At 34.9% G+C, this 57,671-nt stretch carries 57 protein-coding genes and 1 pseudogene (2 of these 58 only partly in view); 33 read left to right on the top strand and 25 right to left on the bottom strand.

Features of this window, described 5'->3' with window-relative positions; translation table 11 throughout:
- Positions 1-661 (top strand): annotated as a pseudogene (locus tag NQ499_RS02290) (glycoside hydrolase family 32 protein); its annotated part reaches 158 nt to the left of the window's first position; the annotation flags it as partial.
- Between the two features lie 66 nt (positions 662-727).
- Here the strand turns inward: NQ499_RS02290 and NQ499_RS02285 are convergent.
- The gene (locus tag NQ499_RS02285) at positions 728-1,978 is read right to left on the bottom strand and encodes an IS110 family RNA-guided transposase (RefSeq protein WP_259848552.1); all 1,251 of its coding nucleotides are present in this window, start codon (positions 1,976-1,978) and stop codon (positions 728-730) included.
- Positions 1,979-2,296: 318 nt separating this feature from the next.
- Between NQ499_RS02285 and NQ499_RS02280 the strand changes: the two genes are divergently transcribed.
- The 4 genes from NQ499_RS02280 to NQ499_RS02265 all read left to right on the top strand — a co-directional run bounded on the left by NQ499_RS02280 (position 2,297) and on the right by NQ499_RS02265 (position 4,029).
- The gene (locus NQ499_RS02280; RefSeq protein WP_006505044.1) at positions 2,297-2,560 is read left to right on the top strand and encodes a GH32 C-terminal domain-containing protein; all 264 of its coding nucleotides are present in this window, start codon (positions 2,297-2,299) and stop codon (positions 2,558-2,560) included.
- A gap of 152 nt (positions 2,561-2,712) precedes the next feature.
- A complete protein-coding gene (locus NQ499_RS02275; protein ID WP_006505045.1) occupies positions 2,713-3,105 on the top strand; it encodes an Hsp20/alpha crystallin family protein in 393 nt (130 codons plus the stop codon).
- Positions 3,106-3,157: 52 nt separating this feature from the next.
- Positions 3,158-3,565, top strand: coding sequence for an Hsp20/alpha crystallin family protein (locus tag NQ499_RS02270; protein WP_117459125.1), 408 nt, complete (start codon positions 3,158-3,160; stop codon positions 3,563-3,565).
- A gap of 56 nt (positions 3,566-3,621) precedes the next feature.
- Positions 3,622-4,029: an Hsp20/alpha crystallin family protein gene (locus tag NQ499_RS02265; protein ID WP_006505046.1), complete on the top strand. Its 408-nt coding sequence runs from the start codon at positions 3,622-3,624 to the stop codon at positions 4,027-4,029.
- A 32-nt stretch (positions 4,030-4,061) separates the two neighbouring features.
- On the opposite strand, the gene NQ499_RS02260 is transcribed toward NQ499_RS02265, so the two are convergent.
- Entirely contained in the window at positions 4,062-5,018 is a 957-nt protein-coding gene (locus NQ499_RS02260) for a peptidoglycan recognition protein family protein (protein WP_006505047.1), read from the bottom strand.
- A gap of 300 nt (positions 5,019-5,318) precedes the next feature.
- Here NQ499_RS02260 and NQ499_RS02255 point away from each other — a divergent pair, with 300 nt between their 5' ends.
- From NQ499_RS02255 to NQ499_RS02240, 4 genes are all read left to right on the top strand, one after another.
- Positions 5,319-6,011: an iron-sulfur cluster assembly scaffold protein gene (locus NQ499_RS02255; protein ID WP_006505048.1), complete on the top strand. Its 693-nt coding sequence runs from the start codon at positions 5,319-5,321 to the stop codon at positions 6,009-6,011.
- A 15-nt stretch (positions 6,012-6,026) separates the two neighbouring features.
- The gene (locus NQ499_RS02250) at positions 6,027-7,028 is read left to right on the top strand and encodes a GGGtGRT protein (RefSeq protein ID WP_006505049.1); all 1,002 of its coding nucleotides are present in this window, start codon (positions 6,027-6,029) and stop codon (positions 7,026-7,028) included.
- A gap of 81 nt (positions 7,029-7,109) precedes the next feature.
- The gene (locus tag NQ499_RS02245) at positions 7,110-7,412 is read left to right on the top strand and encodes a nucleoside triphosphate pyrophosphohydrolase family protein (RefSeq protein ID WP_259848585.1); all 303 of its coding nucleotides are present in this window, start codon (positions 7,110-7,112) and stop codon (positions 7,410-7,412) included.
- A gap of 225 nt (positions 7,413-7,637) precedes the next feature.
- Entirely contained in the window at positions 7,638-7,799 is a 162-nt protein-coding gene (locus NQ499_RS02240) for a hypothetical protein (protein ID WP_202898370.1), read from the top strand.
- Positions 7,800-7,883: 84 nt separating this feature from the next.
- Here NQ499_RS02240 and NQ499_RS02235 read toward each other — a convergent pair whose 3' ends face one another.
- From NQ499_RS02235 to NQ499_RS02215, 5 genes are all read right to left on the bottom strand, one after another.
- A complete protein-coding gene (locus NQ499_RS02235) occupies positions 7,884-9,137 on the bottom strand; it encodes a GDSL-type esterase/lipase family protein (protein ID WP_006505052.1) in 1,254 nt (417 codons plus the stop codon).
- 162 nt (positions 9,138-9,299) lie between these two features.
- Positions 9,300-10,583, bottom strand: coding sequence for an amidohydrolase family protein (locus NQ499_RS02230; protein ID WP_006505053.1), 1,284 nt, complete (start codon positions 10,581-10,583; stop codon positions 9,300-9,302).
- 129 nt (positions 10,584-10,712) lie between these two features.
- Positions 10,713-14,303 (bottom strand): family 20 glycosylhydrolase, encoded by a 3,591-nt coding sequence (locus NQ499_RS02225; protein ID WP_238319822.1) that lies wholly within the window; start codon positions 14,301-14,303, stop codon positions 10,713-10,715.
- Positions 14,304-14,358: 55 nt separating this feature from the next.
- A complete protein-coding gene (locus tag NQ499_RS02220) occupies positions 14,359-17,934 on the bottom strand; it encodes a family 20 glycosylhydrolase (protein WP_238319823.1) in 3,576 nt (1,191 codons plus the stop codon).
- Positions 17,935-17,988: 54 nt separating this feature from the next.
- Entirely contained in the window at positions 17,989-21,414 is a 3,426-nt protein-coding gene (locus NQ499_RS02215) for a family 20 glycosylhydrolase (protein WP_155812601.1), read from the bottom strand.
- Between the two features lie 379 nt (positions 21,415-21,793).
- Here NQ499_RS02215 and NQ499_RS02210 point away from each other — a divergent pair, with 379 nt between their 5' ends.
- Positions 21,794-22,930 carry an IS30 family transposase gene (locus NQ499_RS02210; protein ID WP_259848584.1) on the top strand — a complete coding sequence of 379 codons (1,137 nt, stop codon included), beginning with the start codon at positions 21,794-21,796 and terminating at the stop codon, positions 22,928-22,930.
- 127 nt (positions 22,931-23,057) lie between these two features.
- Here the strand turns inward: NQ499_RS02210 and NQ499_RS02205 are convergent, their stop codons facing one another.
- Both NQ499_RS02205 and NQ499_RS02200 read right to left on the bottom strand, forming a co-directional pair.
- A complete protein-coding gene (locus tag NQ499_RS02205) occupies positions 23,058-23,819 on the bottom strand; it encodes a nucleotidyltransferase domain-containing protein (RefSeq protein ID WP_040389610.1) in 762 nt (253 codons plus the stop codon).
- Entirely contained in the window at positions 23,800-25,020 is a 1,221-nt protein-coding gene (locus tag NQ499_RS02200; protein ID WP_006504663.1) for an RNA-splicing ligase RtcB, read from the bottom strand. The genes NQ499_RS02205 and NQ499_RS02200 overlap by 20 nt, the downstream gene beginning before the upstream one ends.
- Positions 25,021-25,339: 319 nt before the next feature.
- Between NQ499_RS02200 and NQ499_RS02195 the strand changes: the two genes are divergently transcribed.
- Positions 25,340-26,590 (top strand): IS110 family RNA-guided transposase, encoded by a 1,251-nt coding sequence (locus NQ499_RS02195; protein ID WP_259848583.1) that lies wholly within the window; start codon positions 25,340-25,342, stop codon positions 26,588-26,590.
- A 183-nt stretch (positions 26,591-26,773) separates the two neighbouring features.
- Complete coding sequence (locus NQ499_RS02190) at positions 26,774-27,112, top strand: DUF2500 domain-containing protein (RefSeq protein WP_006504641.1); 339 nt, start codon at positions 26,774-26,776, stop codon at positions 27,110-27,112.
- 21 nt (positions 27,113-27,133) lie between these two features.
- On the opposite strand, the gene NQ499_RS02185 is transcribed toward NQ499_RS02190, so the two are convergent.
- From NQ499_RS02185 to NQ499_RS02160, 6 genes are all read right to left on the bottom strand, one after another.
- Positions 27,134-27,970: a WYL domain-containing protein gene (locus NQ499_RS02185; RefSeq protein WP_040389606.1), complete on the bottom strand. Its 837-nt coding sequence runs from the start codon at positions 27,968-27,970 to the stop codon at positions 27,134-27,136.
- Complete coding sequence (locus NQ499_RS02180) at positions 27,957-29,150, bottom strand: helix-turn-helix transcriptional regulator (protein WP_006504639.1); 1,194 nt, start codon at positions 29,148-29,150, stop codon at positions 27,957-27,959. Before NQ499_RS02180 ends, NQ499_RS02185 begins: the two co-directional genes overlap by 14 nt.
- Positions 29,151-29,204: 54 nt before the next feature.
- Entirely contained in the window at positions 29,205-29,855 is a 651-nt protein-coding gene (locus NQ499_RS02175) for a PHP domain-containing protein (protein ID WP_006504638.1), read from the bottom strand.
- A 151-nt stretch (positions 29,856-30,006) separates the two neighbouring features.
- Entirely contained in the window at positions 30,007-30,594 is a 588-nt protein-coding gene (locus NQ499_RS02170; RefSeq protein ID WP_326924433.1) for a transposase, read from the bottom strand.
- 2 nt (positions 30,595-30,596) lie between these two features.
- Positions 30,597-30,746, bottom strand: a complete 150-nt coding sequence (locus NQ499_RS02165; protein ID WP_259848582.1) for a hypothetical protein — start codon at positions 30,744-30,746, stop codon at positions 30,597-30,599.
- 99 nt (positions 30,747-30,845) lie between these two features.
- Positions 30,846-31,145, bottom strand: a complete 300-nt coding sequence (locus tag NQ499_RS02160; RefSeq protein WP_259848581.1) for a hypothetical protein — start codon at positions 31,143-31,145, stop codon at positions 30,846-30,848.
- A gap of 89 nt (positions 31,146-31,234) precedes the next feature.
- On the opposite strand from NQ499_RS02160, the gene tnpA reads away from it, so the two are divergent.
- Complete coding sequence (gene tnpA, locus NQ499_RS02155) at positions 31,235-31,639, top strand: IS200/IS605 family transposase (protein WP_006504284.1); 405 nt, start codon at positions 31,235-31,237, stop codon at positions 31,637-31,639.
- A gap of 50 nt (positions 31,640-31,689) precedes the next feature.
- Here tnpA and NQ499_RS02150 read toward each other — a convergent pair whose 3' ends face one another.
- Positions 31,690-32,220 carry a TetR/AcrR family transcriptional regulator gene (locus tag NQ499_RS02150; protein ID WP_006504285.1) on the bottom strand — a complete coding sequence of 177 codons (531 nt, stop codon included), beginning with the start codon at positions 32,218-32,220 and terminating at the stop codon, positions 31,690-31,692.
- Between the two features lie 100 nt (positions 32,221-32,320).
- Between NQ499_RS02150 and NQ499_RS02145 the strand changes: the two genes are divergently transcribed.
- The 5 genes from NQ499_RS02145 to NQ499_RS02125 all read left to right on the top strand — a co-directional run bounded on the left by NQ499_RS02145 (position 32,321) and on the right by NQ499_RS02125 (position 37,025).
- Positions 32,321-33,151, top strand: coding sequence for a DegV family protein (locus tag NQ499_RS02145; protein ID WP_006504286.1), 831 nt, complete (start codon positions 32,321-32,323; stop codon positions 33,149-33,151).
- Between the two features lie 34 nt (positions 33,152-33,185).
- Positions 33,186-33,767 carry a chromate transporter gene (locus NQ499_RS02140; protein ID WP_202898351.1) on the top strand — a complete coding sequence of 194 codons (582 nt, stop codon included), beginning with the start codon at positions 33,186-33,188 and terminating at the stop codon, positions 33,765-33,767.
- Positions 33,764-34,309 carry a chromate transporter gene (locus NQ499_RS02135; protein WP_006504288.1) on the top strand — a complete coding sequence of 182 codons (546 nt, stop codon included), beginning with the start codon at positions 33,764-33,766 and terminating at the stop codon, positions 34,307-34,309. The genes NQ499_RS02140 and NQ499_RS02135 overlap by 4 nt, the downstream gene beginning before the upstream one ends.
- A 179-nt stretch (positions 34,310-34,488) precedes the next feature.
- Entirely contained in the window at positions 34,489-35,796 is a 1,308-nt protein-coding gene (locus tag NQ499_RS02130) for an IS4 family transposase (RefSeq protein ID WP_259848580.1), read from the top strand.
- A 182-nt stretch (positions 35,797-35,978) separates the two neighbouring features.
- Positions 35,979-37,025 carry an IS1/IS1595 family N-terminal zinc-binding domain-containing protein gene (locus NQ499_RS02125; protein WP_040389582.1) on the top strand — a complete coding sequence of 349 codons (1,047 nt, stop codon included), beginning with the start codon at positions 35,979-35,981 and terminating at the stop codon, positions 37,023-37,025.
- A gap of 172 nt (positions 37,026-37,197) precedes the next feature.
- On the opposite strand, the gene NQ499_RS02120 is transcribed toward NQ499_RS02125, so the two are convergent.
- The 5 genes from NQ499_RS02120 to NQ499_RS02100 all read right to left on the bottom strand — a co-directional run bounded on the left by NQ499_RS02120 (position 37,198) and on the right by NQ499_RS02100 (position 42,158).
- Positions 37,198-38,931, bottom strand: a complete 1,734-nt coding sequence (locus tag NQ499_RS02120) for an ABC transporter ATP-binding protein (RefSeq protein ID WP_006504247.1) — start codon at positions 38,929-38,931, stop codon at positions 37,198-37,200.
- 38 nt (positions 38,932-38,969) lie between these two features.
- The gene (locus NQ499_RS02115; protein ID WP_006504248.1) at positions 38,970-39,731 is read right to left on the bottom strand and encodes an HAD-IIB family hydrolase; all 762 of its coding nucleotides are present in this window, start codon (positions 39,729-39,731) and stop codon (positions 38,970-38,972) included.
- 217 nt (positions 39,732-39,948) lie between these two features.
- Positions 39,949-41,262 carry a glycoside hydrolase family 32 protein gene (locus NQ499_RS02110; RefSeq protein ID WP_006504250.1) on the bottom strand — a complete coding sequence of 438 codons (1,314 nt, stop codon included), beginning with the start codon at positions 41,260-41,262 and terminating at the stop codon, positions 39,949-39,951.
- Between the two features lie 81 nt (positions 41,263-41,343).
- Positions 41,344-41,880: a histidine phosphatase family protein gene (locus NQ499_RS02105; protein WP_006504251.1), complete on the bottom strand. Its 537-nt coding sequence runs from the start codon at positions 41,878-41,880 to the stop codon at positions 41,344-41,346.
- Complete coding sequence (locus NQ499_RS02100) at positions 41,880-42,158, bottom strand: glutaredoxin family protein (RefSeq protein WP_006504252.1); 279 nt, start codon at positions 42,156-42,158, stop codon at positions 41,880-41,882. The genes NQ499_RS02105 and NQ499_RS02100 overlap by 1 nt, the downstream gene beginning before the upstream one ends.
- 235 nt (positions 42,159-42,393) lie before the next feature.
- Between NQ499_RS02100 and NQ499_RS02095 the strand changes: the two genes are divergently transcribed.
- Genes NQ499_RS02095 through NQ499_RS02025 form a run of 15 tightly spaced genes read left to right on the top strand, consistent with a single transcriptional unit; the run spans position 42,394 to position 54,220 of the window.
- Positions 42,394-42,933 carry a biotin transporter BioY gene (locus NQ499_RS02095; protein WP_006504253.1) on the top strand — a complete coding sequence of 180 codons (540 nt, stop codon included), beginning with the start codon at positions 42,394-42,396 and terminating at the stop codon, positions 42,931-42,933.
- A 13-nt stretch (positions 42,934-42,946) separates the two neighbouring features.
- Complete coding sequence (gene acpP / locus NQ499_RS02090) at positions 42,947-43,177, top strand: acyl carrier protein (protein ID WP_006504254.1); 231 nt, start codon at positions 42,947-42,949, stop codon at positions 43,175-43,177.
- 44 nt (positions 43,178-43,221) lie between these two features.
- Positions 43,222-43,650, top strand: a complete 429-nt coding sequence (gene accB, locus NQ499_RS02085) for an acetyl-CoA carboxylase biotin carboxyl carrier protein (RefSeq protein ID WP_006504255.1) — start codon at positions 43,222-43,224, stop codon at positions 43,648-43,650.
- Between the two features lies 1 nt (position 43,651).
- On the top strand, positions 43,652-45,013 hold the full coding sequence (locus tag NQ499_RS02080; protein ID WP_006504256.1) for an acetyl-CoA carboxylase biotin carboxylase subunit: 1,362 nt from the start codon (positions 43,652-43,654) through the stop codon (positions 45,011-45,013).
- The gene (gene accD, locus NQ499_RS02075; protein WP_006504257.1) at positions 45,006-45,866 is read left to right on the top strand and encodes an acetyl-CoA carboxylase, carboxyltransferase subunit beta; all 861 of its coding nucleotides are present in this window, start codon (positions 45,006-45,008) and stop codon (positions 45,864-45,866) included. Before NQ499_RS02080 ends, accD begins: the two co-directional genes overlap by 8 nt.
- Before the next feature lie 9 nt (positions 45,867-45,875).
- A complete protein-coding gene (locus NQ499_RS02070) occupies positions 45,876-46,814 on the top strand; it encodes an acetyl-CoA carboxylase carboxyltransferase subunit alpha (protein WP_006504258.1) in 939 nt (312 codons plus the stop codon).
- Entirely contained in the window at positions 46,807-47,727 is a 921-nt protein-coding gene (locus NQ499_RS02065) for a beta-ketoacyl-ACP synthase III (protein ID WP_006504259.1), read from the top strand. Before NQ499_RS02070 ends, NQ499_RS02065 begins: the two co-directional genes overlap by 8 nt.
- A 10-nt stretch (positions 47,728-47,737) precedes the next feature.
- Complete coding sequence (locus tag NQ499_RS02060; RefSeq protein ID WP_006504260.1) at positions 47,738-48,673, top strand: nitronate monooxygenase; 936 nt, start codon at positions 47,738-47,740, stop codon at positions 48,671-48,673.
- A complete protein-coding gene (locus NQ499_RS02055; protein WP_006504261.1) occupies positions 48,670-49,707 on the top strand; it encodes an NAD(P)H-dependent flavin oxidoreductase in 1,038 nt (345 codons plus the stop codon). The genes NQ499_RS02060 and NQ499_RS02055 overlap by 4 nt, the downstream gene beginning before the upstream one ends.
- Positions 49,704-50,627: an ACP S-malonyltransferase gene (fabD, locus tag NQ499_RS02050; RefSeq protein WP_006504262.1), complete on the top strand. Its 924-nt coding sequence runs from the start codon at positions 49,704-49,706 to the stop codon at positions 50,625-50,627. The genes NQ499_RS02055 and fabD overlap by 4 nt, the downstream gene beginning before the upstream one ends.
- On the top strand, positions 50,614-51,366 hold the full coding sequence (gene fabG / locus NQ499_RS02045; RefSeq protein ID WP_006504263.1) for a 3-oxoacyl-[acyl-carrier-protein] reductase: 753 nt from the start codon (positions 50,614-50,616) through the stop codon (positions 51,364-51,366). Before fabD ends, fabG begins: the two co-directional genes overlap by 14 nt.
- 10 nt (positions 51,367-51,376) lie before the next feature.
- Positions 51,377-52,627, top strand: a complete 1,251-nt coding sequence (gene fabF, locus NQ499_RS02040; RefSeq protein WP_040389517.1) for a beta-ketoacyl-ACP synthase II — start codon at positions 51,377-51,379, stop codon at positions 52,625-52,627.
- The gene (fabZ, locus tag NQ499_RS02035; protein ID WP_022424954.1) at positions 52,614-53,042 is read left to right on the top strand and encodes a 3-hydroxyacyl-ACP dehydratase FabZ; all 429 of its coding nucleotides are present in this window, start codon (positions 52,614-52,616) and stop codon (positions 53,040-53,042) included. The genes fabF and fabZ overlap by 14 nt, the downstream gene beginning before the upstream one ends.
- On the top strand, positions 53,042-53,710 hold the full coding sequence (locus NQ499_RS02030; protein WP_006504266.1) for a biotin--[acetyl-CoA-carboxylase] ligase: 669 nt from the start codon (positions 53,042-53,044) through the stop codon (positions 53,708-53,710). The genes fabZ and NQ499_RS02030 overlap by 1 nt, the downstream gene beginning before the upstream one ends.
- Positions 53,711-53,764: 54 nt before the next feature.
- Positions 53,765-54,220 carry a MarR family winged helix-turn-helix transcriptional regulator gene (locus tag NQ499_RS02025; protein ID WP_006504267.1) on the top strand — a complete coding sequence of 152 codons (456 nt, stop codon included), beginning with the start codon at positions 53,765-53,767 and terminating at the stop codon, positions 54,218-54,220.
- Positions 54,221-54,360: 140 nt separating this feature from the next.
- Here the strand turns inward: NQ499_RS02025 and NQ499_RS02020 are convergent, their stop codons facing one another.
- From NQ499_RS02020 to thiD, 4 genes are all read right to left on the bottom strand, one after another.
- Positions 54,361-54,624: a hypothetical protein gene (locus NQ499_RS02020; protein WP_006507153.1), complete on the bottom strand. Its 264-nt coding sequence runs from the start codon at positions 54,622-54,624 to the stop codon at positions 54,361-54,363.
- A gap of 213 nt (positions 54,625-54,837) precedes the next feature.
- Positions 54,838-55,599, bottom strand: a complete 762-nt coding sequence (locus NQ499_RS02015; RefSeq protein ID WP_006506799.1) for a hypothetical protein — start codon at positions 55,597-55,599, stop codon at positions 54,838-54,840.
- Complete coding sequence (locus NQ499_RS02010) at positions 55,599-56,531, bottom strand: MarR family transcriptional regulator (protein ID WP_006506798.1); 933 nt, start codon at positions 56,529-56,531, stop codon at positions 55,599-55,601. The genes NQ499_RS02015 and NQ499_RS02010 overlap by 1 nt, the downstream gene beginning before the upstream one ends.
- Positions 56,532-56,801: 270 nt before the next feature.
- Positions 56,802-57,671 carry the 3' portion of a bifunctional hydroxymethylpyrimidine kinase/phosphomethylpyrimidine kinase gene (gene thiD / locus NQ499_RS13725; protein WP_006506797.1) on the bottom strand. Its footprint extends 549 nt past the window's final position, so 870 of the gene's 1,419 nt are visible here — the last part of the coding sequence; its start codon lies off the right edge, out of view — the gene reads right to left on this strand; its stop codon occupies positions 56,802-56,804.

Genomic DNA, 57,671 nt, shown 5'->3' with positions numbered 1-57,671 from the left:
CTACGTTTATGAAAATGATGGTATGTATTATATGGTTCTAGGAGCAAGAACCCTTGATTCACATGGTTGTGCAATCTTATATTCATCAAAAGATTTAAAGAAGTGGGATTACATGAAGACTGTTGACTACCATAAACCTTTTGGTTATATGTGGGAGTGTCCGAATTATTTAAGTTTTGAAAAGAAGAAGTTCTTATTCTGTTGTCCTCAGGGACTAGAAAGTCATAACTATGATTATGAAGCTATTTATCAGAATGGATACTTTCCTCTTACAACAGATTTAGAGAAAGATTGCGTACTAGAAGACTTTATCGAGTTTGATCATGGATTTGATATCTATGCCCAGCAGTTCTTCAAAGATGAAAAAGGTCGTATGATCATGGCCGGTTGGATGGGGCTTCCTGATATTGATTATACAAATCCTACCGTAGAAGAAGGACGTCAGCATGCCTTCACTCTCTTTAGAGAGATTACTGAGCATGAAGGTAGACTTTATCAGTTCCCTATTGAAGAATATCAGTCTTTAAGAGAAGAGAAGAAAGAAGTAAAGGGAACATCTCTTACAATGAATACGTCTTGTTTTGAATGCCATATAACTGACCTCCCTCAGTCATTCAAACTTCATTTAAGAGGTGTAAGTGTGAAACAAAAATCAATCTAAACGTATAAAAAAAGACAAACTTAAAAACAAGTTTGAATAATTTAGAAAAAATAGAATAATTGAATATTATGGTTTAGTTAATTTAGAAACGTCAAAACCTGATTTCTTAAGAAACTCAATTGCTGATTCTTCTGTTAAATCTTGTTGCTTTATAGGTGGATTAGGATTTCTAAATGATTCATAATCTGAAGGATTAAATGTCTCTCCAGTAAGAATCATATGGTATATACTGACAAGCATCATTCTTGCAATTGCGATAATGGCTTTCTTGTGACCTCGTCTCTTTTTGATACGAGAATACTTAATTCCAAAATAGCCCTCCTTATCTTTGATTGCTCCAAGAGCACACTGAACTAATAAAGGTTTTAAATATTGACCTGCTTTAGAAATACGAACTGATTTTTTCTTATTAGCACTTTCGTTATTTGCAGGTGCTAATCCAGCCCAACAGGTTAGTTGTTTATCTGATTCGAATTGTTTCATATCTACTCCGATTTCTGAAATAATAAGGATTGCAGATAAAGTGCTGATGCCTGGTAGTTGGGTGATGTGCATGAATTGATCGAACATTGGTGCTGCACGTTTCATCATTTCGATTTCACAGTTATCAATATGGACTTGTAATTCTTCCATATGAGTCATTGACTCATTCATTTTAAACCTTTGATCAGTTTCAATATTGCAGTGTTTAATGGAATCTAGAATCTTATCTTTATTTTTACACGATCTATGGATACATTTCAAAATTTTCTCATCTTCAATGATATCTGACTCAAGTACTTCTTTCATGATTGCTTGTGCAGACTTTCCAAACGGATCTGAAAATACAGAACCAATACCGATATTGGAAACTGTCATACAGTTCTGATATCGATTACGTTCAGAGGAACGCATCCCAACCAATTTATAGCGATAGCGAGATATTTCTCGTAAAGCTCTTATTTCTTTGGGTGGTATAAAAGAAAATTTGATTAGATCATGTTTAAATAAATCACAGATCCATTTTGAATCTTTCTTGTCAGTTTTCTTTCCTTTAATTGCTTTGACATATTTTGGATGAGTTAAGTAAATATTGATTTCATCTTCTAAGATGTTGAAAATTGGAATCCAATATTTACCAGTAGATTCCATGCATGCATCAAAGCATTTGTGATTAATGAGCCACTGTTTAAGATTCAGTAAATCATGGTTTAAAGTTGAAAACGTTTCTTGGATGTATTCAGTAATACGAGTTTTCTTATTAGTAATACCGATTGTAGCCACAATGATATTCTTGTGAACATCCATGCCACAGCAGATTGGTCTAACAATCTTCATAAAAAAATCTCTCCTTTCATTGAAAGAAGAGAAGTGGCATTGACTGCTATCTAAGCTAATCACTCAGTTGATTGTACAATCATAAGTGTCCTGGCTCTAAGTCCAACTTATTTGTGCTTGAAAAGATAGCGGCGACTTATAAATATTCAGGATATTCTATTTAAGTAGAATTGCCTACTCACCCCTACGTGCTCTGTAGTATACCACCTCTCTTTGATTATACTATTATATCGAGAGGCACACTAGAGTTTTGGTGGATTTGAGTTTGGTTATATATTTGTGTCCGCGCAACGAAGGTGCGGGGAAATGGAGGAAAATATGAATTATGAAGATGGTCTTCTCACTATCGATATGAATAAAAGCGGTTCAGGTCGTGGTGTGAAGCATATTAAAATTCCTGAAATGAATAATATGACTTTGTTTAGCGACACATCTTCTTTAGAGCTATTCATCAATGATGGTGCTTATGCCTTTACTACACGTATTTACAACAATTCAGATACTATTGAAATTATAAGTAATAAAGAAATTGATATGACTGCTTATCAATTAAAAGCGATTGACTTAGAACCTGCCAAATAGGCAGGTTCTTTTCTTTTTAGCACTTTATAAAAGAAAGTGCTAATTTTTAGCACTCAAGTGTTGACATTGCTAAAAGAGTGACTATAATAATAGTTGTAATCGATAGAGAGGTTACTAGAAAAAAGAAAAAACGTTGAGAGAGGCGAACAAATATGAGATATTATCCAAACTTCAATGATGTGTTTGATGATTTATTTGATTCAGGAGTCAATACTACAAAAGCAAATACAATGTTATGTGATATTCGTGAAACTGAAAATACTTATGAAATGAATATTGCGCTTCCTGGATATAAGAAAGAAAATATTGCTTTGGAACTTAAGGATGGCTACTTAAAAGTATCAGCATCTGCTAAGAAAGAAGAAACAGCAGGACGTATTGTAAGACGTGAAAGATATAGTGGTAACTGTTCTAGAAGTTTCTATGTAGGTGAAGGATTTACTGAAGAAGATATCAAGGCTAAGTTTGATAATGGTGAATTAATGATTTCAGTTCCTAAGGAAGCTCCAAAGAGAGTTGAAAAGAAATCAATTACAATCTACTAATAACACGAGACGAAGAATCCCATGTTTAAATTTGATAAAGGAGATGTTATTTATGAGATTTTTACCTGGTTTCTATGATGTGTTTGATGATATGTTTGATGATGGCTGGATGAGTCCATCAACGAATGCAATGCAGTGTGATATCAAGGAAGTAGACAACAACTATGAAATGAACATTGCTCTTCCTGGATATAAGAAAGAAGATATTTCTCTAGACTTGACTGATGGTTATTTAACAGTTTCTGCTAATACTAATCAGGATAAGGAAGAAAAAGATAAGAACGGTAAGGTTATCAGAAGTGAACGTTATACAGGTAGCTGTTCAAGAAAGTTCTATGTTGGTGAGGGTTATAAAGAAGAAGACTTCACTGCTAAGTTTGAGAATGGTGAATTGATGATCACTTTCCCTAAGACTGAACCTGAAAAGATTGAAGAAAAGAAACCTATTATGATTGAATAGCTCATAACACGAGACGAAGAATCCCATGTTTAAATTTGATAAAGGAGATGTTATTTATGAGATTTTTACCTGGTTTCTATGATGTGTTTGATGATATGTTTGATGATGGCTGGATGAGTCCATCAACGAATGCAATGCAGTGTGATATCAAGGAAGTAGACAACAACTATGAAATGAACATTGCTCTTCCTGGATATAAGAAAGAAGATATTTCTCTAGACTTGACTGATGGTTATTTAACAGTTTCTGCTAATACTAATCAGGATAAGGAAGAAAAAGATAAGAACGGTAAGGTTATCAGAAGTGAACGTTATACAGGTAGCTGTTCAAGAAAGTTCTATGTTGGTGAGGGTTATAAAGAAGAAGACTTCACTGCTAAGTTTGAGAATGGTGAATTGATGATTGCTTTCCCTAAGACTGAGCCTGAAAAGATTGAAGAAAAGAAACCTATCATGATTGAATAGGCATTTAAAAAGGAAGCGTGAGCTTCCTTTTTTCATACTGTACGCATGTAATTATAGACTTGTTTCTTGAAACTCTCCCAGTTCATTGATCCAGACTGCCCTTCTATCATTGGTCGAGGGCATTCTTTACCTGACCAGTCATGATGCATACGGAGTTGATCTACACTGAGGTTGTATTGTTTTAATAATGCTGCTGCAAGTTTGGCAGCATTTTTTTCTGCCATATATAAATTGCCATCTGAATTGACACATATCTCTATCGCAATAGACGCACTATTACCTGGCATGACACCATCTCCTGCATGTCCTGCCTGCTGATTAAGTGGTAATGATTGGTAGATACTGTGATCATCCACTGTATAATGCCAGGAAGCAGAACGTACATTACCTGTATATTGAAGTTTAGCATGACTCAAAGCATCGGCTCCTTTACTTGTATTATCTGTTGTATGGATTGTAATATACAGTGGTCTCATTGCATAATGAGTACGATGACTACTTGTTTCAGGGATCATATAATCTTTGTAGAGTGGTATCCCAGTTGTATTCTCTATAGAATTATTGACATCTATACTCACATATTGAGAAGAGACCCACCCCTTTCCTTCTATATACATATAGCGCCCTGCTTCTTTTGTGACATGATAACTTCCTGCAGGAACAGTATTAGAAGTAGCATAGTATGAAAATGGTGCACTATAGAGCGTCTTGGAAGAACTGAATGTAATTGTATTAGAGATTGTAAGAGGCTGTACCCCTACATAGTTTTTATGACTATACTTCTTACCATCCATACCAGTATACGTGAGTCCATCAAAACTGATACATTCTATAGGTCTAGATAGGAGGTGATTACTTATTAAAATATGATCACTTTCTATAATCACCTGTGAGGGTGTATAGCTAGGAAAACTGATGATAAGCAATATGACAACTAATATATTCTTCAATATTCTCTTTTGTTTTGTTGTCAGTCTTTTATGTTTCATAGGTCATTCCTTCTTTCATGGCATTGTCATTATAATCTTAAAATGAGTGTATGAATATTATTTGAACTGAAACAACATATTTACATACTGTAATTTTCAAACAGCAAAAATGAAAACGCTTATTTTTTCACAAGTCCTGATAAAGCCTAAAACTCGTTATTTTAAGCCCTTTTTATACTACTTTTTGCATGCTGTTTTCTTGAGTTTCATTGACTTTAAAAGCATGGTGTCATATAATTTTGACAGGTGATAACCCTCACCTTGAATCAACAGTCATTTAGTAATGAAAGGAGTAAAAAAATGATTTATTCAAAAGAAGTTGAAGAAATGTATTGCGTTAAACAGGGCGGCAATCATGGTTGTGCCCCAATTCCTGAAGAAGGCAAATGGGTTTATTCTAAAGAAATCAAGGATATTTCTGCTTACACTCATGGTATCGGATGGTGTGCTCCACAGCAGGGTGCTTGTAAACTTTCTTTAAATGTTAAAGAAGGTATCATTGAAGAAGCACTTATCGAAACTATCGGATGTTCAGGTATGACTCATTCTGCAGCTATGGCAGCTGAAGCTTTAGTTGGTAGAACTTTACTTGAAGCATTAAACACTGACTTAGTTTGTGATGCTATCAACACTGCAATGAGAGAATTATTCTTACAGATCGTTTATGGACGTTCTCAGTCTGCTTTCTCAGAAGGTGGTTTAGTAGTAGGTGCTGGTCTTGAAGACTTAGGTAAAGGTTTAAGATCAATGGTAGGTACATCTTATGCTACTAAGAAGAAAGGTCCTCGTTACCTCGAATTAACTGAAGGTTACATTACTAGAGTTGCTTTAGATAATGATGACCAGATCATCGGTTACGAATTCGTAAATCTTGGAAGAATGATGGACATGATCAAAGCTGGAGAAGATGCTAATGAAGCTGTTAAGAAAGCAACAGGTTCTTATGGACGTTTTGCTGATGCTGCTAAGTACATCGATCCAAGAAAGGAATAATTAGGAGGTAGAACAATGGCTATTACATTTGAAGGTTATGAAAGAAGAATCAACCAGATCAATAAAACTTTAAACGAATATGGTATCAAAGATATCGAAGAAGCTAAGAAGATCTGTGATGATAAAGGAATTGATGTTTATAACATCGTTAAATCTACTCAGCCTATCTGCTTCGAAAATGCTTGCTGGGCTTACACTGTAGGTGCTGCAATCGCAATCAAGAAAGGTGACGTTAAGGCTGCTGATGCTGCTAAGACAATCGGTATTGGTTTACAGTCATTCTGTATTCCTGGATCAGTTGCTGATGATCGTAAAGTAGGTTTAGGTCATGGTAACTTAGGTTCAAGACTTCTTGATGAAGAAACTCAGTGTTTCGCTTTCTTAGCTGGTCATGAATCATTCGCAGCTGCTGAAGGTGCAATCAAGATCGCATTAAACGCTAACAAAGTTCGTAAGCATCCTTTAAGAGTTATCTTAAATGGTTTAGGTAAAGATGCTGCTAAGATCATCTCAAGAATCAATGGTTTCACATATGTTGAAACTCAGTTCGATTATTTCACAGGTGAGGTTAAAGAATTATCTAGAACTGCTTATTCAGATGGTGACAGAGCTAAGGTTAACTGCTATGGTGCAGATGACGTACGTGAAGGTGTAGCTATCATGCATAAGGAAGGTGTAGATGTATCAATCACTGGTAACTCTACTAACCCAACTCGTTTCCAGCATCCAGTTGCAGGTACATATAAGAAAGAATGTATCGAACAGGGTAAGAAATACTTCTCAGTTGCTTCAGGAGGAGGAACTGGTCGTACATTACATCCAGATAACATGGCTGCAGGACCAGCTTCATATGGTATGACTGATACTATGGGTCGTATGCATAGTGATGCTCAGTTCGCAGGTTCTTCATCAGTACCAGCTCACGTTGAAATGATGGGCTTAATCGGTATGGGTAACAACCCAATGGTAGGTGCTACTGTTGCAGTTGCAGTTGCTATCGAAGAAGCTAGCAAATAATTAATTCAACACTTAAAGTCCTGATTTATTCAGGGCTTTTTCTTTACTACAATGAATATTAATAATTATCAAAAAGAAGCAATGAGAACACTGAATCCCGAACTGAATAAGAAAGATATACTTATTAATAGTGTTATGGGATTATGTGGAGAGTCAGGAGAAGCAATAGATATCGTTAAAAAGTGGTTGATGCAAGGACATGATCTAGACAAAAAACATCTTATTAAAGAATTAGGTGATATAGCCTGGTATCTTGCCGAAGCAGCAACTGCATTAGATGTTCCTTTAGATACTATTCTAGAGGGTAATCTTGATAAACTACATAAAAGATATCCTGATGGATTTAATACAAGTGCTTCTATCAACAGACAAAAAGAGGATTGATTCTGTATCACAGAGTCAATCCTCTCTTTTTAATTACATAGAAAAATGTGAGGTTTCATTTGAGTATGAATTTCAACTTTCAAAAAATACATATACTCTAGATTATTATCATTTTCTTAGCAAAAATGATCATTGTTTTCCCATCTTTCCACTTTCCTTTATTCTTATCGTTGTTTGTATTCGTTTGAATAAATGCTATACTATGAGCAAGGAGAATTGATTGTTATGAAACCAATTAAAAATATTGATCCAGATAATAATGTTAGTCTTCCTGAAACAATCGAAGATAAGTTAAACAAAGCAGAAAAAGATTACGAAGAAGGAAGAAATCATACTGAAGAAGAAATATGGGGAATGTTTAGTAAAAAGTATGGATTTGACTTATAAAATATAATCTTAATTCTATGAAAATGAAAGAGTGTACAAAAAGAGGATTGATTCTGTATTCACAGAGCCAATCCTCTTTCTTTTCTATACTGTCACCGGTAGTTTATCTACCACTGCTTTTTGTCCTTCTAATGTGAAATGAACCCCATCAGTCACATATTCACTTCTCAATTGTGTATAATCTTCATCCTGACATAAATCATCTAGATCAATGTATCCATCTGCAGGATTTGTCTTAATCCATACATTGATATCTTTTCTCATCTGATCTATTTCAGGTGTCCACTCAATGTCATCACCTTTATTTAATATATTACGTGTATAACCTTTCCAGGCAGAACGTGTCACAAGATATACTTTTATATTTCTTTGATGTGCTTTTCTAATCAATGTTTTATAAGCATCAATCATCTGATTTGTAGTTACCTTAGGTGCAATTCCCATCATACTCTTACAATTAGGATGAATAATATCATTACATCCTACCTTGATAATAACAGTCTTTACACCTGGCTGATTTAAAGCATCTCTTTCAAATCTCTTCAACATAGATTCACCATAAGCCATACCAAGACTACCTGCTCCATCAGCACATAGTCGATTACCTTTAATAGCCTGCTGTAAGACACCTACATTATGAATACCAGCTAAATGCAGTTTAGTAGAGAATAGTGTTGGTATATCATTTGCAAGTGTAGAATCACCAATAATAACTGTAGAATGCGCATCTGGACGATTGACATCTAAACCTGTTAATAATGGTATAACATCATATTCACCAAAGCTTCCATTTAATATCATTGGTACACCTGTAGTTGCAGGAAGATTGACTTGATTACCTGAACTTATATATGTTTTACCACCAATTAAACCAAATGTTTTTAACTGATCTGTGTTTTTCATATACATAGAAACAGTGACTGGTTCTAATGCATCTACATGGTAGTCTAATGGATCAGAATAAACAGTTTCTCCCTTTTCTAGTGTTACTTTCTTACATCCATTAAATGTCACAGTCTTCTTTGTAGGAAGTTTAATACGCTGTCTACTTATTGTTTTCGCTATAGTCACAGCATCAATAGTCATAGGACCTGTACCATAAGTATTAGAAAATGTGAGACGTACTGTTTCACCTGTCAATGTAGGTTTAATTACAGTTCTAAATGTTAAGTGATGCAAGCCAAAATCCTTAAAATGATTCCCAAAAAATTTCTTAATACTAAACTCTACTGGACTTGTAGACCAAGAGCCTACCCAGTTTTCTTGAGCGTTGCTAGATGTCACGGATGGGAACAGACATAAAGCAATACTCACAAGACATGTGATCAACTTTTTCATGTGATTTCCCTCCTTTTTTATATTATATCAACGAGAAAAATCTCTCTTCTACTAAAAACATATATATACTTAAATATCATCCATAAATATATGCACATAAATAATTGTATATAGGATATATAAATAGATAACCACTAAAAAATCCCTCAAAGAAGGGATTCATTATAAGAACTTATCCAATTCAGTTTTTACCTGTTCATTGATCTTATTAGTAGGGTGATCAATTCTATGACCTCTCATGATAACAGATTCAATATGTCTTAATGCCAATAAATCATCTAATGGATTATCCTTTGTGACAATCATATCAGCTGACTTACCTACTTCAATAGAACCAGTTTCATCATCAATATCAGCCATTCTAGCTGCCTGTAGTGTCGCACAATAAATGGCATATGCATTACTTACACCTACATACTTATGGAAGTAATATAGTTCTCTCCAGAAGTCATACTGTGTAATCCAAGGGCATCCTACGTCATTACCTAATACAATAGGAATATCATTCTCTAATGCCTGTTTCGCACATTCTATAATTCCATCAAACACTACTTTACCATTATACTGTTCTACTTCTGATGCGTTAGTAATAGAACGATCAAATAAAGCATATGGTAAGGCTGGTGATAATGTAGTACATAAGAATGCATTATTATCTTTAAATAATTGAATCATATGATCATCGAGTTTTGCCCCATGTTCTATAGAATCTACACCATTCTCCAAAGCCACTCTTACTCCATCCGATGATTCTACATGCGCAGCCACTTTAAAGCCTAATTCATGTGCTTTATCACAAACCGCTTTAACCATTTCAGGAGGCATCTTTAATTCTCCAGGAACACCCTTTTCCTTAGCATCTAGAACACCACCAGTAATCATCAATTTTATTAAATCGACATTCTGTTCCTTTGCTTTACTTACCTGTAAAAGTGCATCATCAATTGTTTCAGCTGCGATTGCTACACTCCCTGCCATATGACCATGGGGCACTGAAATACCTTCATTACCTGCTAAAATACGTGGACCTCTCTTCTTGCCGCAATTAATTTCATCACGTACACGTGTATCAAAATCTCTAATACCACCTACTGTTCTAATCGTAGTGACACCACTGAGTAACTCCATTTCCGCAAATCCACATACCATATTATGAGCAATAGCACGCGTAAGTGGATTACTCATTAAGAAATTCACTAGTTTCGCATTATCTCTCTGTTTCTTTTGTGGTTTCCCATTACCGGCTAAGTGTACATGCATATTAATAAGACCAGGCATAATATAGTTTCCTTCTAAATCTATTACGTTATATCCTGTTAAATCAGCTGCTTTCTGTAAAACAATATCCTTAATATTCCCCTGTTCTACAAGAATCGCATATCCTTCCTTAGCATGCATCTCCTTAGTCCCATCTATTATTTTTCCATTGATATAAGCATCCTTCATTATGCTCACCCCTCTCTTACATCTATGATATCATATTCACTTTGCAATATAATTTAAACATTTCACTTCTTTTGTAAGAAAAAAGAAGAGATAGCATTACACTATCCCTTCCCTAAAAAAGATGAATCTTTAGTCTTTCTTCTTCTTTACAGAAACATAACCAGCTAAAGATAAAGCCATAGCTGATACTAATCCAAATAATGAAGTTGGATCACCTGTCTTAACAGTATCATCCTTCTTATCTTCTGGTTTAGTAGTTGGTTTTTCTTCAGGTTTTACTTCTGGTTTTGTTTCTGGTTTAATTTCAGGCTTAGTTTCAGGTTTTTCTGGAACAGTTGGTTTTTCTGGTTCAATAACAACCTTTTCTTCTAAAGCGTCTACTGCCTTAGTTAACTTAGCCACAACTTCATCTACTTCTACCTGAGTTGCATTTTCTGCGTCAAGACCCTTAGCTTCTGCAACAACATTCATTAATGCAGCCCAAGAATCTGCAGTATATTTCTTTTCATCTAATTTCTTAATTTCAGCAAGTTTAGCATCTAATGCAGTTGTATCACCCTTAAGAACATCTAAGCCCTTAATAGCGTCTTCTAATTTCTTAGCAGCTTCATTGACTTCTTCCTGAGAAGCATCTTTGTTTTTAACAACAGCCTTAGCCTCTTCTAATGCCTTTGCAAATGCATCACGTGCTTTCTTAACAGCCTTATTTAATGTTTCTTCAGAGATAGCTTCAGCCTTAGTCACTGTTTCTTCAAGTTCAGCCTTATTCACCTTAGGAGCTACCTTCAAGTTCTTCATAGCTGTACGTAATGCATTCATTACTTCTTCGTTATTTAAATCTTCTTTTGCATAAGCTTTCTGTGCTTCAACTAATGCTTCTAAGAATGTATCAACAGAATCACTTGTCTTATCAGTTAAATCCTGATTATAAGCTTCTGTTAATAAATCTTTAAGTTCAGTATTTTCAGCCACCTGTTCATAAGTGAACTGCACTTCTGCAATCTTATACCAGCTGTCGCTTGCTTCTTTCATTTCAAGTTTAACGTACTTCACTGGCTGTTTATCGAATGTGAATGTCTGTTCAAGATTATTCGCATCCATCTTTAAGTTACCTACTGTAGTCCAGTTTTCTTTATCTTCAGATACCATGATATCTGCATTCTTGATAATATCTGAACCTGGTCTTTCAGGAGCTGAAATCTTAATACCACTCATATTCACCTTATTTGCGAATGTAAATGTGATATGTTTACCGACTTTCTGTGCATCATTGAACCAAGCAAATGTATCTCTATTACCATCAAACATCTTGTCATAGCTATACTTATCGCTTGGAGAAACACCTAATGACCAATAACCATCAGATGCCTGAACACTAGGAACATTTCCATCACGCTTCATTAAACCATTTCTAGCAGCAACTAATTCATCATATGCAGTCTTCACTGCTTCATCAGTTACTTCTTCACCATAAAGAACCTTCTTACCATTCTTTACAGCTTCTAAGTATTCAGCATAACCAGAAGCATAACCATTATCAGCCATTGGGTTTTCTACTTCTACCCATAATGGATAGTAAGCACGTTTAATAGCTTTCTTCTTAGCATTATTTAACGTAGTCAAGATAGCATCCACATCCTGCTGTAATGCATTCTTATCATCATAAAGTTTCTGTGCTTCATCTAATGCAGCTTTATATTCACCTAGTGTTGCACCAATATATTCATTTTCATCTAAAGCATTATCTAATGCATCCTTTAAGTCAGTCTTGTCTGTGTAGATTTCATAAGTGAAAGTGAAAGTATCACCCTTCTTACTATATGTACCAGTTGCACTGTCTTTATCAGACACTAAACGATAACCATAAATCTTTTCAGCAGTGAAGTTATATTCATCACCGATATTACCATAACGAGTCACTGGACTCTTGATGTCCTTACCATCTTGATCTACATATTTAATAGTCACTTTACCTAATGAATCAGCTGGTAAGATTGACCCAGAATCTGGTAAAGTAGAACCCTTTTCAAATGCTGCAACATGTCCAAGCTTTGCATAATTAGCCTTAAACTGGTTATGAGAAATAATACTATTAGACTTTGTATTCCATGCCTTAGTAGCAAGTGCACGCATTTCATTTGCGATATCTTCAGTAATAGTATCTTCATCACATACATCAGCCTTATCACACCAGATTGCAAGTGAGGCACCCTTGATAGCTGGGTTATCATCTGCAATAGTGTTAGCCTGGAATTTACCTGGAGTCCATTCATCAAAGATTAACTTATCAGAATTCAAGTTATCAAATGAATGCTGTTTACGTCCATCATCTGGCATAGATGGTCTTAATACATAATAGAAGAAACTTGCATTTACGTTATAAATAGTATCATGACCCTTATCTAAGAAAGTCTGAAGCTTCGCAATGCTGTAGTTCCAAGACATCTGGCTCCAGAAATCAATACCGATGTACTTATGCATTTTGATCATCTGTTTATTCTGTCCCCAGGAATTTTCTCCATAATAGATACCATCGTTCCAAATACGTGGAGTAAATCCTTTTTCATGTACATGTTCTGCTAAGTCATTGATATATTTCGCAATAACATCCTTCCAAGTTGCATTAGGATCAATGTTTTCTCTTGCATAGTTATCTAGTACTTCTTTGTACTGAGTAGTGAAAGGTGCACGGTCGAATTCCATATATTCATCGCCACCGATGTGGAAGTCTGTACATCCTTTAAATAATTCCATGTATTCATCATATAAGCTATAGATATACTTAATCGCTTCAGGATTAGTAACATCTAAACCTGATTTATAATTATTACCATATTTATCTTTCTGTCCATATTCTGGATGAGCTCTTAAAATCTGGTCAACATGGCCTGGAGAGTCAAATGATGGAATGACTTTAACGCCATATTTCTTTGCTTCCGCAAGAATTTCTCTTACATCAGCTTTTGTTAAATGCTGTTCAGATACGATTGATGGATCTGTTTCACATTCAATACGGAAACCTAAGTTTTCTGAAAAATGCATCTGGATAGCATTCATCTTGAAGTAAGACATTTCTCTGATCTGTCTAATGAACCAGTCTTTAGAAATGTACTTACGAGCCATATCTACATGGATACGACGTTCAGCAACATTAGGATAATCAACGATTTCACCATAAGCTAATGCACCATTTACGCTAGTGATCTGTTCAATAGTACGTAAACCATATAAAACAGCCGTTTCACTTGCACCAGTTAAATGGATACCAGTGTCATCAATTGTAATCTTATAAGCTTCTTTACTTGTAGTCTTGTCAGTAATTTCTGATACAGGTTTGATATCAATAGTGATATCAGTTGGTGCACCATCCTGATTATAAAGCATAGCCTGAGCATCACTAGAAATAATCTTCTTTGCCATAAATTCAGAGTTAACTAATTTAACGATTTCTGCAAGTCTATTATTCTTTAAGTTGGCTTCATTCGCAACGATTACGAATTTAGAATCCTTAGTCATTACCCAAGTCTTATCAGAAGCATCTTTAGTATATGACTGTAAGATTGGTGTAGTTGCAGCAACGAGCTGTTCATTAGTCATTGTTCTTTCAGCAATTGCAGGCGTACCATTGTATGCCTGTGCAACTATAGCGCCACTTGAAAGAGTCATAGAAGAAACGAGCATAACGCTCATTAACATACGTTTCATATTATTTGTATTCATTTTCATTTTTCCCTATCAAGTAAGAGGCAGGCATTGCTGCCTCTTGTTTTATTTATTAAGCTTTCTTTCTTTTTAAAGAGATATAAACAACAGCTGATGCAGTCATGAGAGCGAACATACCAGCAATCATAGTAGAATCACCTGTCTTAACAGTATCATCCTTCTTATCTTCTGGTTTTGTAGTTGGTTTTTCAGCTGGTTTTTCTGTAGGTTTTTCAGTTGGTTTTTCTGGATCAGTAGGTCCTACTGGCTGATCTGGATCGATTACTACTTTTTCTTCAAGAGCTTTAACAGCCTTTTCTAATTCAGCAACAACCTGATCAACATCTTCCTGAGTAGCGTTTTCTCTATCAAGACCCTTAGTTTCCTCAACCTTAGCCATTAATGCAGCCCAAGATTCAGTAGTATACTTGTCTTCATCTAATTTTTCGATTTCAGCAAGTTTAGCATCTAAGACAGTTGTATCACCCTTAAGAACATCTAAGCCCTTAATAGCTTCTTCTAATTTCTTAGCAGCTTCATTGACTTCTTCCTGAGAGGCATCAGCATTTTCTAATACGGCTTTAGCATCTTTTAATGCTTTAGCAAATGCATCACGTGCTTTCTTCACAGCCTTATTTAAAGTATCTTCAGTAATTTCTTCTGCTTTAGTCACTGTTCCTTCAAGTTCAGCCTTATTCACCTTAGAAACTACCTTTAAGTTCTTCATAGCTGTACGTAATGCGTCCATTACTTCTTTGTTTTCTAGATCTTCTCTAGCATAAGCCTTCTGAGCATCCTTTAATGCATCTAAGAATGCATCAACAGAATCAGTTGTCTTATCAGTTAAATCCTGACCATAAGCTTCTTTTAATAGATCCTTAAGTTCAGTTGTTTCAGCAGTCTGTTCAAAATTAAATGCGATTTCAGCAATCTTATACCATGCCTTAGCATTTTCTTTTAAGACGATCTTCACATATTTTACAGACTGTTTTTCGAAGTTGAATGTATGTTCTAAATGATCAGCATCCATCTTCATATTTCCAACTGTAGTCCAGTTTTCTTTATCTGCAGAAACCATAACGTCTGCATTTCTGATTGTATCATCACCTGCATCATCTGGTGCTGTGATAGTAATACCTGACATCTTCACCGGAGAAGCAAATGTCATTGTGATATGTTTGCCAGCAATCTGGTCATTACCAAACCAAGCATATGTGCTCTTATCACCGTCAAACATCTTGTCATAGCTGAACTTATCAGCTGGTCTTAAATAAATGAAAGTATAATAATTATCTGTTGCTTCAACACTAGGAGCTACACTGCTGCTCTTCATAAGAGATTCTCTTGCAGCCACTAATTCATCATAAGCAGTCTTTACAGCTTCATCAGTCGCTTCTCCACCATAAAGAACTTTCTTACCTTCTTCAACCTTTTCTAAATATGCATCATATCCAGAAATATATCCGTTATCTTCCATTGGATGCTTAGTTTCCATCCATAATGGATAGTAAGCACGCTTTACAGCCTTATTCTTAGCTGCATTTAATTTTGCAAGACCTGCATCAACATCTTTCTGAAGTGCTTTTTCATCTTCATAAAGTTTCTTAGCAGCATCTAATTCTTTCTTATAACCCTTGAATGTTTCAGTGATATATTCTTCTTCATTTAATGGATGATCGAGAGCATCTTTTAAATCAGCCTTATCAGTATAGATTTCATAAACGAAAGTGAAAGTATCACCCTTCTTACTATAAGTACCAGTTGCTGAATCTTTATTAGAGATTAAGCGATAACCATAAATCTTTTCAGCCGCGAAGCTATAATCATCACCGATATTACCATAACGAGTGACTGGACTCATTAATTCATTACCATCTTTATCGATGTAATTGATTGTAACCTTACCTAAAGAATCTGCTGGTAAGATTGAACCAGAATCTGGTAAAGTAGAACCCTTTTCAAATCCTGCAACATGTCCAAGCTTAGCATAGTTAGCCTTGAACTGATCATGAGAGATCACGCTGTTGCTACGAGTATTCCATGACTTAGTGGCAAGTGCACGCATTTCATTTGCGATATCTTCAGTAATAGTATCTTCATCACATACATCAGCCTTATCACACCAGATTGCAAGTGAGGCACCCTTGATAGCTGGGTTATCATCTGCAATAGTGTTTGCCTGGAATTTACCTGGTGTCCACTGGTCGAAGATTAACTTATCAGAATTTAAGTTATCGAATGAATGCTGTTTACGTCCATCATTTGGCATAGATGGTCTTAATACATAATAGAAGAAACTTGCGTTTACGTTATAGATTGTATCATGACCCTTATCTAAGAAAGTCTGAAGTTTCGCAATACTGTAGTTCCAAGACATCTGACTCCAGAAGTCAATTCCGATGTACTTATGCATTTCAATCATCTGCTTAGGTTCCCAAGAAGAGTTTTCACCATAGTACATACCATCGTTCCATACACGAGGAGTAAATCCTTTTTCATGTACATGTTCTGCTAAGTCATTGATGTATTTAGCTACTGTATCTTTCCAAGTCGCATTAGGATTAATAGTTTTCTTAGCATAGTTGTCTAATACTGACTTGTACTGAGTAGTGAATGGCGCACGGTCAAATTCCATGTATTCATCGCCACCAATATGGAAATCAGTACATTCTTTGAATAATTCCATGTATTCATCATATAAGCTATAAATATATTTAATAGCTTCAGGATTAGTGATATCTAAACCTGATTTATAGTGTGAACCATTTGAACTTACCTGTCCATATTCTGGATGTGCTCTTAAAATCTGGTCAACATGGCCTGGAGAGTCAAATGATGGAATAACTTTCACACCATATTTCTTTGCTTCTGCAAGAATTTCTCTTACGTCAGCTTTTGTTAAATGCTGTTCAGATACGATAGAAGGATCTGTTTCACATTCAATACGGAAACCTAAGTTTTCTGAGAAATGCATCTGGATCGCATTCATCTTGAAGTAAGACATTTCTCTGATCTGTCTAATGAACCAGTCTTTAGAAATGTACTTACGAGCCATATCTACATGGATACGACGTTCTGCAACATTAGGATAGTCAACGATTTCACCATAAGCTAATGCACCATTTACGCTAGTGATCTGTTCAATAGTACGTAAACCATATAAAACAGCCGTTTCACTTGCACCAGTTAAATGGATACCAGTGTCATCGATTGTAATCTTATAAGCTTCTTTGCTTGTAGTCTTGTCAGTAATTTCTGATACAGGCTTGATATCGATAGTGATATCAGTAGGTGTTCCATCCTGGTTATAAAGCATAGCCTGAGGATTTTCTGAAATAATCTTCTTAGCCATGAATTCAGAGTTAACTAACTTAACAATTTCTGCAAGTCTATCATTCTTTAGGTTGTTTTCATTTGCGACGATAACGAATTTAGAATCCTTAGTCATTACCCAAGTCTTATCTGAAGAATCTTTAGTATATGACTGTAAGATTGGAGTAGTTGTTGCAACAAGCTGTTCGTTTGTCATTGCTCTTTCAACAATTGAAGGTGCTGCATTTGTTGCATGAACAACTGCTGCACTTGAAAGAGTCATTGATGAAACGAGCATAACACTCATCAACAAACGCTTCATATTATTTTTTTTCATTTTCATTTCCTTTATCAAATAAGAGGCAGACGAGCCGCCTCTATTTTGTTTTAATTAAGCTTTTTTTCTCTTTAATGAGATATAAACGATAGCTGAAGCAGCCATTAATGCAACCATAGTAAAGATCATAGTAGAATCACCTGTCTTAACAGTATCATCCTTCTTATCTTCTGGTTTTATAGTTGGTTTTTCTGTTGGCTTTTCAGTAGGTTTTTCAGATGGTTTTTCAGATGGCTTTTCAGATGGTTTTTCTGGAACAGATGGTTTTTCTGGTTCAATAACAACCTTTTCTTCTAATGCATCTACTGCTTTATTCAACTTAGCTACAGCTTCATCAATTTCTTTCTGAGTTGCATTTTCTAAGTCAATAGCCTTTACTTCTTTAACTACAGCCATTAATGCTGCCCAAGATTCAGCAGTATATTTGCTTTCATCTTTCTTACTAACAGCTTCAAGAGCTGCATTTAAAGCTTCTGGATTACCTCTAAGAACCTTTAATCCGTCTAATGCATCATTTAATGCCTTAGCAGCTTCATTGACTTCTTCCTGAGAAGCATCTTTAGCAAGAACAGCCTTAGCATCAGCTAATGCTTTGTTGAATACTTCAACGTTCTTCTTGATTGCTTTATTTACTTCTTCTTCAGTTAAAGCATCTGCCTTAGCAATTGCTTCAACAAGAGCATCTGTATTCACTACAGGTGCATCAACTAAGCCTTCGATAGCCTTCTTTAAGCGGTTAATAACTGCTTCATTCTTGATATCTTCAGCCACTAATGCTTTCTGAGCTTCAATAATTGCTTCTAAGAATTCATCTCTAGATGCAATTGTCTTGCCTTCTAAATCTTCTTCCTTAGCTTTTTCAATTAAATCTTTTAATGTAGTATCTTCACCAACGGCTTCTAATACGAACTCAACTTCAGAAATCTGATACCAAGCTCCATATCCTGAATTGATGTAGATTCTTACATACTTAACTTCCTGAGCATCAAAGTCAAATCTCTTTTCTAATGGATCTGTTTCCTTTAATGTACCTACTGTTGTCCAGTTCACTTTATCAGCAGAAATCTGAACTTCAGCATCACGTAAGATATCACCCTGGGCTGCCTGTACAACATTCACACCTGATAATTTTACTTTAGTTGGGAATGTGAATAATACTTCATCACCAGCTGTCTGGTTATCACCAAACCAACACTTAGAATTACGGTTACCGTCAATCATGTTGTTGTATGAGTACCAGCTATAATATCCCTTAGTTGCAGAAATAGTAGGCTTATCTGCAGCTTTCTTAATTAATGCTTTCTTAGCATTCATGATGTTGTTATAGGCAGCTTCAGCTGTTTCAACATCTAAGTTTTCATCTTTAAGAGTGTTCTTTCCGTTATTAACGGCATTCATATAAGCCTGATATCCTGATGCATAAGCCACATCACTTACTGGATAATAAGCTTCTACATATAACTTATAGAATTTAGCCTTTACAGCTTTTTCTTTTGCAGTACGAAGTGCAGCTAATGTTTCATCAACTTTCTTCTGTCCTGCTGAAGGATCTTCTTTAACGTCTTTCGCAACGTCTAGAGCTTCCTTATATTCCTTCACTGTTTCAGGAATATAATCCTTAATCACTAACGCATTATTCACTTCTTTGATTAATGCTTCCTTATCAGTAAATGTCTTATAAGTTAAAGTGATTGTTTTATTTTCTTTATATACGCCTGTTAATGATTCACTTGCCTTTTCGAACTTATAACCATAAAGTTCCTTAGGTTCAATAGTGTATTCATTGTCCTTTAAGCCATATAAAGTTTCTGTAGGTTCAATTGTCTGTCCAAATTCATTCTTATATTCAATTGTAAGTGCAACAGACTGTCCTTCATAAAGAACCTGACCTGGTTCTGGTAAAACGCTCTTATAACCAGGAACGCGTCCAATCTTATCAAATGCCTTCTTCACATCTGAATATTCAGGCATTGAATCTGACGTATTCCACATCTTGTATGCAGTTGCACGAGTTCTATAGAAGATGTTATTTGCCACTGAATCCTGTGTCATATAACCAGGAACGTCACACCAAATTGCATAAGAACCACCTTTTACAAAGTTTGCGTATGGTTTCTTATAAGTCTGTGGAATACCACCCTGTAATGTAGAGAACTTACCTGGATTCCATTCTCTATAAATTCTATCTCCTTCAGGACATGCATTCTGTAACCACCAAGAAGATAATACATAATACATGTAAATATCAGAGAAGTTGATAACTTTATTACCATTCTGTACAAACTTTTCGATACTTGCACAGTTCTGTGGAGCAGCCCAATAACAGATTTCGATATCTGGATCTAACTTATATCCAGTATAGTTTCCATACATCACACCATCGTTCCAAGTTCTAGGTGTCATACCCTTTGACTTAGCGATTGCAGATACTTCATTGAAGTATTCCATGATCTGTACATACTGTTCATTAGAGAAGTTAGAGAATTTTTCTAAGAATTCATCTCCACCAATGTTAAATCTCTTACATCCAGCTTCTGAGAAGAAATCGATAAATTCAGTCATTAAATCGATTAAGAAACCGCGTGCTTCGTCATTTGTAAAGATATTGAAGCACTGTGCTCTTCTACCATCAGATGGGAATAAGCTTGCACAGCTATAATCAGATGGTAAATATCTTAGAACTGCACCAAGGTGACCTGGAGAGTCTAAAGATGGGATAACTTCAATATGATATTCATTTGCAACCTGAATAATTTCTAACATATCCTGTTTAGTGAGATACTGGTTGTTTACATACTGGAAGCCATCAATTGCTTCAAGAGTATCACTCTGTAATCTGAAACCTTCGTTTTCAGAGAAATGAAGCTGAATTGAATTGTATTTCTGCCAAGATAAATCCTTGATTAATGAAATGATCCAATCCTTTGTGAAGAACTTTCTTGCACAGTCCAAATGGAATGAACGGTCTTCAACATCAGAATAGTCAACAATATTTCCCTTAGTTAAAACATTGTCACCTTCAATTAACATCTGGATTACAGATGTTAAACCATAATAGATTCCTGTTTCATCTTCTGCAGAAATAGTAATATTATTCTTAATATCTACTGCATAAGCATCATTTTTACCAGTTAAATCTGGATTAGTTCCCATTTTTACAATGATGTCATTGTCTGCAGCATTTTCTAATGTACCAAAAACAATCTGTGGTGCTTCTGATAAAACACCTCTGTCTGCTAACTGCGAACTTGCACGTTTCAAATCACGTAATAGCACTTCATTATTAAGTGTCTTTTCATTTGAAACCACAAGTAAACGGCTTTTCTTTGGCAATGTAAATGTGTCTGAATCCTTTGTGTAGCTTTGTACATTCGGATAAATCACATTAGGTGCCGCAAAAGCTGGTGCAGCTGCAGAAGCAACTCCCGATAGCGCAATAATTGCAGCTAAGCCTACTTCAACAATTTTTTTCCCTTTCATTATTTCACCTCTTTCTTTGTTGATAAGACTAAAGATTTCACCTCCACTCTTAAATTTGATAGATTGAAACAAAAAAAAGACCGCATTCACTGTACCCTAAAAAGGGCGTGTGAATGACGGTCTTGCCTACTTAAAGTAACAATCCTTCGACATCAGTATACATGACTCGATACAAACAAGTCAACAGAAATCGCTTACAAATCGTAACAAAATTACATTCTGAATTGTAAAATGAAACTGGAATTAAGGAATTGGGATAAAGGGGCATGCCCCTTTATCCCAATTCGCGCGGTCGCAGGCCCACTATTCTCAATTTTTGTATAAAAAAAGTCCATAGAAATCGTATTATATAGTTACCACACTTTATAAGGAGATTTCTATGAACAGCATTAATATATCACAAAAAGCCAAAAATAAACACCTTAATTTTTCTCATTATGAATTCATCATCAATTCTTTGATTCAGTTCAATGCTTCCCATTCTGGTAAGCGTAACATTGGCAAGACTCAATTCATTAGAGATTTAGCTTCTACTGTAGGCACTACCGTCTCTAATGTCTATTCAGTCATTAAGGATGCCACTATAACTATCAAAGATACTCATCTTAAAATTCATTATGAACTTTCTGCCATGGCTGCATTCGAAAAGAGATCAAAGATTCATAAAATTCCAAATAACTCTAAATTTGAAGAATCAAAAGAGTTCATCTCTCTTGTCGAACAGGAAATTAAATCAAATAGATTATCCTCTATTGATGAGACCATAAACTATTTAAGGATTCATCAGCCAGACAGAATAAAGAATATGGTGACTGTGTCTACTAAAACTTTTTACAACTATGTACATCAGGGAAAAACATCCATCAAGCCTCTTGATCTTCCTCGCATGGTCAGAAGAAAGACAAAAAAGAACTGGAAGTCATACATTCCAAAAAGACAGAAAGGCACTTCCATTACCGAAAGGCCTGAATATATCAAGAATAGAGAAGAATTCGGACACTGGGAAGGTGATCTAGTTACTGGACCTAGAGACGGACAGAATGGTGCATATCTTACTCTCATTGAAAGAAAGACACGCTTCTATTATATGATTCCCATCTCTGCTAAATCTTCAAAGCAGGTCTATATGCAGATAAACAAGCTTCATAAGTTTTATGGTGATAGCTTTAAGGATATCTTTAAATCAATCACCTTTGATAACGGTAGTGAGTTTTCTAGATGGAAGGATATAGAGCAGAAGCCAAAATCAAAAGAGAAAAGAACCACTGTCTATTTCGGTAGACCCTATCATTCATGTGACAGAGCCTCAAATGAGAACTGCAATGGACTTATAAGATATTTTATTACGAAAGGAACTGATATTAATACAATTGATAAGGAGACAACTATTGATATAAACAATAAAATAAACCAGAAGAAAAGAAAGATACTTGGATACCTTTCTTCTGAAGAACTATTTCTTAACGAACTAGCTAAACTTAATGTAACTGATAATACCATTTTCTATAAAATCTAATTTATCTTCTTATTTCCAGTTTCTGCTTGCAATTCGGGAACAAAATTACATTCGTGATTTTTTTCATTATATAATTTATGTAAAGTGAATTTGTATTGATATATAGTCGTTTTTTTAACAAATGTTTTTAAAACATATCGTCACTATTCTTTTCTATTACCTTTCTAAACACCTCATTGAGTGGTTCCCATGACTCTTCACCATCCATAAGAGAAGATACATCACTTTCTTCTAAATTAGTAAGTATAAACCCATCTAAAGAGGAAATATGATCCACATACTTCTTCTCATTACTATTCCTCTTAATCATTAATAGTTTATTTATATCTTCTCTTAATTCACTAGGAAGTTCACATTCTATGAGCCTCTCTATTTCTATAGGGGGCTGCTTTTTGTTATGTATAATATATTGACTAGATAATATGCAGCGAAGAATATAAAGATACTTCTTCACAGGTACTTTCTCTATATTCATATACTTCAAATGTGTTTTTGCCATTCTTTTGTAATGACAATAGAGTTTCTTCTGTGAAAAATAGAGAGGAATCACTTCTCTAATATAAGAGGCTTCCTTTGCTTCTTTATACACAATAGGTGATGCAAACCACTCAAGTAATGATGGATTAGACTTATATAGAAGCTTTAAAGCCTTCTTGATATCCCATCCACTTATATCAAACACTTTATCTATAGGCAGTTCTATCACATCTGATTTCTCATCCAGGCAAAGATAATCTTCCTTCTTTCTTACATAAATAAAACGTACATCATAATCACTATCAATAGACTCAAAACCCCAGGCACGACTTCCTGACTCTATCGCATAAATAATCTTTACACATTCTTTCTTTTCAATCTCCTTGAGCTTATTAATAATTTCTTTTCTCATTTCCATGCTCCTTATAGTTATATACAGGCTTTAACACCTCTATGACATCTACTGTTTCTCCAACAACATCTAGTATATATTCCACTGATTTATATGCCTGTGGTGCTTCATCCAATGTATCTAGAGAAATAGAAGTTGTATAGATTTCTTCCATTGACTTCTTATATTCCTTGATATCCAACATTTCTTTTGCTTGCTTACGTGATAATATTCTTCCCGCACCATGAGGTGCTGAATAGTTCCACTCCCTATTTCCTTTACCTATACCTATAATAGATCCATCCTTCATATTCATAGGAATAAGAACCTTCTCACCTTTTACTGCTCGTATAGCCCCTTTTCTTAATATCATCTCATTGCTATCTATGTAGTTATGAATGGTATGAAAAGAGTCGATTTCTCTAAGGGATGTTTTATCCATAATCATATTAGCTATTAATTCTCTATTTCTCATCGCATACTTCTGACATATCTCTATATCATGAAGATAATCATTGAGTGCATCACCATATAACCAGCATAAGTCTTCTGGAATATCTAAAGTTCCATAACCTTCCTTAAGTTTTTCTAATACTTGATTGATTTCCTGACTTTTACCAAGTTCTTTATACTCTTTAATAACCTCATTGCGTCTTAATATATATTCATCCCAGCCTCTATGTAGATTGATGGCACGTCTTTGATATATTTCTGCCACTTGTTTTCCAAGATTACGACTACCTGAATGAATAACCAAATAATAATCACCTGATTTAGACTGTTCAATCTCTATAAAATGATTCCCTCCACCTAGTGTTCCTAAAGACTTTTCTAGACGAGATAATTTCTTAAGAGATGAATAACAGTTTAGCTTTGTTAAATCAAATGATTCTATAGGTGAATCCCATACATTCATCCCTGAAGGAATCCATGAACATACTTCATCAACCTTCTTAAAATCAATTTCTTTATTTAATAATTTCACTGTATACATCCCACAGCCTATATCTACACCTACAATATTAGGACATACCTTATCCTTAATAGTCATTGTCGTACCAATTGTACAACCTTTTCCCGCATGTACATCCGGCATGATACGAATCTGACTTCCTAACGTAAGATCATAATCACACATTCTTTTAATCTGTTCTAAAGCTTTTTCATCTATCTGTGATGCAAAACATATCGCATTATTTTTCTCTCCTCTTATTTCTATCATCGTTTTCTCCATTTCCCCGCGCCTTCGTTGCGCGGACACAAATATATAACCAAACTCAAATCCACCAAAACTCTAGTGTGCCTCTCGATATAATAGTATAATCAAAGAGAGGTGGTATACTACAGAGCACGTGGGGGTGAGTAGGCAATTCTACTCAAATAGAATATCCTGAATTGTTATAAGTCGCCGCTATCTTTTCAAGCACAAATAAGTTGGACTTAGAGCCAGGACACTTATGATTGTACAATCAACTGAGTGATTAGCTTAGATAGCAGTCAATGCCACTTCTCTTCTTTCAATGAAAGGAGAGATTTTTTTTATGAAGATTGTTAGACCAATCTGCTGTGGCATGGATGTTCACAAGAATATCATTGTGGCTACAATCGGTATTACTAATAAGAAAACTCGTATTACCGAATACATCCAAGAAACGTTTTCAACTTTAAACCCTGATTTACTGAATCTTAAACAGTGGCTCATTAATCACAAATGCTTTGATGCATGCATGGAATCTACTGGTAAATATTGGATTCCAATTTTCAACATCTTAGAAGATGAAATCAATATTTACTTAACTCATCCAAAATATGTCAAAGCAATTAAAGGAAAGAAAACTGACAAGAAAGATTCAAAATGGATCTGTGATTTATTTAAACATGATCTAATCAAATTTTCTTTTATACCACCCAAAGAAATAAGAGCTTTACGAGAAATATCTCGCTATCGCTATAAATTGGTTGGGATGCGTTCCTCTGAACGTAATCGATATCAGAACTGTATGACAGTTTCCAATATCGGTATTGGTTCTGTATTTTCAGATCCGTTTGGAAAGTCTGCACAAGCAATCATGAAAGAAGTACTTGAGTCAGATATCATTGAAGATGAGAAAATTTTGAAATGTATCCATAGATCGTGTAAAAATAAAGATAAGATTCTAGATTCCATTAAACACTGCAATATTGAAACTGATCAAAGGTTTAAAATGAATGAGTCAATGACTCATATGGAAGAATTACAAGTCCATATTGATAACTGTGAAATCGAAATGATGAAACGTGCAGCACCAATGTTCGATCAATTCATGCACATCACCCAACTACCAGGTATCAGCACTTTATCTGCAATTCTTATTATTTCAGAAATCGGAGTAGATATGAAACAATTCGAATCAGATAAACAACTAACCTGTTGGGCTGGATTAGCACCTGCAAATAACGAAAGTGCTAATAAGAAAAAATCAGTTCGTATTTCTAAAGCAGGTCAATATTTAAAACCTTTATTAGTTCAGTGTGCTCTTGGAGCAATCAAAGATAAGGAGGGCTATTTTGGAATCAAGTATTCTCGTATCAAAAAGAGACGAGGCCACAAGAAAGCCATTATCGCAATTGCAAGAATGATGCTTGTCAGTATATACCATATGATTCTTACTGGAGAGACATTTAATCCTTCAGATTATGAATCATTTAGAAATCCTAAGCCACCCATAAAGCAACAAGATTTAACAGAAGAATCAGCAATTGAGTTTCTTAAGAAATCAGGTTTTGATGTTTCTAAATTAACTAAACAATAATATTCAATTATTCTATTTTTTCTAAATTACTCAAACTTGTTTTTAAGTTTGTCTTTTTTTATACGTTTTGATTGATTTTTGTTTCACACTTCACCTCAACAACATCATAGAGAATAAGATGCTGATTATCATGGACAAAAAGTTGCGAACTATAGTAAAATCATATACAAGGAGGGAAATCCTATGTTTGATTTAATGTTTACGATAGTACCAGTTATTGTAATCGGAATGTTTATTTATGCAACTGTAAGTGGTATTGGTTCCTGGCATAAGAATAATAATTCACCACGCTTAAGTGTTCCAGTAAAGATAGTCACTAAACGTGCAGATACTATGTATACACACCACGAGGATATGATGTCATCATCACATACAACCTACTACGTGACTTTTGAAGTAGAAAGCGGCGATAGAATAGAACTTGTAGTACCAAGTAGTGAATATGGATTCATGGTAGAAGGAGACCAAGGAAAACTTACTTTTCAGGGAACAAGATATATATCATTTGATAGAAATTACTAAAAGGGCGAATTATCGCCCTTTTTAAATGGAATATGCTTTTTGTTTCTTTAATCTTTGTCTTATGAGTTGTTTGAATTCTAAAGGTTCTATTACTTTAATCATAGGACCAAATGACAACAATCGAATCACCATCTCTGTCTCATCTGATTCATCATAGAATAGTTTCACTAAATAAGTATTTTCTTTTTTCTCTGTCTCTTTTTTAAAATGTGCAAAGTGAAGAAGAACTCTATCCAGTGTATTTCTTTCATCCTTTACTTCTATCAAGACATATTTTTCTACTCTTTGTTTATTTGTAGTAGAAACATTATTGTTAGTCAAATGACATTCTTCTATTCTTGAAACATTGATTACTGTTCCATCATATGCAACTAAACGGAACTTATCATCCTTCTCTGAATATTCTAATAGCTGCGGTAAAACAAAACTTGTTTTCTGCTTCGTTTTCCATACAACAACTAGACCAGACTTCTCTTTAATGGCCTGCATGATGATATGAAAATTCTTCTGATACTGTAAGTCAGTATAAGAATCACCATCACTATATTGATCAAAGATATAAATATCATCAGGTGTAAAGAGAGGTTCTACATCATCTAGAAAAGACCAGGAATAAGAAAATAACTGAATACGAGGATCTAATGATATAGCCTTCAGCCATCTCTTTTGAAGGAGTGTCAAAGGATAAGTAAAGACATCTATATTCTTTATAGGCCATCTTTCTAACGCTTCTTCCAACATCATGAAACTTTCTTTAAATGCATTCTCATTTATTATTTCATTCACATGAGTAAAAGAAGACTGTATGAGACAAGTCACTGTCTTATAGTAAAGACTGTATATTTCATGAAATATCATCTTCATCCCCCTCATAATAACGATACATTTCTTCTAAATCCTTCTTAAATTGATTTTCTATTTCTTTATTAGATATAGAAATAGATTGAATACGACATATGAATGTACGAATCCAGGGAATCATTTCCTTTACATCATATACTTCTGCATAGAAACGACTTGTATTCTCATTTAGCCTTTCTACATATCCACATCTCTTTTCACGCAATAATCGTCTATATATATGTTCTTCCCATGGTTCATGATGTAGAGTAAATTCTACTGTTTCTAAAGAACCATTAGATAAACTTACACCCCATAGATGTTTCTTCATTTCTTCTAACTCTTTTCTATATATCTCAAAGTCTTCTGCTTCTTCTAGAGATTTAATAGAAATAATATGATCTAGACGAAATGAATACATCTTTTTACTTTGACACATATAAGCCATCAAATATTGTCTGCCATCCTGCACACTTATAAATATACTAAGAGGGAGCACCTTTATTCTATTATTTGATGTTCTTATCGATACATACTTATACTGATGTATCGCATTGAGTAAATCATAAAGCACTTCACTGTCTAATACATGAGTGAGGTAATGATGTTTAAAACCAAAAAGAGATTCTTCTTTCTCCTGCTTATCTAGTATATAAGAACCAATCACACCACAAGGAGATACTTCACTAAAGAAATCAAGAATATCATGAGGAATGATATAATCTTCACTTAATTGATAATAGATCTTCTTTCCTTTTTTATTTGTGATAATAATTCCTTCTCTAACATATTCTTTTAGTTTCTTTCTAAGTGTTGATTCATCATAGAGATAAGTATGATTTGTCTTCTCATCTATTTGATCCATGAGTTCACTCATGGATAAAGGTGTATCAAGTAAGTCTAATATAAGAAAGTGAAGAATGATATCATGATCCGTAAAGCTTTTTGTTTTCCATACTCTATATAAGGGATTATGCTGAGTGATACGTGTATCAATAGATAAGTAAGGAACCTTACCACCTGGTGTTATATGATAATCAATATAATCACTCATATAGCTTTCTATACGTCTTTTTTCATCATCATAAGAACGTGCACTTTTAATTGTATAGTCCTGCCGACTCTTGAATCCATTGATATAGAATTCTCTGATATACTCGCGTATTTTATTGAAGTTCTTAACTGATTCCTGATACATGATTTCAACTCCTTTAGATAAAGTATAACACAAAAAGGAAAGCTTTCACTTTCCCTAAATCAAATGACACTTCTTCAAATTATCTTTTATCTCTTCTTCTACTTGACTATGATGTCCACCTAACTTAATAGAAGGTTTTGTCTTACCATGGAAATCACTACCACATGTATAAAGAATATTCAGTTCTTTCGCCTTATTATAGAAGTACTGATTCACTTCTTCCGGATGATAACTAGAGAAACATTCAACCCCCTGTAATCCTAGTTTAACCGTTTCATCTAGTAATTCAAACTGTCCTTTAAGATTATTACCAGGATGGGCTAGGACTGCGATTCCACCATGTTCATTAATTAGTTTAATTGTGTCTTCTAATGAAGGAAACTTAATTTCAGTATAACAAGGTTTACCTTGTGCATAATAATCCCAATAGAAGTTCACAACAGGATTATCACTTCTAGCTCCACCTTCTCTATAAGGCTTTAATAATTCATGATCAAGATAACGTGGATCATTTAATAAAGCTTCACCAAACATTTCACCTGTATAGACACTATTATAAGATAAATCATCTAACTGTACTTTCTCTAATTCAAAACCTAAATCATTAGTCAATTCTAGTTTCTTTAAGCTGCATGCCTGTTCCTGTTTCTCAATACTTTCACCTAACTTATTAAATTCTTCTGAATCATCAACACCATATCCCACAACGTCAAATACCTACGACCTAAAGGTCATGGGCTTGTAACTGCCCAGTCGTACTAACGGTTTACACCTCCGACCTTTAACCCCAATAGATATCGCTATCTAAAGTGGCGTTACATCATAGGGTGATTGACGGCACCCTTTGCAAGAGAGTTTACTCTGTTACAACTGTATTAGGTACTTGACTATCTGCAAGATAGTTTATTCCCATACGATACAGATTCATAGCTCCAATGCGGTCATCATTAGATTTATAACCACATTTTTTGCAGGTAAACAGATGTATCTTCTTATTGCGGTTAGACTTTTCAACATGTCCACAGCAAGGGCAGCACTGGCTTGTATAGCGAGGGTCTACCTTAATAACAGAAGACTGGTTCTGTTTTGCTTTGTAGATTAGTTTCTGCTCTAGGTCATAGAAAGACCATGATACAGAAACATAGCGATTTTTTGTTTTAACACGTTCTGTAGCATTACGAATACCTGATAAATCTTCCAATACAAAGAGAGTGTGCTTTGGGTTGTTTTCAACGAGTGCCTTCGATACCTGATGGTTAATATCCTGCATCCAACGGTTTTCTCGCTGACCGATAGCTTTTAGTCTTCGTCTTGAGGATGGCGTATGTCGCATTTGGAGTTCCTTGCGAAGCTTGGAATAGTTAGCACGTTTCTGTTTAATAGCTTTGCCACTAACAAATCCAGACTTATGTTTGCTGTCATAAGTTGCAACAACAAAGTTAATACCTAGTCAATACCTACAACATTACAGATGTCAGAAATATTACTTTCTTCAATCTCATAGGTAACTGGTATATGCAGATAGTATTTACCATGCTTACTTACAAGTTTGGCAGTACCAAACGTATAAATCGTATGATTGAAATACTTAGACATTCCATCTGAAAAATAAGATAACTTCACACGACCATTAAGCGTATTGATTGAAAAACGATTTTGTGTTAAGGAATAATCTCTGTTCCAAACTAAATCATACTAAGGTTTTTTGAACGATGGTTTAATCCATTCATTCTGATTTTCAAGAATGGTCTTATATCTGGCGATAACAGTCTTCAAAACAGACTGAGCCATCTGCGATTTAAGCTTAAACTTTTCTCGCAAAGTAGAATACAAAGCTTTATTAAGTGAAAACTGCTTTAAGTCATGAGTACGGAATACATAGTCCGAAACATAATTACAGGCATTACGATAAACAGACATAGTTTCATCAAGCAAAACCTTATCTGCTTCATCTACGATTATTTGAATTTTAGCTGTAATAGTCATCTGTTCCATAGATGTACTCCTTTCATAGATATTTCACTATATGTTATATCTAAATTATATCTAATTTATAGCGAAATATCTATATTTTGAGGTGAACTGTGGATAGTAGATACAATCATCATAACAGACAAAAATACAGTCTGAAGGTACATATAGTCCTTGTAACCAAATACCGTAAACAACTGCTAATAGGCTCTATTGCCGATGATGTTAAGCAAAAGATTTTCGATATAGCTAATACTCGTGGCTACGAAATTATTGCGATAGAAACCGACAAAGACCATATACATTTCTTATTAAGTTACGATACAACAGATCGAGTTAGCGATATTGTCAAAATTGTAAAGCAAGAAACAACATACCACTTATGGCAAAAGTATAGTTCGGTCTTATCAAAACAGTATTGGAAGGAAAAGATATTTTGGTCAGATGGTTATTTTGCTTGTAGCATTGGAGAAGTGTCATCAGCAACTATACAAAAATATATTGAAAGTCAGGGATAATAGATACGATTTACGAAAGGATTTATTTATGAAAAAAAGATGCCTCATTATTAAGGCATCTTTGGTGCACTTTCACTAATCATCTTGGCGACTTCCTGTGCAGGAACAAGTTTTCCTGTCTTTTCCCAGTTAATAAATGTATTGAGTAAAGCACCTGCATAGTAATACGCACGATAAATCATATCTTTATGATCAGAATAGAGTTCTACCATGAAATGGTTGACTGCATTCACTAATACAGAATAAAGACCTTGTCTTTCCATGATAATAAAGAATGTCGCATACTGATCAAAGAATTCTATCGAAAACAAGATATGTGAATACTCCATGAAACGTTCTCCTTTAGGACGTTTTTTATGTTCTGTCAAATACTGAATAATGATTTCACGTAGATAGTCTTCTATCGCATTCACCTTAGAATCATAATAATGATAATACGTCATACGTGAAATACCTGCTTTTTTCGCAATCTGGCTTACTGTAATCTTATCGAGAGAATCTCTCTTCATAAGTTCTACAATCGCTTCTCCTATACACATTCTTGTAAATCTATTTCTTTGTGTTTTCTTATTTACGTCCATAAACTGCACCTCTGAACAAATATTTACATAAACTTTCTCTTTGTAAATTGTATCATTTCACAATTTAAACTACAATAGTATTAATAGGGAGGTTTTTCGCATGAAAAGAAAAATTGTAGCTGACTCATCTTGTGATATATGGGAATTAAATGGCGTAGATTTTGCGGTAGCACCGATGACTATTTCTACTGATAATAAACACTATGTAGACAATCAGGAACTAGATGTACGTTTAATGTCTGAAGACCTTGCAAAATATAAAGGTGTTTCCCATACTGCATGTCCAAGTGTTGGGTCTTGGTTAGATTGTTATGAAGGATTTGATGAAATATTCGTTATTACTTTAACTGGTGCTATGTCAGGCACTTATAATTCTGCTATGACAGCCAAAGGTATTTATGAAGAAGAAAATGAAAATGTAAAGGTACATGTATTTGATAGTTTATCTACAGGACCTGAAATGAGATTACTTATTGAAAAATTAAAAGAAATGATTGAAGAAGATCTACCATTTGAAGAAATTGTAGAAAAAGGTCAGGACTATCTTAATCATACTAGATTGTTCTTCGCATTAAAATCATTACATAACTTTGCGATGAATGGACGTGTAAGTAAAACAGTTGCTTCTGCGATTGGTGTATTAAATATTTCTATTTTCGCAACAGCCAGTGAAGAAGGTACTATCCAGCAGATCAGTAAATGTCGTGGTGAAAAGAAAGTAGTGAAATCTATGATTGAACATCTTGAAAATGCAGGATACCATGGTGGTAAGGTACGTATCTCACATGCAGATAATTTAAAACTTGCACATAGTGTCAGAGATAAGATTTTAGAACTTTATCCACATGCAGATATTATTGTATATCCAATGGGTGGTCTATGTACTTATTATGCTGAAATAGGTGGACTACTTGTAGGGTGTGAATGTTAAGCCAGTTGAAAAACTGGTTTTTTTCATATCTAAAATGTATAATACAGAACATAGGAAGGTGAATACTTTGAAGAATAAATTAGTGAAGCTCTTCTTTTCTACTCTCTACTTAAGTGCTTTTACTTTTGGAGGTGGATATGTCATCGTTTCTTTAATGAGAAAGAAGTTTGTAGAGGACTACCATTGGATAGATGAAGATGAAATGTTAGATTTAGTCGCTATTGCACAGAGTGCACCAGGGCCTATTGCGGTCAATGGGGCGATTGTAGTTGGATATAAGATGGCAGGACTACTAGGAATATTCATCTCAGTACTCGCTACAATTATTCCTCCCTTTGTAATCATATCTGTTATTTCTGTCTTTTATGAAATATTTAAGACTAATCTGATTGTATCTCTTATGTTAGAAGGGATGCAGGCAGGAGTCGGTGCAGTCATTGCATCTGTATGCTTCGAAATGGGTAGCGGTCTCTTAAAAGAGAAAAATAAGCTTTATCCTGTTATTATGATTGGGGCTTTTGTCGCAAACTATATATTTAATATTAATGTCATGATAGTCATTATTGTTTGTATCATGATTGGATTACTTTATTCTTTGAAAGGGGTACAGTCATGATTTATCTACAATTATTCTTAAGTTTCTTGCAGGTGGGTGCATTTAGTTTTGGTGGTGGTTATGCCGCTATGCCGCTTATTAAGCAGCAGGTGATTACAGCCCATCATTGGTTATCTGTTTCTGAATTCACTGATCTTATATCTATTTCACAGATGACACCTGGCCCTATTGCCGTCAATTCAGCAACTTTTGTCGGTATCAAGATTGCTGGTATTCCTGGTGCTATTTGTGCCACTATAGGTTGTGTATTACCTTCATGTATTATTGTCGGTATTATCAGTTATCTCTATCTCAAATATCGACATATGGATAAATTACAAAGTGTCTTAAAGATGTTAAGACCAGCCGTTGTCGCATTAATTGCGACTGCAGGTGTCTCTATTCTTACCACTGCCTTCTTTGGTGAAAGCTTCAATACATTTAAAATCCATCTTGTAGTGATATTTAGTGTATGTGTTATATTACTCACTAAATATAAGTGGGATCCTATTCTTGTCATGCTCCTTGCAGGAGTTATGAATACAATTTATTACTTCATTTAAAAAACGACCGCGAGGTCAATGTCATTAAGTTAAGAATTGACAGCTATCAAGGCATACAAACAAAATGTATGCCTTTTTTATTTTCTCTTGACAAAAGCCAAAAAATGTGAGGCCAATAATCAATATTTATATATTGATTATTGGCCAATTGTTTATAGATGTCGTCGGAGGTATACATTATGGACAACTATAAACAACTCGAGAAAACTTTAAATCACATTATCAAAAAAATGAACGATTCACGCTCTATTTTCTGCGAAAATTCCAGAACAGACTTCATTCGTTCTCGTAAACTGGATTTTCAAGATACCATCAAAATCCTCTTCTGCATGGAAAACGGCTCTTTAAGAGATGAACTATTTAAGTCTTTTGATAATGCACTTGATACACCTACTGCATCTGCGTTTGTGCAGGCTAGAAATAAAATCAAGGTGGATGCTTTTAAACATATTTTCAATAAGTTTAATGATAGAACTCATGAAGACATACTGTATAAAGGATATCGTCTTCTCGCTATTGATGGGAGTGAATTGCCAATCGATAATTCCATATATGATAAAGAAACAAGAGTTCTAAGAACAGGCGGTACCAATAAGCCTTATTCCGCATTTCATATTAATGCCAGCTACGATCTCCTTGAGCGATCATATGATGATCTTATTATACAGGGTCAGGCAGTAAGGGATGAAAATGATGCTTTCTGCCAGCTTGTGGATCGTTATCAGGGAAGGAAAGCGATTTTTATAGCGGACAGAGGATATGAATCTTATAACGGTTTTGAACATGTTGCGAAATCTGGAAACAAGTATCTTGTCAGAGTCAAGGATATCAATTCTAAAACCAGTATGACAAGATCTTTAGGGCCGTATCCGAATGATGAGTTTGATATTGACGTGTTTAGAATGCTTACTCTGAAATGTACATCAATGATAAAAGCATGCCCTCAGCTATATAAAGTATGTCCTACTAATATGCGATTTGACTATATGTCTAAAGAAGATCCCTGGTATGAGTTTAATTGCAGGATAGTTCGATTCAAAATCACTGAAGATACATATGAATGTATAATTACTAATCTTGATAGGACTGAATTCTCATCTGAAGACATCAAGGAACTATATAATAAACGCTGGGGTATAGAGACTTCTTTCAGACATGTAAAGTATGCAATAGGTTTGAATTCACATCACGCAAAGAAGAGAAAATATATAAAGCAGGAGATTTATATAAGTCTTACTCTTTATAATCTGATACAGAGATTTATAAGGAAGATAAAGATTGAAAAAAGAAACAAGAAATATATTTATCAGATTAATTTCACTAGAGCCTGTCATTTAGTAAGAAATTTTCTAAACAAAAAAGATGGAAAAAATCCATCTTTAGAGAATCTGATAGCTAATGAAATCTTACCAATTCGCCCCGGTAGATCTCATAATAGAAACGTCAAACGAAAGTCGTTCATATATTTTAACTACAGATTTGACTAGTCGGACAAATTATAAACCTTTTTGCGATGAAATAGAATATTTTTTCGCTAAGTTTATGAAAAATGTTGCTACTAGATCATTAAATTTAACTTAACGCCTATTTTTCTACTTTATAGCCACCTAACTCAAATCATCATTTCTCGAACAGTTGTAAAATGATCTTAAAAGGTCAGGTGAGTGCTATGATAACTGAAAACCAGGTAAAAAACTATTTAAGATCTAAGGATAAGGATTATGTAAATAAACTTATCGAATCATTATATGAACAGGATGATGAAGACATTGATCCATCTCATAAGGCATGCCCTATATGTGGTTCAGTCCATTTCAAGAAGAATGGAAAAGATAAGAACAGACATCAGAGATATATCTGTCTTGACTGTCACAAGTCTTTTAGTGATAGAACCAACACCTTATTCTACTGGTCTCATTTTACTTTGGACCAGTGGCTTCACTTCATTGAACTGGAACTATATAAAATGCCTCTAGAGGGTGAGGCTCAAGTCTTAGAGACAAGCAAGACGACCTGCTTCTATATGCGTCATAAACTTTATCATGCAGCATCTGAAATCATGGGTCATCAGAAATTATCTGGTGAAGTTGAAATAGATACACAGTATAAAAGTATAAACCTAAAGGGAACACGTCCTCAAAATATGCCTAGATACTCAAAGAAAAGAGGTAAACAGGCTGCATATAGAGGAATATCTCATCACAAGGTTGCCATTGTCTGTGCTACAGATGAAAATGATCATATGATGATGCAGGTATCAGGTCTTGGAAGTGAGTCATTCGATAAATATAAAGCGAATAAAGACTACTTTAAGGATGTGGAAGAGTTCATATCAGATTCAAAGGCAAGCATACAGCAGTTTGCCAACTATCTTGAAGCAGTAAACAATAAGATAAAGACATCTCCTTTAGAGAAGAGATATCTTACTGATGATGGTAAATCATTAGGAGCTGTCAATGAGATGATGACAGAAGTAAGCTCAATGATACAGACAACAAGAGGCGTTGGCACCAGATACATACAAGGTTATCTAGATTTCCTGCTTCTTAAGAAGCAGGCTAAGTATACATTCAAGAGAAAGGAAATGGCATCTGAGATTCTAAGAATGATGATGGATACTGAGGCTTTCAGTAATGAAATGGTAAGAGCTACACCTATGCCTATTTCACTTAAGGAAGCATATTACGAATATCGTTATGGTATATTCGCTGAATAAGATTACTCAAAGCAACAATTTTCTTAAATTGAGCGTATTTTTTAAAAAATCGTGAAAACGATACTTTTTTGGCTGCAATAAAATAAAAGTCAGAATAATATATCTGCTGATATATCATCTGACTTAAATTCTAGCATTATTAACTTAATGACATTGCCGCGAGGTCGTTTTCTTATTTCATCAATTCCTGTGTATGTACTAATTGTGCATAAGCACCATTATTTTCTAATAATTCATGATGCGTTCCTAGTTCAATGATTCTTCCTTCATCAATAACCGCAATACGATCTGCATTCTTGACTGTAGATAAACGATGCGCAATCACAATAGTAGTACGTCCCTGTGATAACTTATCAAATGTTTCCTGAATCTTAGCTTCAGTGACACTATCTAATGCACTTGTGGCTTCATCTAGAATAAGAACGGGTGGATTCTTTAAGAAGATTCTTGCAATAGAAATACGCTGTTTCTGTCCACCAGATAATAATACACCACGTTCTCCTACATTAGTTTCAAAGCCATCAGGCATTTCCATGATATCATCATAGATTTCTGCGAGTTTTGCCGCTTCAATAATATCTTCCATTGTCGCATCTAATTTACCATAACGAATATTTTCCGCAATACTATCCGCAAATAAGAAGACATCCTGAGAGACTACACCAATATTGTTGTGTAATGAAGTTTGAGTCACATCTCTGACATCATGACCATCTACCAAGATAGCCCCTTCTGTAACATCATAGAATCTAGGAATCAACTGAGATAAAGTTGTTTTACCTCCTCCTGAAGATCCTACTAACGCAATTGTTTCACCAGGATGAATATGTAAATCAATATCTGTTAAGATATTTCTATCTTCTTCATACGCAAAGCTGACATGATCAATATCAATCTGTCCAGATACATGTGTGAGTTCTTTTGCATCCGAACGATCTTCTAATTGAGGTTTTGTGTTAAGTAATTCTACAAAACGATGAAGACCAGCAGTCCCATTCGCAAATAATTCCGCAAAGTTAGATAATTTACGTACTGGATTCACAAATGTAGAGACATATAAGCTGAAAGTAATAAGATCAATCGTGTCCATCTTACCCTGCATAATAAGAGCACCACCTACCGCAATAACGATGAGTGATAATGTACACATAAAGAATTCCATAATCGCATTAAAGCGACCCATAGCTTTATGGAACTGTTTCTTAGATGTTTTATATGTATCATTGGATGTATTGAACTTCTGTTGTTCAATTGTTTCATTCGCAAAGGCCTTGGCTGTTTTCATACCAGTGAGTCCTGATTCGATATCAGTATTGATGACTGCAACCTTCTGTTTAACACGAATTGAAGCTTCACTCATAGAGTGACGTGATTTCCATACAACAAGTATGAAAACAGGTATCATAATCGCAATAACTAAAGCTAAACGCCACTCAATTGTGAACATGATAATAATAGAACCAATAATAGTCACAGTAGAGATAAATAAATCTTCTGGTCCATGATGTGCAAGTTCTGTGATATCAAATAAATCAGTCGTTAAACGGCTCATTAATTGTCCAATACGATTATTATCAAAATAACCATAACTTAATGACTGCATATGTTCAAATAAGTCTTTACGCATATCTGCTTCTACAAGAATACCAAACGTATGCCCATAATAACAAATTATATAAGTAAAGAATGAACGAACTAAATAAGCTAATAAGAAAATAATCATAACCATCCAGAATGTCTTATAGATACTATTTGGTAGTAATGTATACATACACCATCTAGAGACAAATGGAAAAGCAAGATCAATTAAAGAAATCATCAACGCACATGCAAGGTCTAAAAAGAATAGACGACGATGTGGTTTAAAGTAAGATATAAATGTTTGAAAATCCGTTTTTTGTTTCATAGTGATCCTCCCTCGGATTATTATGCCATATTTCAAACTTAAAGTAACTCATAATGTTTCAAAGCTTTATAGATTCCTTCATTATCCACTGTATCCGTGATATAAGTTGCTTTTTCTTTTAAGACATCTACACCATTTCCCATCGCTATGCGCTGTCCTACTTCTCTAAACATAGCTTGATCATTATAGCCATCACCAAATGCATAGGCATCCTCTTTAGTGAGTGAGAAATGATCAATAATATACTTGATTGCATGTCCTTTATCAAAGACAAGAGTAGAAGTATCACATGAACCACTACCACCATGATCATTAATAATACGATCATCTTTAAACGCTTCTATCATCGCATCTCTCTTTTCTAACGTGTCATAGAAGAAGTCACATGTGTAATAAGTACCTTCTTCGTCTTTAATATGTTCTTCACCATACTCTTTCTTTACATGTGTGAGTACATCTCCTTCTAAATGATAAGGAGTAGAGAATGTATCAGAAACAAAAAGTCCTCCACATCCTAGATTATCTAGTTTATTTTTTAGTTCTTCTACTTCAACAGATGTAAAAGGCACACCGTGAAGTTTTTCCCCTTTATAACTGATATAACGCCCATTACATGAAATAATACCTGAAACCAGTTTTCCAAAAAGATTTTCTGCATAATAAGGTGCACGTCCTGTACAGATAAATGTATCATACCCCTTCTCTTTTAATGCTTCTAACACTTTCTTATTAGATTCTGGAATATGTCCATGAATAGCCAATGTACCATCGATATCAAAAAATAACACTTTTCTCATCATATAGTCCTCCCTTGTATCTATTCTATCAAAAAAATCAGAAGAGATTAATGTCCCTTCTGATTTCTATATGCATAATATTTTAATTGTGTCTTCACTTTATGACTGATACATACAAATCCAAGTGAACACAAAGTCACAAGTATATCTCTCATCATATGTATACCTCCTAGTTAGTACATACTAACTATATACAATTTAAGAGAAATATGCAAATGATTTATCTTGTATAGATTGTACAATCAGAAATATGTGTCTCTTCTTCTTTTAAATGATAGATAATCTGACTCACTACATAATAACCATTATTCACAAAGATTTCGATGATACCTTCATCGTAATAGATTTCTAAATCACACTGACCATTTAATACAGGTGTCTTATGAATATTGTATAGTTCATCATTATTCACAGAGACAGCTGTACGATCTACAACTAGCTGATCATCAACATAAGAAATCTTAACACCACCTAAAGTGATTGTTTCATTGTCTTCAAGAGTTGTTTTCATTAAGAAAGGTGCATCAAAGTCAATAGTATCTGTTGTATGCACAAATTTATTCTTAATTAATGGATGTACATCCTGATAAACATGTCCGTCTTTATAAGAAAGATGACGTGGCATTGTGAATAAACCAATCCATTCTTCACCTTCTAAGACTTCCTTCATTCTCATCCATCCTAAAATAGTACGTTTATTGTTTTCATCTAAGAATGTCTGAGGGGCATAGAAATCAAAGCCATAGTCAATAAACATAAGGTCTCCTGCCTTAGACATTGTACATGTTTCTTCATCAAAGTTAACGGACATAATAGCTGCATTACTATTAGGACGTGGATAACCATCTAAGTTTTCAGGTGAGAAAACTAAGAAGTACTGTCCATCTAATTCAAATAGATCTGGACATTCCCACATGTTTCCAATTGAAGAATCGACGAATCTATTCTTATAAGCAAATGTCATCCCATCTTCACTTTCATAGAATAATACTTCTCCATCAAAATCATCCCCATTTGGAACCTTACTTCCTAGGATCATATAAACATGTCCATTCTTACCTAACCAGACTTTAGGATCTCTTGTATGCTGATCGTGTCCTAAAGAAGGATCAGTAATCACATCAACAACCTTATATTTTGCGTCTTTATTATTGAAGTGATATCCATCATCACTAATAAGCAATGCCTGTGATGCAATTAAGTCATCCTTAATAAGTGGCTTATGGATATATTCAGGGTTTTCAATACGATACTTGATGGCTGTGTAATAAAGGTACATCTTGCCATTGTAGTTTAATGCGGAACCTGAGAAGATTCCGTTTCTGTCATAATCCTTAGAAGGATATAAAGCGATTGGGAGATGCTTAAATGTCTGGAAATCCTTAGTGACTGCATGTCCCCAATGCATTGTGCCCCATGATGTATCATATGGGAAATGCTGGTAGAAGATATGATATTCTCCATTAAAATAAGTTAGCCCATTAGGATCATTGATCCAGTTTCTAGGTGCTGTAAAGTGTATTTTTGGTCTCATTCTATTATTCCTCCATCTCTATCTTATTATAATGAAATCGGTCACATATTCAACAAAAAAAAGAAGTACTCGATGTACTTCTTAGTAAGTATACTTCTTTAATTCGCAGTTTTTTATGCCAAAGGCAGAAAACTCATCATTCGTCATATCATGAAAATAAGATTCAATAATACGTGAAATACCATTATGAGCAACTAAAAGATAAACATGTTCATCATCCTTTTTCACATCATCTAATAAACTATAGATACGATGCGCAAGATGCAACATTGTTTCTCCTCCCTCAAAAGAGTTCACAAAACATGTCTTTGACTGTTTGAATTCTTCTCCATCTCTAGGTGTCGATTCATATTTCCCAAAATTCTGTTCCTTAAGTCTTAGTTCTTCTCTTGCTGGTATACCTGTTACTTCAGATATATGTAAGGCCGTATCCTTTGCACGACTAAGTGGTGAATAGAGAATTTGGTCTATATGAATATGATTGTCTTTAATATATTGTCCAAGCTCTTCAGCTTGTTTATGTCCTAGATCTGTTAAGGCAATGTCCGTTGCCCCACAGATCTTATTTTCTACATTCCAGATTGTCTGACCATGACGTGTAAAATAGAAATGCCCCATTATTTTAAAGCCTCATCAAATACACGTTTGAAGTTTGCTTTAATTGAATCAAAATCATCCTGGATTGTACATTCAAAGCACTTCTCTTTTCCAATAAATAAAGAAGGAACTGCATAATAATCATAATTTTCAGCTAAAGCGACATTTTCACTTTCTTCAATTTTTTCTATATCCAATGATTGATATGCTTTATTTTCTGTCATAAGTTCATCCATCGCTTTTTTTGCCTTCTGACAAAATGGACATTCTTCTAAATAAAACATTGTGATCTTTTTCATATATATCCCTCACTTTCTTATCTCTATTATTCTCTTTTTTATGCCATTTATCAACATATTTGATTTAAATGTAAGTGCTTGTTCTATTAGTTTTAATTTCAAACTAGTATGTTTGTTGTACAATTATGGCTTTTTTGTCATATTTATTGCTAATTTATTTGATTTTTAAAATCAAAGGTCTATAATGCAAGGCAAGGAATAGTTTGATATTCCAAGTAGTGGAAAGGAGAATGATATGAAATCTAATGTTTCAAATCTAGTCAGAGACGCATTAATGTTAGGAGTTCTCATCTGTTTATCACAGATTTCTGTGGCATTGCCTACAGCTGTTCCGATCACATTGCAGACCCTGGCCATCTATCTCATTGCGTGTCTTATGACACCAAACCATGCATTCTATACAGTGCTTTGTTATTTGATTATGGGAGCTATTGGTCTTCCAGTATTTAGTCATTTTAATAGTGGTATGGGTGCTCTTATAGGTCCAACAGGAGGCTTCTTATTCAGTTTTCCTATTATGGCATTAGTGATGAGTACTATTATTACTCATGACCGTTCAGTCAAGGGCCATATTCTTGCCATGATTATTGGAACAGCTATTACTTATGGACTTGGAAGTATTTACTTCATGTATACAATGAAAGCAACACTTCTAAGTACATTAATGACTTGTGTATTACCATTCTTACTTGGTGATGCATTAAAGATTGCAGTAAGCTGCATGATCGCATTGAAATTAGAAAAGATTGTATTAAAAAAGACAGTATTGTCATAAGGAGGATATAAACATGACAACATTTGATAAGGTAAAAGATATTATTGTAGATTCACTTAGCTGTGATGAAGAACAGGTAACATTAGAAGCATCTTTAAAGGATGATCTTGATGCTGATTCATTAGATGCCGTTGAATTAATTATGGCTGTAGAAGATGAATTTGATGTACAGATTCCTGATGAAGAAGCCAACAAGATGGCTACTGTCAAGGACATTGTTGATTACTTAGAAGCAAATGCTTAATTTTTTAAATAAATAGTTTGAATTTCAAAGAAAGAAGGTTTTCTATGGATTTAGTCAGAGAGTTGATGGAAGCTTTTGAAAAAGCTGATATCGATAAGATGAAAATTGAAATGGAAGGCGTGAAACTTGAACTTGAAAAGAGTCAACAGGTGCAGGTAACTGCACCTGTCACTGTATCTAGTGAAAGTGCGCCTGTTGTTGTACAAGAAGTAAAGGAAGAAAAACCAGTTATTAGTGGTACAGAAGTAAAGGCCCCTCTTGTAGGCGTTTATTATTCTTCTCCTTCCCCAGATGATCAGCCTTTTGTCAAGGAAGGGTCAAAAGTCACTAAGGGACAGACATTATGTATTATTGAAGCCATGAAGGTCATGAATGAAATCAAAGCACCTGTAGATGGTACTGTCCGTTCTCTATTAGTGAAGGATGAAGATTTAGTCAGCTTTGATCAGACTTTAATGATCATCGAGGAATAGTATGTTTAAGAAAATTTTAATTGCGAATCGTGGAGAAATCGCTGTTCGTATTATTCGTGCATGTAAAGAGATGGATATTTTAACGGTAGCCATTTATTCTACGGCTGATCAGAATGCATTACATGTACAGTTAGCGGATGAAGCAGTTTGTGTGGGTGGTCCCAAGAGTGCTGATAGTTATTTAAATAAGGAAGCGATTATTACTGCAGCTGTTGAGACAGGATGTCAGGCGATTCATCCAGGTTTTGGTTTTTTATCTGAAAATAGTGATTTTGCAAGACTTGTGGAAACATGTGGACTGAAGTTTATTGGTCCTAAGGGTGATGTTATTGATGCGTTAGGTAATAAGTCCAAGGCAAGAGAAATAATGATTGAAGCAGGTGTTCCTGTCGTTCCAGGATCGAATGGTTCAGTCAATACATATGAAGAATTAAAAGAAGTTGTTAATGAGATTGGTTATCCTGTGCTTATTAAAGCGAGTGCTGGTGGTGGAGGACGTGGTATGCGTAAGGCCTTTAGTGAAGATGAACTAGAGAATGCCTTTATGACTGCCAAAGCAGAAGCCAAAGCATGCTTTGGGGATGATGATATGTATGTAGAGAAGCTTGTATTGAATCCTAAGCATATTGAGTTCCAGATTTTAGCGGATGAGCATGGCAATGTGATTCATTTAGGTGAGAGAGACTGTTCTATTCAAAGACGTAATCAGAAGATGATAGAAGAAGCACCATGTAAGGTACTTGATGCATCTTTACGTTTAAAAATGGGTGAATCTGCAGTCAAAGCTGCACAAGGTGCTGGTTATACCAATGCCGGAACTGTTGAGTTTGTTTTAGACGAACACAACAACTATTACTTTATTGAGATGAATACGCGTATTCAGGTTGAACATCCTATTACTGAAATGGTCACTGGTATTGATCTCATTAAGCAGCAGATTCGTATTGCATCAGGTTTACCTTTAAGCTTTAAACAGGAAGATATTACTTTACAGGGTCATTCTATTGAATGTCGTATTAATGCGGAAGATCCCTTCCATAACTTTAGACCATGTCCTGGTCAGGTGAACTTCATGCATTTACCTGGAGGACCAGGTGTTCGAGTGGATACGATGTTATATACAGGTTATACGCTCCCTACTCAATATGATTCAATGGTCGCAAAAGTGATTGTCCATGCCCCTACTCGATTAGAAGCAATCAAGCGTATGAGACGCGCTTTAAGTGAACTTGTGATTGAAGGTATTACGACTAACCAGACACTACAGTTCTATATCCTACATCAGCCTGATTATATTAAAGGACATTTTAATACAAGCTTTATTGAAACACATTTAGATGAGATGGTGAGTGAAAATGGATAGTATCTGGAAGAAAAGAAAGCAACAGTTACAGGACTTTCGTCGTTATTTAAATAAAGACAACAAAGTCAAGAAACAGGAAGTGCCGGATGGGTTATATCAGGCATGTCCTAATTGTAATAGTACAATTCGTACACTTGATTTAAAGAATCATCTACAGGTATGTCCACAGTGTGGTCATCACCTCTTTATTGATGCTTATGCACGTTTAGACGCGTTATTTGATTCAGGCAAGTATAAAGAATACTACACTTCTATGAAATCAGGAAATCCTCTAGGATTCCCTGGTTACGAAGAAAAGTTAGAGAAGTATGAATATAAGACAGGATTACATGATGGTGTTGTTGTCGCAGGTGGTCGTATTGATCATATGCGTACGATTGTCGTTGTGATGGATCATCGTTTTATGATGGCTTCTATGGGTAGTGTAGCTGGTGAAAAGATTACACGTGCCATTGAAATGGCAACAAGAAAGAAATTGCCTTTAATTATTTTTACATCAAGTGGTGGTGCAAGAATGCAGGAAGGCATCTTCTCTTTAATGCAGATGGGTAAAACATGTGCTGCATTAAAACGTCATTTAGATGCTGGACTTCTTTATATTTCTTATTTAACACACCCTACAACAGGTGGTGTCACTGCATCATTCGCAATGCTTGGTGATATTAATATTGCAGAGCCAGAAGCTTTAGTCGGTTTTGCAGGACCTAGAGTTATTGAAAGTACTATGAAGACAAAGCTACCTGATGGATTCCAGCGTGCTGAATTCTTAGAGGATCATGGCTTTGTAGATATGATTGTGGAACGTGAGAAGATGCGTGACACATTGGCTTTATTATTACGTATGCATGCATAAGGAGGAATTATGTCTTTAAAGGAAAAGGAAGAAAAGATTGCAGAGCTAGAAAAGAAGCTTGCAGTCATTAAGAATGATAGAGAAATAGATTCCAGTAAGATTGAAGAAACAATCAATGATTATAAGAAAGAGACATATTCACATCTTTGTGCATATGATCGTGTTTATCTTGCGAGAAAGCCTGAACGTTCTCATATACATGAGTTTATTGATCATGTGTTTGATGAGTTTGTAGAAATGCGTGGTGATCGTTATTTCAAGGATGATCAGGCAATTGTCGGTGGTATTGGGATGTTTAATAACATGCCCGTCACAATTATTGGACATCAAAAAGGAAGAAGTATTGATGAGAATTTAAAGTGTCAGTTTGGTATGGCAAGTCCTGAAGGGTATCGTAAAGGGATGCGTTTAATGAAACAGGCAGAGAAGTTCCATCGTCCTATTATTACTTTTATTGATACTCCGGGTGCTTATCCTGGTATTAGTTCTGAAGAGAATGGTATTGGTGAAGCAATTGGTCAGAGTCTGATGATGATGAGTGATTTAAAGGTTCCTATTATTGTGATTATTACTGGTGAAGGGGGAAGCGGTGGTGCTTTAGCCCTAAGTATCGGTGATCACTTAGCTATGTTAGAGAATGCGGTTTATTCTGTTTTGTCTCCTGAAGGTTTTGCCTCTATTCTTTGGAAGGATGTGAAAGGAGAACGTATTGAGGAAGCATGCGAAGTGATGAAGATGACAGCAGAAGACTTATATCATTATGGGATTATTGATGAAATCATCAAGGAACCTCTAGGTGGTATGACTACAAATCCTGTAGGTGTATATAGAAATATACGTAAGGTGATTAGAGAACAGTTAGATATTCTCGTCCCAATGGATGTAAATACTTTAATACGTAAGAGATATAACAGATATCGTAAGATTGGAGAATGGAAGAATGGATAAAGGTATTTCTATCATCGATACAGGATATTATGTACCTGAGAATGTACTGACTAATGATGATCTATCAAAGATTGTTGATACGAGTGATGAATGGATTTATCCCCGCACTGGTATCAAGAAACGTCATATATGTAAAGATGAAACACTTATAGATATGGCTTATAAGGCATCTTTAAAGGCATTAAACAACATCAACAAAGAAGATATTGGAATCATTATTGTGGCAACAATGTCTTCTCCCTATAATACCCCTTCTATTGCCTGTCTCTTACAGGAACGTTTAGGTTTAAATAATGATGTCTTTGCGTTTGATTTAAATGGGGCATGTAGTGGGTTTGTCTATGCATTATCCGTGGCACGTTCATTACTTTATACAAGTGATAAGCGTTATGCCTTAATTATTGGTGCTGAACAGCTTTCAAATCTCATTGATTGGAAAGATCGTACAACATGCATCTTGTTTGGTGATGGGGCTGGTGCTGTTGTCGTAGAGAAAGAAAATAAATTATTTTGTGATTATCAAGGATCAGAAGGCAATGAAGAAGTGCTTTATGGTTTAAAGAATGATTATTTACATATGGAAGGGAAAGAAGTCTTTAAGTTTGCGACAAGAGTTCTTCCTATGTGTATAGAGAAAGTATTAGAGAAAGCATCACTTACTAAAGATGATATTGATTACTTTGTGGTGCATCAGGCGAATGAAAGAATTATTCGTCATGTTTATAAGAAAATGAAAGTAACATCCGATAAGTTTTATCTGAATGTCGATGAATATGGTAATACATCTGCTGCAAGTATTCCTCTTGTACTTGGAGAGATGAATGAAAAGAAGTTATTAAAAAGAGGTATGAAGATACTCTGTGTTGGTTTTGGTGCAGGACTGACTTATGGTGCCAATCTGATAGAGTGGTAAGGAGAAGACTATGTGGTTAAATGAAACATTAAAGATTAAATACCCTCTTATTCAGGGTGGTATGGCTAATATTGCGACAGGTGCTTTTGCGGCAGCTGTGTCTAATGCAGGTGGTTTAGGACTTATTGCAGGAGGTGGTATGTCTCCTGAGATGTTAAGAGAGAATATCCGTGAAGCAAAGAGACTTACTGATAAACCTTTTGGTGTTAATTTGATGTTATTACATCCACAAGCAGGAGAAATGGCTGATATTGTGGTGGAAGAGAATGTTCCTGTAGTAACAACTGGAGCGGGTAATCCAGGTATTTATATTAAGAAATGGAAGGAAGCAGGTATTATTGTGATGCCTGTAGTACCTAGCGTTGCCCTTGCAAGACGTATGGAAAAAGCAGGTGTGGATGCCGTTATTGCGGAAGGTACGGAATCTGGTGGTCATGTGGGAGAATTGACTACTATGGCTTTAGTACCACAGGTCAAAGCTGCAGTGAATATTCCTGTGATTGTTGCAGGTGGGATTGCGAGTGGTAAACAGCTTCTTGCGGCAGTTGCACTTGGTGCGGATGGTGTACAGGTTGGTACTATTCTTCTTGCAAGTACAGAATGTCCTATTCACCAGAACTATAAGAATGCGATTATCAAGGCAAAAGATACTGATACAACAGTAACTGGACGTATTGCCGGAACTCCTGTACGTATCTTAAAGAATAAGATGGCACGTACTTATATTAAGAAGGAAAAAGAAGGGGCCGAAATGATGGAACTAGAGAAGTATACATTAGGTTCTTTAAAACGTGCTGTATTTGAAGGTGATGTAGAGACTGGTTCTTTAATGAGTGGTCAGGTTGCTGGTATGGTGCATGAAGAAAGAAGTCTTAAAGACATCATTGAAGGTTTATTTAAAGAATATGAAGAAGAAAAGAAACGCGTGATGGAGGTTCATCTATGAAAATAGGATCACATTCTTTATCTCTCCCTTTAATTCAGGGAGGAATGGGTGTTGGTGTTTCCTTAAGTTCTTTAGCTGGAAATGTGGCTAAAAAAGGGGCAATGGGTGTTATTTCAACAGCCCAGATTGGTTTTAAAAAGCCTACTTTTCTTAAAGATACAAAGAAAGCGAATCTAGAAGCGATTGATGAAGAAATCAAACGTGCTAAAGAGATTTCAAATAATAACGGTATGGTGGCAGTCAATGTCATGGTTGCCTTAAGTGATTATGAACAGCATGTCAGACAAGCTGTAAAAAGTGGTGTAGATGCAATCATTTCTGGGGCTGGTCTTCCTTTAAAGCTACCTGAATATGTGGATGAAAAGACAGCGATTGCGCCTATTGTATCTTCTGGTAAGGCCGCACGTTTGATATTAAACAAGTGGAAACGTCAATATAATCGTACAGCTGACTTTATTGTGATTGAAGGATATAAAGCAGGTGGACATCTTGGATTTAAGAAGGGTGAACTATTAGAGAATACATGTGCTTCTTTAAAGGATATTCTAAAAGATGTTAAGGAAGTTGTGAAAGGCTTTGAAGAGTTATTTAATCATGCGATTCCTGTGTTTGTCGCAGGTGGTATTTATACCAATGATGATATTAAAGAGATGTTAGAAGCAGGTGCGGATGGTGTTCAGATGGGTACACGTTTTATTGGTACTTATGAATGCGATGCTTCAATGGAGTATAAGAATTATTTTATTAATGGCAAGAAGGAAGATATTCAAATTGTACAGTCTCCTGTAGGTATGCCAGGACGTGCTTTTATGACACCTTTTATGGAAAAGACACATCCTATTAAGAGATGTTTCAGATGTATTGCGAGCTGTGATATGAAGTCTATTCCTTATTGTATTACTCAGGCTTTAATTAATGCGGTGAATGGTGATTGTGAGAATGGTCTTGTATTTACTGGCACGAACGGATATCGCATTGACAAGCTTGTACATGTAAGTGATCTGATTGATGAATTAATGGAGGGTATTGTATGAAACTCGGTTTTATCTATGCAGGACAAGGAACACAATATGTAGGTATGGGACAGTCTTTTTATGAAAATGATGAAGACTGTAAGAACTTATTAGATAATTTGAAATTAGATTTTGATTTAAAGGATATCATGTTTAATAGTGATGAAAAGACTATTAGTACGACACGTTTTACTCAGCCAGCGATGGTAGCCGTTGCGAATATGGCCACTCTTCTTTTAAAGAAAAATGGAATTACACCTGATTATGTATGTGGTTTGTCTTTAGGCGAATACAGTGCTTTAAGTGCAGCAGGTGTATTTGATCCTGAAACCGCAATTCAAGTTGTAAGAGAAAGAGGTCTCGCAATGGAAAAGGCCGCTGAAGGTGTTGAGAGTGCCATGATGGCTATTCTTGGACTTGAACGTGAGCCATTACTTGATATATGTGTTGGCTGTGATGGCTATGTTTCTATTGCGAACTATAACTGTCCTGGACAGTTAGTTATTGCAGGAGAAAAGAAAGCAGTAGAAGAAGCAGGTCAGAAAGCGTTGGATCATGGTGCAAGAAGAGCTGTACCTTTAAATACAAGCGGTCCTTTCCATACAAAATTATTAAAGGATGCAAGTACAAGACTTCATGAAGTATTTAAAGATGTTACATTCCATGAAATGAATGTCCCTGTGATTTTCAATTGTACTGGTAAGGAATTAGAAGATTGCAGCGTGCAGGAGATGTTAGAGAAACAGGTCATGAGTCCTGTTTATTTTGAAGATAGTATTCGTACGATGATCAATAATGGTGTGGATACAATTATAGAGATTGGACCTGGTAAGGTACTAAGCGGTTTTGTCCGTAAGATTGATAGAAAAATCAAGACATATCAGGTAGAAGATATGGCTTCTTTACAGAAGTGTGTGGAGGCATTCAATGAAACTAAGTAATAAGGTTGCCCTTGTCACTGGGGGTTTAAAAGGTATTGGACGTGCGACAGTGATGGAACTTGCAACTCAAGGTGCAGATATTGCGCTCAATTATCGTGCAAGTGAAAAGAATAAAGTATTAGCTGAAGAATTAGTAAAAGAACTTAAAGATCTTGGTAGAGATGTATTATGTGTTGAAGGTGATATTTCTCATGAAGAGGATGTAGAAAACATCTTCAAGAGTATCAAGAAGTATTTTGGACATCTTGATATTCTTGTGAATAATGCAGGGATTACAAGAGACCAGTTAATTTTAAGAATGAAGACTGAAGACTTTGATGCCGTTATTAATACAAATCTTAAGGGAACTTACTTATGTATGAAGCAGGCAAGCCGTTTAATGATGAAGCAGAAGTCTGGTCATATTATTTCTTTATCTTCTGTCGTAGGTGTGATAGGTAATGCCGGACAGGTTAACTATGCAGCAAGTAAAGCAGGTGTTATTGGTATGACAATGTCTCTTGCAAGAGAATTAGGTCCTAGAGGTGTGACTGTGAATGCAGTGGCTCCTGGATTTATTGAAACTGATATGACAGATGTATTAAGTGATGAGGTAAAAGAAGTTTTAAAGGCATCTATTCCTTTAGGAACACTTGGACATGTAGAGGATGTCGCAAAGACAATCGCATTCTTAGCAAGCGATGATGCAAAGTATATTACAGGACAGACCATTCATGTAGATGGTGGAATGGCTATGTAAGGAGGAGCTTATGACAAAACGTAGAGTAGTAGTAACAGGTATAGGAACTATTAATCCTATTGGACATAATGTAGAAGAAACATGGAAATCTATTGAAGAAGGAAGATGTGGTATTGCGCCTATTTCTTTATTTGATACAAAAGGTATGAAGGTCACTCTTGCAGGTGAAGTTAAAGACTTTGATGTCACAAAGTATATTGATAAGAAAGAAGCGAAGAAGATGGACCGCTTTATTCAGATGGGGATGATTGCATCTCACGAAGCAATGCTTGATAGTGGTCTTGATATCAACAACATTGATTCTCATCGTTTTGGAGTGATTGTATCAAGTGGTATTGGTGGTTTAGGTTCTATTGAAAAGAACTATCAGACAGGAGAAAAGAGAGGTTTTGATAGAGTATCTCCTTTCTTTATTCCTATGACTATTTCTAACTTAGCAGCGGGTCATATTGCGATTGCTTATCATGCACAAGGGTTATGTACCTGCCCAGTGACTGCTTGTGCAGGTGGTACAAATGCGATTGGTGATGCATTTAGAAATATTCGTGATGATTATCAGGATGTCATGATTGCTGGTGGATGTGAAGCATCTGTGACTCCTTTAGGCATTGGTGGATTTACTTCTATGAAGGCTTTAAGTGATGCCACTGATCCTGATCGTGCTTCTATTCCTTTTGATAAAGAAAGAAATGGTTTTGTTATGGGTGAAGGAGCCGGTATTCTTATTCTTGAAGAATTAGAACACGCCTTAAAGAGAGGCGCACATATTTATGGTGAAATGACTGGTTATGGTGTAAGCTGTGATGCCCATCATATTACTGCCCCACTTCCTAATGGTGAAGGTGGTGCCTATGCCATGCAGAATGCATTAGATGATGCAGGTATCAGTTATGATGTGATTGATTATATTAATGCGCATGGTACTTCTACTCATTTAAATGATTTATGTGAAACTGAAGCGATTAAATCAGTATTTAAGGAACATGCATACAAACTTGCGGTAAGTTCTACTAAAGGTCATACAGGACATTGTTTAGGGGCTGCCGGGGGTATTGAAGCAGTACTATCAGTATTGGCCTTAAAGCATAACTTTATTCCTCCTACTTTGAATTATCAGGTAAAGGATGAAGAATGTGATTTAAATGTAGTACCAAATATCGGTGTTAAGAAAGATCTTCATTATGTGATGAGTAATTCATTAGGTTTTGGTGGACATAATGCAAGTATTATATTTAAGGAGTATGACAATGGAACTAAATAGTAATGAAATTGCGAAGATTAATCCTCATCGTTATCCATTTGCGCTTGTAGATCGTATTACTGATTATAAGCCAGGAGAATATGCGAAGGGCATTAAGTGTGTAAGTGTGAATGAAATGCAGTTTATGGGTCATTTCCCTGAGCATCATGTGATGCCAGGTGTATTGATTGTAGAAGCTTTAGCACAGACTGGATGTATTGCGATATTAAGTCAGGAAGAACATCAAGGTAAGATTGTCTTCTTTGCAGGAATCAATAAATGTAAGTTTAAAGGACAGGTCATTCCTGGAGATGTGATGGAATTAGAATGCACACTCACAAGAATGAGAGGTAAGATTGGTATTGGTGAAGCAAAAGCAACAGTCAATGGTAAAACTGTTGTACAGGCTGAACTCACTTTTGCGATTGGTGACTGATGAAATATATAGAATTTGAAGAAATTGATTCTACTAATACGTATATTCATGATCATTATCAGGAATTAGATGATGATACAATTGTCCGTGCACATTATCAAACTCATGGTCGAGGACGTTCTAATCATATCTGGGAGGCAGATAAGAATGAACAGCTTCTCTTTAGTTATTATATGAAACAGAACGTGGATCCTTTAAAGGTGTCTGCCATTATGGCTTATGCGATTGTGACAGTTCTAAGAATGAAACAGATCAATGCATTCATTAAGTGGCCCAATGATATATATGTAAATAATCAGAAGATTGCAGGTATTCTTGTAGAGACGATTTATGAGAATACTTTACAGGGTATTATTATTGGGACAGGATTAAATATAAGTAAGGGTTCTTACTATTCTCTATCTGATGTGATAAATCATCCTATTGATAAAGAAAAGCTGATGTTGAATATTATTGATACGTTTAAGAATATGCTTCATATGCCTTTTGCATCTTTATTAGATGGCATGAATCGTCATTCTTATTTAAGAGGTAAGACAATTCCCTATAAAGAATATGGTTTAGTGAAATTCTTATATCTCGATGAGAATTGTCATCTTGTGATAGAGGATGAAAATAAGAAAAAGCATACGATTCTTTTAAATGAATTATCATTAGGTCGTATATAATTAGTCTTCTCAAATATGTGATAAAATTGTAGAATAGAGTCAAGGAGTGGAATTATGGACGCGAAAAAGAATAATTTAATGGATTCTATTAATACAGTTTTTAAACTCGCCATTAAAGTACAGGAAGATTATATTAAGTATAGTCCTTTTCCTGAGTTATCAATGAATGAAATGCATATTATAGAGGCTGTAAGTAAGCAGCAGTTTCCTACTATGACAAATGTTGCAAAGACATTGAAGGTAACTGTAGGAACATTAACGACTAATGTAAAAACTATTGTGAATAAAGGTTTTCTTACAAGAGAACGTTCGTCGGCGGATCATCGTGTCACATATCTACGTATTACTGATAAAGGATATCAGGCATTAGAGGTTCATAATCAATTCCATAGAGAGTTATCTGACCTCTATAGTCAGCATATTCCTGATGAAATGATTGGCTGGGTATATGATACAATAGAGAACGTCATAGAAGACTTAAAAGAATACCAGAAAAAACTTAATAAATAATATAAACCCCTATAGAAGTTGTAATTCTGAACCTTTAATTTTTAAGGGGGGTCAATAGAAAACTCGCTTTAAATTATTGGGGGTTTCCACTTGTAAAGGGCAGTCAGAAATGACTGCCCTTTAGTGCGCTCATATTACTCCTATTTAAATGTTTTATTTATTCTTTTTCTTATAAGATTCTCTCTTTTTGGTATTAGAGAAGTGTTCTTGCCTCTTATCATGTTATGTATGACTTTACATTTTCTATAGTCCTTAATGTTCATTCTACTGCCGCATTCTGGACAGGAGATAATGGTTCTCTTAAGTGTGATACAATAAATCACTTCTTTTTCATTGATTTCAGTCGTATGAGACTGTACAAAGGATTCATAATCCCCTAAAATAATCCTTAGATCATTATCCAATTTGTGATCTCCTTTTGCTTTGATTTAATATGAGCAAATTAATGATACAGCGAAAGGTTTTTAATTACACAAAAATACCTAAAAAAGTGGGAGCCTTAGGTGACCCCCACAGATTTAAAGGTGCTGTTTCCAAGACCCCCAAATATTTAGAGCGAAGGTCTGACCCCCACAAAAATTAAAGACCCGTAATTCTGCTATAGGGGTTTTTTACACTTATTTTCTTAAACCATAGCACTGATGTAAAAGAGAAATCAATTCATCCTTATTTGTTGCTTGTACACCAATACCTTTTAAATCTACATTTTCATCTACCATTACAGATAAAAACGTCTCCATATCTTTCTTAATCTCATCACTAAGTATCACTCTTGTGTTAGGCGAGACCAATTGAGCCAATCGAAATACATCATTCTTGTGTTTCTTAATATTCTTACTATCAATATGTTCACCACATAACCTTCGTTCTGTCAAATCCAACCATGCTTTAGCCTTAAATACAATTAAACATAGAGGGCTAAGAACTGGTACGCCATCAATAATTAACTGTCCACCTTTCAGTAATTCATAATAATCTTTATTCAAAAGAATGGCAGATAAACTTGAAACCTCTTCATCAATAGGTAAAGGTGTAAGAATTGAATCATTATCTAAAATCATATAATCTGGATTTCTTGAAAATATTTCTATCATATATGGGTATTGCTTACTCTTAGGACAACTAAATCTGTAAAACTGTGCTTTACCTGTACTTTTATTCAAATATGAATACTTAGCTTCTTTAATATACTCCCAAAATTTCCTGCTAAATTCTGCTGTTATAGACTCAACAATTAATACAATATCTATATCCTTGGTGGCTCGAAATGGAAGTTCTTCATTTTCCATAATAATATCGCAAGCCGTGCCACCAATAATAACATATTGATTTTCAAATCCTTTAAAGTACTCTTTAAACTTAGCAATTCCATTGACCATTAATCTGTCAGCTCCTTTTCTAGTATGTCTTCTAAGACTTCTTCAATTCTTTCATCTTTATTTTCTTTCAAAGACAATACTATAGAAAGAGTATCTGCGATATTTGTATGAGTGAATAATTGAGGATCATAGGCCCATATTTCTACTTTTACCTGTACTTCTGGGTCTATCAATTCATCAATAAGCTGCGTCTTATCAAAGTCCTTTTCATATACTGCATATGTTCTTAAACGGCTTGAATTCAACATACTCATTTCTGATAATGCACTCTCTCCTGCAAGAACCATATAATCTGTAACCAAAGACTGATTCATATATCCTACTTGACGTACTGGTGTTAAGAGATAGTGTTGAATACGCTCAAACAATTCTTTATGAGAATATTTCGATTCTATTACCTTATTCACACCATCCTTATATACTAAAAATAAATCTGTCATTTCTAATTGTTTAACTGCCCTAGACAGGGTCATTGCGGAAAATGGAAGGCTCTTTGACAGATCTGATACATATACCTTCTTCTCATGATTATACATATAAGCAAGAAATAATAACTGTGTTGAATAGACAAACTTGTCTTTAATCTTTTCTGGTTCCTTTTCGTCTACAAGTAATGTACCAATAAAAGGAAGAAAAGTTTGTTTATCTGTTATGAAAGGAATGTGATTCTCAAGAAGACTCTTTCTTCTATAAAATGATATTGTCTTACTATATAATACGACAGGAACATCATCAATTACTCGAATTTTTTGTATTTGTTTTTTGAGTGATGGAAGTGTTGGCAGTTCTTCTATCGGTATAATCACAATACAACGTATATTTTCTATATAAGCTGTATAGAATTGATAATTACTCACAATATAGAGAGGTAATATGCTTTTCTTATCCCAAGGTTTATATCTTATAGATAGGCCAAATATATTATCAATCATTGTATAGGCTCCTTTTAACTTAATTTATTTCATTTTAACTTTGCGAATGTTAATATGCAAGTTTTTAAGTTAAATAAAAAATATCCTCCAGATGATATATCTAGAGGATATTCATAAGATGTGCCCACCTTCAAGTAATAGATATATTACTCGAAGCAGCAAAATAAATAATATGAGTATAAACCACGCTTTGAATTCTTTCATGCCCTTAACCTCTTAAAAAAGATTATACCAGGCAGTTATGGAATTATTGTGTATTTATCAATATTTTTAGATATTGTAGCCATGATCCATAGGACCACTTCCCTGACCTAAATCTAACATAGCACCTATTGCACCAGAAAGATATGTTTTAGCATGTCTAACTGATTCTTCTAGTGTATAGCCCTTAGCTAAGTTGGATGCAATCGCACTTGATAAAGTACATCCTGTACCATGTGTATTACTGTTGTCTATTCTATGTCCTTTAAACCAAGTACCCTTTTCACCATTGTATAAGTAGTCATTGGCATCATTTAATTGATGTCCACCTTTGACTAATACAGCACAATGATATGTGTCATAGATCTTCTTAGCCGCTATTTCCATATCTTCTACAGTCTTAACTTCCATATCAGTGAGTACTTCTGTTTCTGGAATATTAGGTGTAATCACTTCTGCGATAGGAAGTAGTTCTTCTTTTAATGTAGAGATAGCTTCATCACTAATAAGCTTTGCACCACTTGTAGCCACCATGACTGGATCTACCACAATATGCTTCGCATCATAATGTTTCAACATTTCTACAATAGTATGAATAAGTGCTTTAGAAGACACCATACCAATCTTAACAGCTTCTGGATAGATATCATCAAATACAGCACGAATCTGGCTTTCTAAGAATTCTGGAGTCACATCCATAATATCTGTCACACCCGTTGTATTCTGGGCTGTGAGGGCTGTAATAGCGCTCATACCAAATACTTTATTCGCAAGCATTGTCTTTAAGTCTGCTTGTATTCCTGCCCCACCACTTGAGTCACTACCGGCAATAGTTAAACATGTATGCATTGTTTCATAAAGTGCATCTACACGCTTCTTTAAATCAATAGTAGCCTGTTTGATATGCTTCTGACCAAATAAAGCACTAATAACCGCAAT

Source organism: Catenibacterium mitsuokai, from assembly GCF_025148785.1.
In the GTDB taxonomy this organism is placed as follows: Bacteria; Bacillota_I; Bacilli_A; order Erysipelotrichales; family Coprobacillaceae; genus Catenibacterium; species Catenibacterium mitsuoka.
Note: the sequence above shows the minus strand (reverse complement) of the source record. Positions and strands in the feature narration are given on the sequence as shown.

Excerpts from the sequence above, each read along its gene's own strand:
- NQ499_RS02285 (WP_259848552.1), bottom strand. The coding sequence starts at position 1,978 with ATGAAGATTGTTAGACCAATCTGCTGTGGCATGGATGTTCACAAGAAT.
- NQ499_RS02280 (WP_006505044.1), top strand. The coding sequence starts at position 2,297 with ATGAATTATGAAGATGGTCTTCTCACTATCGATATGAATAAAAGCGGT.
- NQ499_RS02275 (WP_006505045.1), top strand. The coding sequence starts at position 2,713 with ATGAGATATTATCCAAACTTCAATGATGTGTTTGATGATTTATTTGAT.
- NQ499_RS02270 (WP_117459125.1), top strand. The coding sequence starts at position 3,158 with ATGAGATTTTTACCTGGTTTCTATGATGTGTTTGATGATATGTTTGAT.
- NQ499_RS02265 (WP_006505046.1), top strand. The coding sequence starts at position 3,622 with ATGAGATTTTTACCTGGTTTCTATGATGTGTTTGATGATATGTTTGAT.
- NQ499_RS02260 (WP_006505047.1), bottom strand. The coding sequence starts at position 5,018 with ATGAAACATAAAAGACTGACAACAAAACAAAAGAGAATATTGAAGAAT.
- NQ499_RS02255 (WP_006505048.1), top strand. The coding sequence starts at position 5,319 with ATGATTTATTCAAAAGAAGTTGAAGAAATGTATTGCGTTAAACAGGGC.
- NQ499_RS02250 (WP_006505049.1), top strand. The coding sequence starts at position 6,027 with ATGGCTATTACATTTGAAGGTTATGAAAGAAGAATCAACCAGATCAAT.
- NQ499_RS02245 (WP_259848585.1), top strand. The coding sequence starts at position 7,110 with ATGAGAACACTGAATCCCGAACTGAATAAGAAAGATATACTTATTAAT.
- NQ499_RS02240 (WP_202898370.1), top strand. The coding sequence starts at position 7,638 with ATGAAACCAATTAAAAATATTGATCCAGATAATAATGTTAGTCTTCCT.
- NQ499_RS02235 (WP_006505052.1), bottom strand. The coding sequence starts at position 9,137 with ATGAAAAAGTTGATCACATGTCTTGTGAGTATTGCTTTATGTCTGTTC.
- NQ499_RS02230 (WP_006505053.1), bottom strand. The coding sequence starts at position 10,583 with ATGAAGGATGCTTATATCAATGGAAAAATAATAGATGGGACTAAGGAG.
- NQ499_RS02225 (WP_238319822.1), bottom strand. The coding sequence starts at position 14,303 with ATGAATACAAATAATATGAAACGTATGTTAATGAGCGTTATGCTCGTT.
- NQ499_RS02220 (WP_238319823.1), bottom strand. The coding sequence starts at position 17,934 with ATGAAAAAAAATAATATGAAGCGTTTGTTGATGAGTGTTATGCTCGTT.
- NQ499_RS02215 (WP_155812601.1), bottom strand. The coding sequence starts at position 21,414 with ATGAAAGGGAAAAAAATTGTTGAAGTAGGCTTAGCTGCAATTATTGCG.
- NQ499_RS02210 (WP_259848584.1), top strand. The coding sequence starts at position 21,794 with ATGAACAGCATTAATATATCACAAAAAGCCAAAAATAAACACCTTAAT.
- NQ499_RS02205 (WP_040389610.1), bottom strand. The coding sequence starts at position 23,819 with ATGAGAAAAGAAATTATTAATAAGCTCAAGGAGATTGAAAAGAAAGAA.
- NQ499_RS02200 (WP_006504663.1), bottom strand. The coding sequence starts at position 25,020 with ATGATAGAAATAAGAGGAGAGAAAAATAATGCGATATGTTTTGCATCA.
- NQ499_RS02195 (WP_259848583.1), top strand. The coding sequence starts at position 25,340 with ATGAAGATTGTTAGACCAATCTGCTGTGGCATGGATGTTCACAAGAAT.
- NQ499_RS02190 (WP_006504641.1), top strand. The coding sequence starts at position 26,774 with ATGTTTGATTTAATGTTTACGATAGTACCAGTTATTGTAATCGGAATG.
- NQ499_RS02185 (WP_040389606.1), bottom strand. The coding sequence starts at position 27,970 with ATGATATTTCATGAAATATACAGTCTTTACTATAAGACAGTGACTTGT.
- NQ499_RS02180 (WP_006504639.1), bottom strand. The coding sequence starts at position 29,150 with ATGTATCAGGAATCAGTTAAGAACTTCAATAAAATACGCGAGTATATC.
- NQ499_RS02165 (WP_259848582.1), bottom strand. The coding sequence starts at position 30,746 with ATGTCTAAGTATTTCAATCATACGATTTATACGTTTGGTACTGCCAAA.
- NQ499_RS02160 (WP_259848581.1), bottom strand. The coding sequence starts at position 31,145 with ATGGAACAGATGACTATTACAGCTAAAATTCAAATAATCGTAGATGAA.
- NQ499_RS02150 (WP_006504285.1), bottom strand. The coding sequence starts at position 32,220 with ATGGACGTAAATAAGAAAACACAAAGAAATAGATTTACAAGAATGTGT.
- NQ499_RS02145 (WP_006504286.1), top strand. The coding sequence starts at position 32,321 with ATGAAAAGAAAAATTGTAGCTGACTCATCTTGTGATATATGGGAATTA.
- NQ499_RS02140 (WP_202898351.1), top strand. The coding sequence starts at position 33,186 with ATGTATAATACAGAACATAGGAAGGTGAATACTTTGAAGAATAAATTA.
- NQ499_RS02135 (WP_006504288.1), top strand. The coding sequence starts at position 33,764 with ATGATTTATCTACAATTATTCTTAAGTTTCTTGCAGGTGGGTGCATTT.
- NQ499_RS02130 (WP_259848580.1), top strand. The coding sequence starts at position 34,489 with ATGGACAACTATAAACAACTCGAGAAAACTTTAAATCACATTATCAAA.
- NQ499_RS02125 (WP_040389582.1), top strand. The coding sequence starts at position 35,979 with ATGATAACTGAAAACCAGGTAAAAAACTATTTAAGATCTAAGGATAAG.
- NQ499_RS02120 (WP_006504247.1), bottom strand. The coding sequence starts at position 38,931 with ATGAAACAAAAAACGGATTTTCAAACATTTATATCTTACTTTAAACCA.
- NQ499_RS02115 (WP_006504248.1), bottom strand. The coding sequence starts at position 39,731 with ATGATGAGAAAAGTGTTATTTTTTGATATCGATGGTACATTGGCTATT.
- NQ499_RS02110 (WP_006504250.1), bottom strand. The coding sequence starts at position 41,262 with ATGAGACCAAAAATACACTTTACAGCACCTAGAAACTGGATCAATGAT.
- NQ499_RS02105 (WP_006504251.1), bottom strand. The coding sequence starts at position 41,880 with ATGGGGCATTTCTATTTTACACGTCATGGTCAGACAATCTGGAATGTA.
- NQ499_RS02100 (WP_006504252.1), bottom strand. The coding sequence starts at position 42,158 with ATGAAAAAGATCACAATGTTTTATTTAGAAGAATGTCCATTTTGTCAG.
- NQ499_RS02095 (WP_006504253.1), top strand. The coding sequence starts at position 42,394 with ATGAAATCTAATGTTTCAAATCTAGTCAGAGACGCATTAATGTTAGGA.
- acpP (WP_006504254.1), top strand. The coding sequence starts at position 42,947 with ATGACAACATTTGATAAGGTAAAAGATATTATTGTAGATTCACTTAGC.
- accB (WP_006504255.1), top strand. The coding sequence starts at position 43,222 with ATGGATTTAGTCAGAGAGTTGATGGAAGCTTTTGAAAAAGCTGATATC.
- NQ499_RS02080 (WP_006504256.1), top strand. The coding sequence starts at position 43,652 with ATGTTTAAGAAAATTTTAATTGCGAATCGTGGAGAAATCGCTGTTCGT.
- accD (WP_006504257.1), top strand. The coding sequence starts at position 45,006 with ATGGATAGTATCTGGAAGAAAAGAAAGCAACAGTTACAGGACTTTCGT.
- NQ499_RS02070 (WP_006504258.1), top strand. The coding sequence starts at position 45,876 with ATGTCTTTAAAGGAAAAGGAAGAAAAGATTGCAGAGCTAGAAAAGAAG.
- NQ499_RS02065 (WP_006504259.1), top strand. The coding sequence starts at position 46,807 with ATGGATAAAGGTATTTCTATCATCGATACAGGATATTATGTACCTGAG.
- NQ499_RS02060 (WP_006504260.1), top strand. The coding sequence starts at position 47,738 with ATGTGGTTAAATGAAACATTAAAGATTAAATACCCTCTTATTCAGGGT.
- NQ499_RS02055 (WP_006504261.1), top strand. The coding sequence starts at position 48,670 with ATGAAAATAGGATCACATTCTTTATCTCTCCCTTTAATTCAGGGAGGA.
- fabD (WP_006504262.1), top strand. The coding sequence starts at position 49,704 with ATGAAACTCGGTTTTATCTATGCAGGACAAGGAACACAATATGTAGGT.
- fabG (WP_006504263.1), top strand. The coding sequence starts at position 50,614 with ATGAAACTAAGTAATAAGGTTGCCCTTGTCACTGGGGGTTTAAAAGGT.
- fabF (WP_040389517.1), top strand. The coding sequence starts at position 51,377 with ATGACAAAACGTAGAGTAGTAGTAACAGGTATAGGAACTATTAATCCT.
- fabZ (WP_022424954.1), top strand. The coding sequence starts at position 52,614 with ATGGAACTAAATAGTAATGAAATTGCGAAGATTAATCCTCATCGTTAT.
- NQ499_RS02030 (WP_006504266.1), top strand. The coding sequence starts at position 53,042 with ATGAAATATATAGAATTTGAAGAAATTGATTCTACTAATACGTATATT.
- NQ499_RS02025 (WP_006504267.1), top strand. The coding sequence starts at position 53,765 with ATGGACGCGAAAAAGAATAATTTAATGGATTCTATTAATACAGTTTTT.
- NQ499_RS02015 (WP_006506799.1), bottom strand. The coding sequence starts at position 55,599 with ATGGTCAATGGAATTGCTAAGTTTAAAGAGTACTTTAAAGGATTTGAA.
- NQ499_RS02010 (WP_006506798.1), bottom strand. The coding sequence starts at position 56,531 with ATGATTGATAATATATTTGGCCTATCTATAAGATATAAACCTTGGGAT.